Annotated in this window: 57 protein-coding genes and 3 tRNA genes (1 of these 60 only partly in view); 21 read left to right on the top strand and 39 right to left on the bottom strand. The window is 62.1% G+C overall.

The window, feature by feature from the left end; translation table 11 throughout:
- Positions 1-9: 9 nt before the first annotated feature.
- The 9 genes from bla to QNI87_RS12140 form a co-directional block, all read right to left on the bottom strand.
- Positions 10-936, bottom strand: coding sequence for a class A beta-lactamase (bla, locus tag QNI87_RS12180; RefSeq protein WP_300596863.1), 927 nt, complete (start codon positions 934-936; stop codon positions 10-12).
- Positions 933-1400, bottom strand: coding sequence for a GNAT family N-acetyltransferase (locus QNI87_RS12175; protein WP_300596860.1), 468 nt, complete (start codon positions 1398-1400; stop codon positions 933-935). The genes bla and QNI87_RS12175 overlap by 4 nt, the downstream gene beginning before the upstream one ends.
- Positions 1397-2353: an RDD family protein gene (locus QNI87_RS12170; protein WP_300596858.1), complete on the bottom strand. Its 957-nt coding sequence runs from the start codon at positions 2351-2353 to the stop codon at positions 1397-1399. Before QNI87_RS12170 ends, QNI87_RS12175 begins: the two co-directional genes overlap by 4 nt.
- Positions 2350-3459 carry a stage II sporulation protein M gene (locus QNI87_RS12165; protein WP_300596856.1) on the bottom strand — a complete coding sequence of 370 codons (1110 nt, stop codon included), beginning with the start codon at positions 3457-3459 and terminating at the stop codon, positions 2350-2352. The genes QNI87_RS12170 and QNI87_RS12165 overlap by 4 nt, the downstream gene beginning before the upstream one ends.
- The gene (locus QNI87_RS12160; RefSeq protein ID WP_300596854.1) at positions 3456-4814 is read right to left on the bottom strand and encodes a DUF58 domain-containing protein; all 1359 of its coding nucleotides are present in this window, start codon (positions 4812-4814) and stop codon (positions 3456-3458) included. Before QNI87_RS12160 ends, QNI87_RS12165 begins: the two co-directional genes overlap by 4 nt.
- Positions 4815-4825: 11 nt before the next feature.
- Positions 4826-5788, bottom strand: a complete 963-nt coding sequence (locus tag QNI87_RS12155) for a MoxR family ATPase (protein WP_300596852.1) — start codon at positions 5786-5788, stop codon at positions 4826-4828.
- An 18-nt stretch (positions 5789-5806) separates the two neighbouring features.
- Complete coding sequence (locus QNI87_RS12150) at positions 5807-7192, bottom strand: DUF4350 domain-containing protein (protein ID WP_300596850.1); 1386 nt, start codon at positions 7190-7192, stop codon at positions 5807-5809.
- Entirely contained in the window at positions 7189-7914 is a 726-nt protein-coding gene (locus QNI87_RS12145; RefSeq protein ID WP_300596848.1) for a hypothetical protein, read from the bottom strand. Before QNI87_RS12145 ends, QNI87_RS12150 begins: the two co-directional genes overlap by 4 nt.
- A gap of 118 nt (positions 7915-8032) precedes the next feature.
- Entirely contained in the window at positions 8033-8953 is a 921-nt protein-coding gene (locus tag QNI87_RS12140; RefSeq protein WP_300596846.1) for a prephenate dehydratase, read from the bottom strand.
- Between the two features lie 138 nt (positions 8954-9091).
- Here QNI87_RS12140 and QNI87_RS12135 point away from each other — a divergent pair, with 138 nt between their 5' ends.
- Entirely contained in the window at positions 9092-9790 is a 699-nt protein-coding gene (locus QNI87_RS12135) for a c-type cytochrome (RefSeq protein WP_300596844.1), read from the top strand.
- A gap of 13 nt (positions 9791-9803) precedes the next feature.
- Here QNI87_RS12135 and QNI87_RS12130 read toward each other — a convergent pair whose 3' ends face one another.
- Together QNI87_RS12130 and QNI87_RS12125 are read right to left on the bottom strand one after the other, a co-directional pair.
- Positions 9804-10469 (bottom strand): RlmE family RNA methyltransferase, encoded by a 666-nt coding sequence (locus QNI87_RS12130; RefSeq protein ID WP_300596842.1) that lies wholly within the window; start codon positions 10467-10469, stop codon positions 9804-9806.
- A gap of 13 nt (positions 10470-10482) precedes the next feature.
- Positions 10483-11826: a Ppx/GppA phosphatase family protein gene (locus QNI87_RS12125; RefSeq protein ID WP_300596840.1), complete on the bottom strand. Its 1344-nt coding sequence runs from the start codon at positions 11824-11826 to the stop codon at positions 10483-10485.
- Positions 11827-12066: 240 nt separating this feature from the next.
- On the opposite strand from QNI87_RS12125, the gene QNI87_RS12120 reads away from it, so the two are divergent.
- Positions 12067-12140: transfer RNA gene (locus QNI87_RS12120), tRNA-Gln, on the top strand.
- Positions 12141-12342: 202 nt separating this feature from the next.
- Entirely contained in the window at positions 12343-12651 is a 309-nt protein-coding gene (locus tag QNI87_RS12115; protein WP_300596838.1) for a hypothetical protein, read from the top strand.
- A gap of 145 nt (positions 12652-12796) precedes the next feature.
- On the opposite strand, the gene QNI87_RS12110 is transcribed toward QNI87_RS12115, so the two are convergent.
- From QNI87_RS12110 to QNI87_RS12065, 11 genes are all read right to left on the bottom strand, one after another.
- Positions 12797-13855: a hypothetical protein gene (locus QNI87_RS12110; RefSeq protein ID WP_300596836.1), complete on the bottom strand. Its 1059-nt coding sequence runs from the start codon at positions 13853-13855 to the stop codon at positions 12797-12799.
- 2 nt (positions 13856-13857) lie between these two features.
- Complete coding sequence (locus tag QNI87_RS12105) at positions 13858-14394, bottom strand: hypothetical protein (protein WP_300596834.1); 537 nt, start codon at positions 14392-14394, stop codon at positions 13858-13860.
- The gene (locus QNI87_RS12100; RefSeq protein ID WP_300596832.1) at positions 14391-14957 is read right to left on the bottom strand and encodes an HK97 family phage prohead protease; all 567 of its coding nucleotides are present in this window, start codon (positions 14955-14957) and stop codon (positions 14391-14393) included. Before QNI87_RS12100 ends, QNI87_RS12105 begins: the two co-directional genes overlap by 4 nt.
- Positions 14957-16210: a phage major capsid protein gene (locus QNI87_RS12095; RefSeq protein ID WP_300596831.1), complete on the bottom strand. Its 1254-nt coding sequence runs from the start codon at positions 16208-16210 to the stop codon at positions 14957-14959. Before QNI87_RS12095 ends, QNI87_RS12100 begins: the two co-directional genes overlap by 1 nt.
- A gap of 1 nt (position 16211) precedes the next feature.
- A complete protein-coding gene (locus QNI87_RS15755) occupies positions 16212-16472 on the bottom strand; it encodes an HNH endonuclease signature motif containing protein (protein ID WP_366146186.1) in 261 nt (86 codons plus the stop codon).
- 64 nt (positions 16473-16536) lie between these two features.
- A complete protein-coding gene (locus QNI87_RS12090; RefSeq protein WP_300596830.1) occupies positions 16537-16899 on the bottom strand; it encodes a hypothetical protein in 363 nt (120 codons plus the stop codon).
- The gene (locus tag QNI87_RS12085; protein ID WP_300596828.1) at positions 16890-18404 is read right to left on the bottom strand and encodes a terminase TerL endonuclease subunit; all 1515 of its coding nucleotides are present in this window, start codon (positions 18402-18404) and stop codon (positions 16890-16892) included. Before QNI87_RS12085 ends, QNI87_RS12090 begins: the two co-directional genes overlap by 10 nt.
- Before the next feature lie 220 nt (positions 18405-18624).
- Positions 18625-19401 (bottom strand): helix-turn-helix domain-containing protein, encoded by a 777-nt coding sequence (locus QNI87_RS12080; RefSeq protein ID WP_300596826.1) that lies wholly within the window; start codon positions 19399-19401, stop codon positions 18625-18627.
- A gap of 4 nt (positions 19402-19405) precedes the next feature.
- A complete protein-coding gene (locus tag QNI87_RS12075; protein ID WP_300596824.1) occupies positions 19406-20299 on the bottom strand; it encodes a hypothetical protein in 894 nt (297 codons plus the stop codon).
- Positions 20296-20685: a hypothetical protein gene (locus QNI87_RS12070; RefSeq protein WP_300596822.1), complete on the bottom strand. Its 390-nt coding sequence runs from the start codon at positions 20683-20685 to the stop codon at positions 20296-20298. Before QNI87_RS12070 ends, QNI87_RS12075 begins: the two co-directional genes overlap by 4 nt.
- 152 nt (positions 20686-20837) lie before the next feature.
- Positions 20838-21014, bottom strand: coding sequence for a helix-turn-helix domain-containing protein (locus QNI87_RS12065; protein ID WP_300596820.1), 177 nt, complete (start codon positions 21012-21014; stop codon positions 20838-20840).
- 107 nt (positions 21015-21121) lie between these two features.
- Here QNI87_RS12065 and QNI87_RS12060 point away from each other — a divergent pair, with 107 nt between their 5' ends.
- The 3 genes from QNI87_RS12060 to QNI87_RS12050 all read left to right on the top strand — a co-directional run bounded on the left by QNI87_RS12060 (position 21122) and on the right by QNI87_RS12050 (position 24033).
- A complete protein-coding gene (locus tag QNI87_RS12060; RefSeq protein WP_300596818.1) occupies positions 21122-21880 on the top strand; it encodes a hypothetical protein in 759 nt (252 codons plus the stop codon).
- Positions 21880-22974: a site-specific integrase gene (locus QNI87_RS12055; RefSeq protein ID WP_300596816.1), complete on the top strand. Its 1095-nt coding sequence runs from the start codon at positions 21880-21882 to the stop codon at positions 22972-22974. Before QNI87_RS12060 ends, QNI87_RS12055 begins: the two co-directional genes overlap by 1 nt.
- Before the next feature lie 174 nt (positions 22975-23148).
- On the top strand, positions 23149-24033 hold the full coding sequence (locus tag QNI87_RS12050; protein ID WP_300596814.1) for an LOG family protein: 885 nt from the start codon (positions 23149-23151) through the stop codon (positions 24031-24033).
- A gap of 9 nt (positions 24034-24042) precedes the next feature.
- Here QNI87_RS12050 and thiD read toward each other — a convergent pair whose 3' ends face one another.
- A complete protein-coding gene (gene thiD / locus QNI87_RS12045) occupies positions 24043-24864 on the bottom strand; it encodes a bifunctional hydroxymethylpyrimidine kinase/phosphomethylpyrimidine kinase (protein ID WP_300596812.1) in 822 nt (273 codons plus the stop codon).
- A 9-nt stretch (positions 24865-24873) separates the two neighbouring features.
- Complete coding sequence (glmM, locus tag QNI87_RS12040; RefSeq protein ID WP_300596810.1) at positions 24874-26211, bottom strand: phosphoglucosamine mutase; 1338 nt, start codon at positions 26209-26211, stop codon at positions 24874-24876.
- A gap of 149 nt (positions 26212-26360) precedes the next feature.
- On the opposite strand from glmM, the gene QNI87_RS12035 reads away from it, so the two are divergent.
- Positions 26361-27584 carry a cation:dicarboxylase symporter family transporter gene (locus tag QNI87_RS12035; RefSeq protein ID WP_366146185.1) on the top strand — a complete coding sequence of 408 codons (1224 nt, stop codon included), beginning with the start codon at positions 26361-26363 and terminating at the stop codon, positions 27582-27584.
- On the opposite strand, the gene QNI87_RS12030 is transcribed toward QNI87_RS12035, so the two are convergent.
- Both QNI87_RS12030 and QNI87_RS12025 read right to left on the bottom strand, forming a co-directional pair.
- Positions 27581-28213 carry a sigma-70 family RNA polymerase sigma factor gene (locus tag QNI87_RS12030; RefSeq protein ID WP_300596808.1) on the bottom strand — a complete coding sequence of 211 codons (633 nt, stop codon included), beginning with the start codon at positions 28211-28213 and terminating at the stop codon, positions 27581-27583. The genes QNI87_RS12035 and QNI87_RS12030 overlap by 4 nt on opposite strands.
- Positions 28213-28434 (bottom strand): NepR family anti-sigma factor, encoded by a 222-nt coding sequence (locus tag QNI87_RS12025; protein ID WP_300596806.1) that lies wholly within the window; start codon positions 28432-28434, stop codon positions 28213-28215. The genes QNI87_RS12030 and QNI87_RS12025 overlap by 1 nt, the downstream gene beginning before the upstream one ends.
- A 186-nt stretch (positions 28435-28620) precedes the next feature.
- Between QNI87_RS12025 and QNI87_RS12020 the strand changes: the two genes are divergently transcribed.
- A complete protein-coding gene (locus QNI87_RS12020; RefSeq protein WP_300596804.1) occupies positions 28621-30324 on the top strand; it encodes a CHASE domain-containing protein in 1704 nt (567 codons plus the stop codon).
- On the opposite strand, the gene QNI87_RS12015 is transcribed toward QNI87_RS12020, so the two are convergent.
- Both QNI87_RS12015 and QNI87_RS12010 read right to left on the bottom strand, forming a co-directional pair.
- Positions 30321-31121, bottom strand: a complete 801-nt coding sequence (locus QNI87_RS12015) for a response regulator (protein ID WP_300596802.1) — start codon at positions 31119-31121, stop codon at positions 30321-30323. The genes QNI87_RS12020 and QNI87_RS12015 overlap by 4 nt on opposite strands.
- A gap of 334 nt (positions 31122-31455) precedes the next feature.
- Positions 31456-32655, bottom strand: coding sequence for an N-acetyltransferase (locus QNI87_RS12010; protein ID WP_300596800.1), 1200 nt, complete (start codon positions 32653-32655; stop codon positions 31456-31458).
- 158 nt (positions 32656-32813) lie between these two features.
- On the opposite strand from QNI87_RS12010, the gene QNI87_RS12005 reads away from it, so the two are divergent.
- Positions 32814-33899: a fatty acid desaturase gene (locus QNI87_RS12005; protein ID WP_300596798.1), complete on the top strand. Its 1086-nt coding sequence runs from the start codon at positions 32814-32816 to the stop codon at positions 33897-33899.
- 39 nt (positions 33900-33938) lie between these two features.
- Here the strand turns inward: QNI87_RS12005 and QNI87_RS12000 are convergent, their stop codons facing one another.
- The 7 genes from QNI87_RS12000 to phaC form a co-directional block, all read right to left on the bottom strand.
- Complete coding sequence (locus QNI87_RS12000; protein WP_300596796.1) at positions 33939-34457, bottom strand: GNAT family N-acetyltransferase; 519 nt, start codon at positions 34455-34457, stop codon at positions 33939-33941.
- Positions 34454-35551 carry an LPS export ABC transporter permease LptG gene (gene lptG / locus QNI87_RS11995; RefSeq protein WP_300596794.1) on the bottom strand — a complete coding sequence of 366 codons (1098 nt, stop codon included), beginning with the start codon at positions 35549-35551 and terminating at the stop codon, positions 34454-34456. The genes QNI87_RS12000 and lptG overlap by 4 nt, the downstream gene beginning before the upstream one ends.
- A 34-nt stretch (positions 35552-35585) precedes the next feature.
- A complete protein-coding gene (locus tag QNI87_RS11990) occupies positions 35586-36839 on the bottom strand; it encodes an LptF/LptG family permease (RefSeq protein WP_300596792.1) in 1254 nt (417 codons plus the stop codon).
- 161 nt (positions 36840-37000) lie between these two features.
- Positions 37001-37507: a DUF427 domain-containing protein gene (locus QNI87_RS11985; protein WP_300596790.1), complete on the bottom strand. Its 507-nt coding sequence runs from the start codon at positions 37505-37507 to the stop codon at positions 37001-37003.
- 10 nt (positions 37508-37517) lie between these two features.
- On the bottom strand, positions 37518-37919 hold the full coding sequence (gene clpS, locus QNI87_RS11980; protein ID WP_300596788.1) for an ATP-dependent Clp protease adapter ClpS: 402 nt from the start codon (positions 37917-37919) through the stop codon (positions 37518-37520).
- 231 nt (positions 37920-38150) lie between these two features.
- Positions 38151-39056: a TIGR01841 family phasin gene (gene phaP, locus QNI87_RS11975; protein WP_300596786.1), complete on the bottom strand. Its 906-nt coding sequence runs from the start codon at positions 39054-39056 to the stop codon at positions 38151-38153.
- 162 nt (positions 39057-39218) lie between these two features.
- The gene (gene phaC, locus QNI87_RS11970) at positions 39219-41195 is read right to left on the bottom strand and encodes a class I poly(R)-hydroxyalkanoic acid synthase (protein WP_300596784.1); all 1977 of its coding nucleotides are present in this window, start codon (positions 41193-41195) and stop codon (positions 39219-39221) included.
- Positions 41196-41389: 194 nt separating this feature from the next.
- On the opposite strand from phaC, the gene QNI87_RS11965 reads away from it, so the two are divergent.
- From QNI87_RS11965 to QNI87_RS11935, 7 genes are all read left to right on the top strand, one after another.
- A complete protein-coding gene (locus QNI87_RS11965) occupies positions 41390-42589 on the top strand; it encodes an LL-diaminopimelate aminotransferase (protein WP_300596782.1) in 1200 nt (399 codons plus the stop codon).
- Between the two features lie 100 nt (positions 42590-42689).
- Positions 42690-43289 carry a hypothetical protein gene (locus tag QNI87_RS11960; RefSeq protein ID WP_300596780.1) on the top strand — a complete coding sequence of 200 codons (600 nt, stop codon included), beginning with the start codon at positions 42690-42692 and terminating at the stop codon, positions 43287-43289.
- Between the two features lie 28 nt (positions 43290-43317).
- Complete coding sequence (locus tag QNI87_RS11955) at positions 43318-43662, top strand: hypothetical protein (RefSeq protein ID WP_300596778.1); 345 nt, start codon at positions 43318-43320, stop codon at positions 43660-43662.
- Between the two features lie 12 nt (positions 43663-43674).
- A complete protein-coding gene (locus QNI87_RS11950; RefSeq protein WP_300596776.1) occupies positions 43675-44190 on the top strand; it encodes a hypothetical protein in 516 nt (171 codons plus the stop codon).
- Positions 44191-44193: 3 nt separating this feature from the next.
- The gene (locus tag QNI87_RS11945) at positions 44194-44664 is read left to right on the top strand and encodes a JAB domain-containing protein (protein WP_300596774.1); all 471 of its coding nucleotides are present in this window, start codon (positions 44194-44196) and stop codon (positions 44662-44664) included.
- Positions 44661-45056: a winged helix-turn-helix domain-containing protein gene (locus QNI87_RS11940; RefSeq protein ID WP_300596772.1), complete on the top strand. Its 396-nt coding sequence runs from the start codon at positions 44661-44663 to the stop codon at positions 45054-45056. Before QNI87_RS11945 ends, QNI87_RS11940 begins: the two co-directional genes overlap by 4 nt.
- A gap of 106 nt (positions 45057-45162) precedes the next feature.
- Positions 45163-45993 (top strand): crotonase/enoyl-CoA hydratase family protein, encoded by an 831-nt coding sequence (locus QNI87_RS11935; RefSeq protein ID WP_300596770.1) that lies wholly within the window; start codon positions 45163-45165, stop codon positions 45991-45993.
- Between the two features lie 41 nt (positions 45994-46034).
- Here the strand turns inward: QNI87_RS11935 and QNI87_RS11930 are convergent, their stop codons facing one another.
- Positions 46035-46814 carry a thioesterase family protein gene (locus tag QNI87_RS11930; RefSeq protein WP_300597512.1) on the bottom strand — a complete coding sequence of 260 codons (780 nt, stop codon included), beginning with the start codon at positions 46812-46814 and terminating at the stop codon, positions 46035-46037.
- A 209-nt stretch (positions 46815-47023) separates the two neighbouring features.
- Between QNI87_RS11930 and QNI87_RS11925 the strand changes: the two genes are divergently transcribed.
- A tRNA-Cys gene (locus tag QNI87_RS11925) sits at positions 47024-47097 on the top strand.
- 29 nt (positions 47098-47126) lie between these two features.
- A tRNA-Thr gene (locus QNI87_RS11920) sits at positions 47127-47202 on the top strand.
- A 65-nt stretch (positions 47203-47267) separates the two neighbouring features.
- On the opposite strand, the gene QNI87_RS11915 is transcribed toward QNI87_RS11920, so the two are convergent.
- Positions 47268-48371, bottom strand: a complete 1104-nt coding sequence (locus QNI87_RS11915; RefSeq protein ID WP_300596768.1) for a C45 family peptidase — start codon at positions 48369-48371, stop codon at positions 47268-47270.
- A 451-nt stretch (positions 48372-48822) separates the two neighbouring features.
- Positions 48823-50706 (bottom strand): arylsulfatase, encoded by a 1884-nt coding sequence (locus QNI87_RS11910; protein WP_300596766.1) that lies wholly within the window; start codon positions 50704-50706, stop codon positions 48823-48825.
- 180 nt (positions 50707-50886) lie between these two features.
- Here QNI87_RS11910 and QNI87_RS11905 point away from each other — a divergent pair, with 180 nt between their 5' ends.
- The gene (locus QNI87_RS11905; protein WP_300596765.1) at positions 50887-52674 is read left to right on the top strand and encodes a long-chain-acyl-CoA synthetase; all 1788 of its coding nucleotides are present in this window, start codon (positions 50887-50889) and stop codon (positions 52672-52674) included.
- 26 nt (positions 52675-52700) lie between these two features.
- Here QNI87_RS11905 and QNI87_RS11900 read toward each other — a convergent pair whose 3' ends face one another.
- Positions 52701-53933, bottom strand: coding sequence for a nucleotidyltransferase family protein (locus QNI87_RS11900; protein ID WP_300596763.1), 1233 nt, complete (start codon positions 53931-53933; stop codon positions 52701-52703).
- Between the two features lie 104 nt (positions 53934-54037).
- Here QNI87_RS11900 and QNI87_RS11895 point away from each other — a divergent pair, with 104 nt between their 5' ends.
- Complete coding sequence (locus tag QNI87_RS11895) at positions 54038-55030, top strand: NAD(P)H-binding protein (protein ID WP_300596761.1); 993 nt, start codon at positions 54038-54040, stop codon at positions 55028-55030.
- 22 nt (positions 55031-55052) lie between these two features.
- Positions 55053-55832: the start of a solute:sodium symporter family transporter gene (locus tag QNI87_RS11890; RefSeq protein ID WP_300596759.1), read on the top strand. It continues 930 nt past the right edge of the window; 780 of the gene's 1710 nt are visible here — the first part of the coding sequence; the start codon lies at positions 55053-55055; its stop codon lies off the right edge, out of view.

Raw genomic sequence — 55832 nt, 5'->3', positions numbered from 1 at the left:
TTCTCGTAATCAAAACGGTATCCAGTCTTGCTTCTCGCCCATCGTGGCCAGCACTTCGCCGACCCTTGCGAGTGCCTCCTCCGCCGCCGGATCGATCCCGTCCGATTGCTCTCGAGCACGGAAATACGCAGCAAACGTAATCGGAGCGGTTCGAGCCGGCTCGACGAAGCCGATATCGACGTACAGACTGCCCATTCCGGGCCACAACGAGGTGCCGGTCTTGTCACCGCTCAGCCAGCTCTCGGGAAGCCCTGCGCGCACTCGGCGCACGCCGGTCGTGGTGTCGATCATCCATTGCTTGAGCGTTTCGCGCTGCGCGTCGGGAAGGACGTCACCATAAACGAGCCTAGCCACCGTGCGCGCCATTGCGGCGGGCGTCGTGGTGTCGCGAAACTCTGTGACCGGTACGTTGTTGAGCTCCATCTCCGTGCGATCGAGGCGGCTGGTCTGATCTCCGATTTCTCGCCAGAACGCGGTCAAGGCGGCTGGCCCGCCAAGCTCTCGCAGCAGGATATTCGCCGCCGCGTTGTCCGAATATTTCTGCGTAAACTCGGCGAGTTCGCGCAGCGTCGCGCCGTCTTCCAGCCGCTTGGTGGTGAAGGGCGAGACCGGCATGAGGTCGTCCGTCGTCCAGGTGACGCGTCGATCCGCGTCGATCAGCCCGCCCGCGTCATCGGCCAGCACCTTGGCCGCAAGCGACAGCTTGAACGAAGAGCAATGGCCAAAACGTCGGGCCGAATTCAGACCGATGGACATTCGCTCCACTGTGTCAAACAGCTCGACCCCCAACGTGCCGTTCGCTGCGGCTTCGATAATCCTGAGTTGCGCCACCAGGCGTCCCGAGGGGCTTTGATCGGGCGGTACGCAGGCAGAAGCGCCTAGCGCCGCCCCGGTGGCCAGCGCGCCGCGGACAAAATCACGCCGGTTAATGCTCACAAGTGCCTCTCCATACACAGACTGAATTCATCCGAAATGTAGTTGCCAAATGCAGCGCACTCGGCAAATCCATGCTTTTGGTAAAGTCTTCGTGCGGCGGTGAACTGGCGCGGTCGACCGGTTTCGAGCCCAAGCCAGCGATAGCCGCGCGCACGCGCCTCCTCAATCAGACCAAGCAGGATCGCTTCTCCCGCACCTCGCCCGCGATACTCCGGCGCAGCGCGCATCGACTTTAGCTCACCGCGTCCATCGCCAAGATCTTTCAGCGCGCCGATCGCGGCCAGCGTTCCCCCGTCACGAGCTGTAAAAAAGGTGACATCGCGCTGCTTGAGCCGATCGGCCGGAAGCGCGTGCACCTTGCAGGTCGGGGACCACGTTTGCACCTCATCAAGATGGAATTGCAACAGCCCCAGCACTGCGTCGCTTGTGAGTGGGTCCGTAGCGATGGTGTAGGATGGGCTCACGAAAATTTGTCCGCCTTGCGCTTGCCAAAGCGCATATCGTTTTCCAGCCGCGCGCGCAGCTGGGTATAAAAGGCTTCTAGGAACGCGCGTTCGTCGCCTGCGCCGGGGTCCCATCCAATCTTGCGGCAGATCGTTTCGTGTACGGCAAAGAGCGCCTCGTCATTCCCATCGCGCAGCATTCTTTCAAGCGTTTGCAGTTCGTGCTCACCGTAAACCGACAGCTCGGCCTCACCGAATTGATAGCGCACACCGGTTAGCTCGCTTGATCCTTCGATAGTGGCGGCGCCCTGTGCCGACATCGCATCGGCGAGCTTCGTCTTCGGCGCTTCAACGACCCAGGTTCCGGCGATTATATCGCCCGCGCGCAAGGCGTCCTTGTTAAAGAAAGGGAAGAGGGCGAACAGCAAAAACCAGATCATGGCGGCCCATAGGAGGCCCGAACTGACCTCGCCCATCAGACTGAGTCTCAAGGTGAAGAACATGAACGCGATCGGATAGAAGATTTCGACATCGCGCAGGAGATTGCGAGCAATCACCGCCTCGGGGGTCAGTCGCCCGCCATTGCGCGCGGCGACGCGTATGCCGAGTATCCTCTTGCCTAGCGTCGCGCCGCGTGGACCGAGCTCCTGAGCCAGGAAATAGGCGTACCACGCTGCAAAGCCGACGATCGCGCCGATCACGTATAGCAGCTCGAGCACCGCCGATGTTTGACCAAGCGGTTCCGTGCGCGCGCCGCGCCAGACCCCTCCGGCAAGAAGATCGAGGAGCAGGTCAAACACGAAGAGTGCCAACGACAGGATCAACAGATCAAGCATCAACGCTCCGACACGCGCGCTGCGGGAAGCGACGACGGTGGGGATCGCGATACCCTCTGGCGTCACGATCGCGCGCGAGCGCTTGGTTTCCCCCTCGATATAGGAACGGGACGCGGCCAAGGGTGCGCTAGGTTTCATGTCTCCACCCCGATCGCGTCGGCGTTCCGCGCCGCGTGGCTGTCAGGTTCGGGCACGCGCAACAGGAAGAAGTAGCTGACCCAGAAAACAAGAAAGAAGCCGCCAATCAGATAACGGTCCATTGCGCCTTCCACGAGCTGGCGGGGAAACGCCTCAAGCAAGGCGGCGACGATCATCATAATGACCACGCCCAGCATGACCACTGCGGCGCGCCGACCGGCGGCCGAAGCCGCGTCGAGCAGGCTGGCGGTCCCAGGGAAGGCCATCGAACGGCCGATATGGAGCCCCGCTGCCCCCGACAGCAAGATGCCGAAAAGCTCGGTTGTCCCATGAATGCTCAACCATCCACCAAGCTGATAGCCAAGCCCCACGCTGCCAAAGACCCACACCAAAGCGCCCAGCAGCGCCATATTTTGCACCAGCAGCAAGAGCGAGGGGATCCCAAACGCAAATCCGAGCGCGAAGGCCATAATGCATACGCCCGCATTGTTGCTGAACAGCGAGGCGGCGAAGGCCGACAATCCGCTCGTTTCTTGCTCGACCGCGAGAGTGGCTTCCAGGCTCTCGCGGCTGGCGCCGGGAACGCGCCCCTGCGCCATGCGCTCATCAACCAGCCGATAAAACCATTCCCTGTCGTGGTTTACGAGCGCCCATCCGGTAACGGCTCCAGCAACCATGACAAACAGCGCGATGCAGATATCGAGCCATAGCGCCTGCACCGCTCGGCTCCACCCACCGAGGAAGAAATCGCGCAGCCATCCCGACATGCCTTTGCGCGGGCCGTAGACCTGAAACCAGGCGCGCTGGACCAGGCCTTCCAGATACCGCAGCGTGGCGAGATCCAGCGAGGTCTCGCGCGCGACCGACAGGCTGGAAGCAGCGGTGCGATAGAGGGTCGGCAGCGCCAGAAGGTCTTCATCGTCGACGCGTCTCAGCCCCCCGCGCTCCATGCGTGCGACGATATCTTCCAACCGGCGCCAATCGCCCTCGCGCTCCAGCCGAAAGCGATCGGAGCGCAGCGCGGCAGATTCGATATCCGCGGGAGCCGAAAGCGCGGCGCGGCCGAAAAAGGCGCCAAGCGAGCCGATCACTTTGGGAGCCTTCATCCGATCGCCTCGGAATTCTTGATCAGGAAATAGCGGTCAATCAGGTCGAATCCGATTTTTCGCCAAGGGGCCTCGATCACATCAACGCCCATTTGGCGCAGCCGCTGAAGGACCAGGCGGCGTTGGTGGCTGAGTGTCTCCGCCGTTACGCTGCGCGCCAAGGTTGCGATGTCGCCCGGTTCTTCGTCCATAAAGCCTTCCAGCTCGGAATCGGCGATGGTCACGAAAAGGACCAGGTGCTTTTCAACAAGACGCCCAAGGCTTTCGATCATCAACTCCGCAGCTGTGGAATCGGTGAAGTCGGAGAACAGGACAATCAGCGATCGACGCTGCAATTTCGCGGTCAATGTGGCCAGCGCCAGCGTGAAGTTGGGCTCAGCCGCCGTGTAATCGAGCCCCGCCGCCGCGCCTTGCAGGCGATTGAACGCCCGGCTGTCGCTTATGAAAGGGGTCATGATCTGCGGGCGCTGCGCGAAGCCGAAAAGCGCGACCCTGTCACCGCCCTTCAAAGCGACATAGGCGCACGCAAGAGCCGCTGAGACCGCCCTATCGATACGCGGCATGCCGTCGACCGGCTCGCACATGGCCTGCCCGCAATCGAAGGCAAAGACGATCTGGTTGTTGCGCTCGCTCTCGTTCTCGCGCGCGTAAAGATGATTGTGACGCGCGCTTGCTTTCCAATCTATCCGACGGCGGTCCATGCCGGACTCGTACTCGGACAGCGCCTCGAACTGGGTGCCCTCTCCGCGGATGCGCCGCGCGATGAGACCGGTTTGCGCGTCGCGTAGGATGGTCTGCAACTCTTTGGAACGCACAGGCGAGAGATCGGGCCAGATACGCACCGCCTTGTCGAGCGTGAGCGTAACCTGCCGCGCGCCCAGACCAAGCGGACCTGTCCAGCGAAGCCACGCCTTTGACAGGTCGGCCGTTCCCCGGCGCTCGGGAAAAAGAGTGGCCGATCCCAGATAGCCGGCGTCCTGCGGCTCCTCGGCAAGATCGAAGGCGGCACGCCCTCCCGGCGCGATGCGCGGGTCAAGCGCGAGAGCGGCCTTGGCGCTGTAGACGCGTCCGGCGCGAAATCGCGCGCTGAGGCTGATCGTTGTCGCCTGGCCCACTTCGGTGTCGACCGGGCAATCGACCTCCCAGGATAGCGCCTTGCCGGCGATCATCGCGTCGATCAGGATCAGAGCGATGAGGCCCACCGCCGCAACGGGGGCGATAATCCAGAGACCGGGGGACACCGCCCCGATTACCAGAGCCAGAGGCGCGAAGGCGGCGATTATCCACGCCGCGCGCTGCGTCGGTACGACCGGCAGCGGCGGGATCTTGCCCAGAAGAAACGAGAGGCGGGACAACACGGGCAGACTTAACGCGGTGCCTCGGTGCTTTCGACCAGCTCAGCGACCAGCGTCTCAAGATCGCGGCCTTCGATCTCGGCGGCGGGGGAAAGCGTCAAGCGATGGCGCAGCACTGGAACCGCGAGCGCCTTTACATCATCGGGTATCGTGTAGGCTCGCCCATCAAGCGCTGCGCGCGCTCGGGCGGCGTTGGCTAACAGGACTGCGGCGCGCGGGCTGGCCCCGACCGACAGTTCGGAATGCTCGCGCGTGGCTCTGACAAGGCGGACGATATACGCGGTGATCTCCTCGGCCACGCTGACCTGCTGCAAGGCCGCTGTAGCGGCTGTCAGTGTCGCGGCGTCGGCCACCGCCTCGACGCCAAGCTCGGCGGGGCGCTGAGGCCCTTGACGCTGGCCGTAACTGGCCACGATCCGTGCCTCTTCCGCTTCGGCAGGATAGGGTACGAGGAGCTTGAACAGAAACCGGTCGAGTTGCGCTTCGGGAAGGGGGTAGACACCCTGGTTCTCGATCGGGTTCTGTGTTGCGATGACCATGAAGTGGGTGGGCAGCCTATGCGTTTCCCCGTCGAGGGTCACGCGGCGCTCCTGCATTGCTTCCAACAAGGCGGCTTGCGTCTTGGGCGGTGTGCGGTTGATCTCATCGGCCAGCAGCAATTCGCAGAAGATCGGACCGCGTGTGAGCGTGAATGCGCTCGTCTGAAAGTTGAACAGATTGGAACCGAGAATGTCGCCCGGGAGCAGGTCCGGGGTGAACTGGATGCGCCCGAAGTCAAGCCCCAGCGCCGTGGCGAAGCTCTGCGCGAGGAAGGTCTTGGCGGTTCCCGGAGGCCCTTCCATCAGGACGTGCCCCTGCGCGATCATGGCGACCAGCAGGTGATCGATCATCGCGTCCTGACCGACGATGGCCTTGGCTGTTTCGGCGCGGATGCTTTCTGCGAGCGCGCGCAGTTCGTCGAGGGTCATGCTCATGATGCGGAAGTGTTCCCCTTAGGACGGTTTGACCTGGCTGTTGAGCGCGCGGGCGGCGCGCAGGATATCGGTCGGCTTGGAGGCTGCGCGCAGCGCATCGGCGCGCGCTGTAAAAGACGGGGCGGCTGGATCGCGGACCGCAAGGGCCTCGTCAATGGCGTTCGGGTCAGGCCTTGGGAGAGCAAGAGCGCGCGCCAGGCGACGCGCGTTGAGCGCAATGTAAGGTTCGGCCAGCAGACCAAATCGGCCCGCCCGAACGATCAGGTCGGCCCCGTTGGTGACGAGGCGCGCCTTGCCAAAAGCGGTTCCGCGTTCGCCGAGGGTTGAAGGACCAAACCGAAGGAACGCGCGCCATCCCACGATAAAGATAGCAAACAGGAGGCAGATCGTCGCGGCCAGAAACGGCGGCTGAAAAGCCAGCGTAAGCAGGTTCATGGTGCCACCAAACCCATTCAAGGTAAGGTCGAAGACGACGTTGTCGTTATAGCCATCGCCCATGATCCGCACGATCGAAAGCGCCGTCTTCGCCCGATCGCGGTTCGCAAGCCCCCAATTGTTCATCAGGTCCGCCTCAAGGAGGAACACCACCCAATTGTCCTGCGCGAGCTCGATCTCGTCGCGTTCTTCCGCGCTCGTTGCCGCGTCGTATTCCTCGGTGTCGTACCGCAGTGCGAGCGCAAGCGGTCGCCCATCCTTGCTGGAGACGAGCGGAATGTGCGGCATCTTGGGCTTGGCAAACAGACCTTGATTGGTGGGAAGCTTGCCCGAAATCCCGCGGATCTGGCCACGCGTCGTGAAGCCGTTGCCGGGGGAGCGCCCCTGCGTTTGGGTCAAGGCCCTTTGCGCCTCGGGTTCGGGCTGGGCGGTGTCGCCCTCGTCGATCGGTGCCGGGATTTGCGCCACTGGGCCGCGCGCAACGCCCAGCGCAAGTGGCCCTTCGGCTTGATCCGCCCAGAGCGGCGGGCTCAGCGCTCCATAGTAGACCCAGCCGTCCTCGATATCATCCTCATCCTCGGCCTCGATCAGAAAATTCGGTGGAATGACGCTCCACTTGGGCAGGATCACCAGCGTTGGCCCCAGATATTCGCGCGCCTCGATCACCTTGGCCAGTTCCTGCGGATCGGCGAAGCGCGGCGGGGTCAGCACAAGCAGGTCCGTGGTTTCAAGATCGCTGGGGTTGCGCGAGACATCCACGTTCATCCCATCCGCCTCGACCAGTTCAACGAGCGCGGAGTAACCATTGAACCCCTTTGCCGCTGCGTGCGCGCCTCCGTTGTTGCTGTCTTGCGCCCCGGCGTCTCCGCTCGCGAGGAAATAGAGGATCGCGATAAACGCGCCGAAACCGACGACCAGCAGCGCGAGCATGCCGGCCTGATTGAATGGGGTGGCCGATCGTTGGCTCATTCGTGAGCGCCGACCGTCGATGGGGTGGATGGCCGGCCAGCGTCGATGCGAGCAAGCGCGAAGTCGGCGTAGGCAGTCCGGGCGCGTTCCCAGTCCTCTTTCGAGAGGCTCTGGAGCGCGAAAAGGCTCCTTTCAACCGCCTCGCTGATCACCGCGAACGCGCGCCGAGCGGCGTCCGAGAGGCGGGGAAGCGCGGCGATTTCGCGCGCGGTGCTGGAGGGTTCGACCCAATCCGGGCGCGCCGACGCGATCTGGCCCACGCTGCGCCGCAGCAGCAAGCGCGCCGCCTCGCCATAGCGCCCATCGGCTGCCAGTCGATCCGCGTCTTCCAGCAGTGCGAGGCTCTCCTGGCGATCGGGCTGCCAGGCGGGTTCCTCGATTTCACCCTCGGCTTCGGCGTCCCTGCGAATGGCCAAAGGGCCGATCAGGCGCGCAACAAGATATCCCACGAAAGCCACAAGCGCTGCCACCAGAACCCATTGAAGGACCGGCCAGCTTGTCGAAAGCGACCCGCCAATGGGCGAGAAGAGGTCGCCAAGCCAGTCAAAAGCATCTTGCACCAACAATTCAAGCCATGACGGTTCACGCGGCGTCAGCTTCTTGATGAGCAACGGCTCGAACTGGGTTTTCGGGTCGCTGCGGATAGCCTCGTAACCTTCCGGCAGCTCGAACACCGATGGCCCCTCTCCAGCACCGGAATTCGCCGATGCGTCGGAAACCATTGTCGGAGAGACCCTATCGCTCATGCAGGGCTTTGGTGGCACGCGGCAAAGGGCTGCGCAACCGAAGAAATCCGTGTGCCGCGAAGCGCGTCGCGTCGCGCACGAAGCCGGCTTGCTATCAGCCGCGTGGCCGAGCCTGCTCATAGGTGCCCAGCACTCGCAGTTCCTTGGAATGAAACGCGCATTCCTCCAGCGCGCGATCCACCGCCGGATCGCCGGGGGCCCCGATGATGTCGGCGTAGAAGCGCGTGGCGGAAAAGCTGGTGCCCTGCTGGTAACTCTCGAGCTTTGTCATATTGACGCCGTTCGTCGCAAACCCGCCCATGGCCTTGTACAAGGCGGCCGGGATGTTCTTCACTTCGAAAACGAAGGTCGTCATTGCCGGGCGCTGCGTGTCGTTGGTGAGGAAAGCGGGCTGATCGGCCAGGATCACGAAGCGCGTCATGTTATCCTGGCTGTCTTCGACGTGCGTCTGGATGATCTCGAGACCGTACAGTTCGGCTGCGATCGCCGGGGCAATGGCCGCCAGCGCCGGATCGCCGCGCTCGGCGACGAACGCCGCAGCGCCCGCCGTATCGGCGTAACTTAGAGGAACAATTCCGCGCTGACGCAGGAAATGACGCGACTGTCCAAGCGCCTGAGGATGGCTGTAGGCCGCTTCGATCTTGTCCGTGGGCCCTCGCGGCATTCCGTCTTCGAGCGGCGGCGCCATCAGCGCGTGGTGGATCGGCATGAAGTACTCGCCGACAATCGAAAGACCGCTTTCCGGGAGAAGGAAGTGGATATCCGCGACGCGTCCATGTTGCGAGTTTTCGATCGGAATGATCGCCAGTCCCGCGCGCCCGTCCTTGACCGCTTCGAGCGCGTCCTCAAAGCTGAAGCAGGGAAGCGGTCGAAAATCGGGTCGCGCTTCGTTTGCGGCCCGATGCGAATTCGCGCCCGGCGATCCCTGAAACGCAATGGCGCGCGCGGGGTCGAGGGCGGCTTCCGCGCGCATCGCGTCGACGATCGGCAAGGCTGGCCCTGGAAAGCTGCGCATAAGGTGCGCTGCTAAACACGCAACCTGCGCGGAGCAAGGCGCCTTTTACGGGCAACCACAGTCTTGCATCCCTTGCACCAATTGGTGATGCGATCACTCTTGCGCGGCGAAAGGTCGCCGACTAATGGGGCCGACGGGATGACTGACCAACACGATACGGACGCGAGCACTCAGGGCCAGGAAGCCGGGGGCGATCTCTTCAACACAGCAGCAGGCTGGGTCCTGTTTGCGGCTGGGCTTGGCCTTGGCTTTTCGATTCTGTCGGGGAAGTATTTCCACGGCGACGACCCGCAGCGGCCCGAGCAGCTTGGTTATGTGATCGAGGGCGTGGAGGAAGCGGGCGGTGACAAGCCCGCCGAAATGACCGTGGCCGAAGCTCTGACGCTGGTTAGCGTCGAGGACGGCGCGAAGGTGTTTGCAAAATGCTCGGCCTGCCATTCGATTGAGGCGGGAGGCGCAAATGGCGTGGGACCCAACCTTCACGCGATTATGGGCGCAAACGTGGGCGCGAAGCCCGGCTTCAGTTATTCCTCTGGCATGGCCAACCATGGCGGCCAGTGGGGCTGGGACGAGATGGACGCCTGGCTCAAACGTCCCGCGACCTATATCGAAGGCACCAAGATGAGCTTTGCGGGCCTTTCGAAGATTGAAGATCGCGCCGCCGTCGCGCTGTACATGAATTCCGAGGGATCGGGTCTTTCATTGCCGGAATTCACACCGGTCGAAGAGGTCGCCAGCGAGGAAGCCTCCGCCGACACCGCTGCGGTGGAAGAGGCGGAAACCAGTCAGGACGACGCCGAAGCGACCTCTCAAGCAACCGCAGAAGCTGAAGCCTGACCAACGGCTGCGTCTAATCGCGCCCTTTGAAACCTTGGGCCACCACATACCATTCCGATGAGCCCTTGCGGCTCGCCGGGGGTTTGGCGTGCTTCACGCTGGCAAAATGCCTCTTGAGCAGAGCGAGCAAGTCGGTGTCGGTCCCGCCAGCGAGCACCTTGGCAACAAACGCGCCGCCGCTCTCCAGCGTCTCGACCGCAAACCAGGCCCCCGCTTCGACCAGCGCCATCGTGCGAAGGTGGTCGGTCTGTTTGTGCCCTACCGTGTTCGCCGCCATGTCCGACAGGACAAGGTCTGGCGGCCCGCCCAACGCCTCTTCAAGCGCGGCGGGGGCCCGATCGTCCATGAAGTCCATCTCGAAAATGGTGACCCCCTCGATGGGCTCGGTGGAGAGCAAGTCGATCCCCACCACCTCAGCCCTCGGAGCCTTGGCCCGGACGACCTGGCTCCAGCCCCCCGGAGCGATGCCCAGATCGACGACCCGGCTCGCGCCGCGAAGCAATCCGAAGCGCTCATCCAGTTCGATCAGCTTGTAGGCCGCGCGACTGCGATAGCCATCGGCCTTGGCTTTCTTGACATAGGGATCGTTGAGCTGACGCTGGAGCCAGCGGGTTGAGCTTTCGGAGCGTTTCTTAGCGGATTTGACCCGGCGATCGGGGTTGCGGCCGGATCGGCTCATCGCTCGCGGCCATTCATTTGCGCGCGTCGCCCACCCGCGTTTCGTGCAGGGCCTTCAACGCCCTTTCGCTTTGGCGCTCTGCAGCCATCAGACTGCGCAAGATACCTTCGCGAATGCCGCGATCAGCGACGCCCAGGCGTTCGGCTGGCCAGAGGTCCAGGATCGATTCCAGAATAGCGCAGCCCGCGACCACGAGATTGGCCCGGTCCTCCCCGATGCAGGGCAATTGGCCGCGCTGCGCAGCGGACATCGATGAAAGATCGGCGCTGATGGCGCGCATCGATTCGCTTGGGACGATCAGTCCATCAACGGCCTTGCGATCGTAATGCGGTAGCTCAAGATGGAGACTGGCCAAAGTCGTAACCGTACCGCTTGTGCCAAGCAACCGGATGTCATCGCACTTAGCAGCTTCGGCGATTCGCTTTCCGAACGGCGCGAAGCTTTCCGAGACCAGCCGCCGCATTTCCTCGTAGCGATCAAGGCGCGTCGCTGTCTTCCCGTGACGCTCGGCGACGGTGTCGGTCAGGGATACGACACCCCACGGCACGCTCTGCCAATCAAGGATGCGGGGTATCGTCCCTCGCGATGGACCGCCGGCCTCAAGCAGAACAAGCTCAGTTGATCCGCCTCCGATGTCGAAGATCATGGCCGGGCCGTCGCCATCCTCCAGCAGGATATGGCAGCCCAGAACAGCGAGGCGCGCTTCTTCCTCCGCCGTAATGATATCGAGCGCGATCCCCGTCTCCTGACGCACACGTTCGATGAAAGCGGGCCCGTTTTCGGCCCTGCGACACGCTTCGGTGGCCACCGAGCGAGCGAGGCGAACGTTACGCCGACGCAGCTTGTCGGCGCAGATCGCAAGAGCGCCCACGGCGCGGTCCATTGCATCTTGGGAAAGGCGTCCGGTCGTGGCCAGATCCTCGCCAAGTTTCACCACTCGGCTGAAGGCATCAATGACCGTGAAATCCTTGCCCGAGGGCCGGGCGATCAGCAGACGGCAATTGTTCGTTCCCAGATCCAGAGCGGCGTAGGCTTCGTGCCTGCGCGGCCGATGCGCGCGAAAGGGGGGGACTTTGACAGGCTCCCGCTTGGCCTGTCCGCCGATTTGACGAGCGCTCTGTGTCTGATGTGTCTGAATAGCCGATGCTTGCGCGGCACCGTCCGGCCTGCATCCCGCTTCGCGATCAGCGCACGGTTTGGCCGTGTCGCGTTGAGCTGAGCCTTGTGGCCGTTCCTGGTGGCCAGATGCACTTGGCTGGAAGGGGCGTTTGTAGCGAAAATCGGCTACCTTGCCGGACTTACGGCCCCTTTTTCTTCCAGCTCTCCTGTCTTCGTCCGGCGGAATGGGTTCCGCCATAATCCTAGTCTTTCATCTCACCCGCGCGTAATAACACGTTGGCACTTGCCATTAAGCTAACGCATGCTCGAATTTAGGGCAAGCCAGCGAATACCGAGCGAAAGCCACGGTCGTGTCTCTTTCTTGGCCGCCGGGCGCCGGGGGATCAGGAGCGCTCTTGACCTTGGCCCGGCGCAAAACTAGATGCGCGGCTCGCTTTGCGACCAAGGCCCCTTTCAACCCTCCGGCCTGTGGACGTGGTGCCCCGTCGTCTAATGGTAAGACTACGGACTCTGACTCCGTCAATTGAGGTTCGAATCCTCACGGGGCATCCAGTTTATTCCAATTAATACAGACATTTAGACGCGACGCCCTCAAATCCCCGTGTTGCACCATGTTGCACGGGTATTTCCTTGTATTTCCACGGTTTCCCAAATGCCCCCGGCGGCTCCATGCAACATAGATGGAACATGGCGCAGTCCTTTTGTCTGGCTAAGGGCCATGCTAAATCCGCGCCATTGTGTAGGAGACGCCCGAATGAAAACCGACCTCGAATTGCTGAGCGAGTTGCGAGACTTGCTCGATCAGGAGCCGACCGAAACGCTTTGCATCGCATGGTGGGACCGAGTTCTGTCAGTTGAGGCCAGTCTCGAAGCCGACCCGCGAACATCGGAGCATGAAAAGAAACTTGTGGCTCAGCTTCGCGCCGCGATGAGCGATCTAATTCGCGCTTACCGCGAGGGGCAAAATCTCCACACCTCACAAGCTAGCGTTGCAATCTCAGCGCTGGAATCCTCTATCCAGAAACGCACAACCGGAGCGGACGGCTGGCCCCTTAAAAGCTAGAAGTTGGACCGGCCCCGCCTCTCACAGCGTGCCGGTCCTGCACCGCGTCCCCAGGAAAGCGCTGAGACCGTGCCTTGTCGGGGTTTACCCACTCACCGACTAACGGGGCCGTTCGGGCGATGAACCAACGCCCTAGGTGGCCAGCCTAATCTCCGGTTCCGCTCCAATCGACCAGCCGCATCGCGGCTTCAGCATCGACGCCCTGTTCCTTGGCCAGCGCCAAGGTCTGCACCACCGCCGCAAGCGCCCGTGCGCGCCCGCCGGTATCGAAGGCTTGAAGCGGTCGCATGACATCGAGCGTGATGTTGCTGCCCAGCTTGTCGGATGCCTCGCGGGCAATCATCTGGGCGATAGGCTGCAAGGTCCATTGGGCCAGATGCCGCTCGCATTCGCGGGCCATCGGGCCGGTTGTCGCTGGATTGCCGAGAGCCGGAAGGACGCCAAACACCGTCTGGATTGATGCCTTCGCGCCTTCCAGCGTCTCTTTCATCATCGCCTTGGACAGGTCGGGCGTGACATCATGGGGCTTGAGATCGGTCTGGGGAGCAGGTCCACCCGCCGCGGTCACGTTTACCGATTCTCGCACCAGCACCCGGCCACGCATCCCGCGAAAGCCGCGCGCCAGAGCCGTCATGTCGGTGTCAGGCTGTTCGGGCATAGGAATGACTGCCGAACCGAGCGGAGCATCGCTGTAGACCTCGCTCAGGGCCACCTCCAGCGTCTCGAGCAGCCCGCCGGTCAATCTGGCCCGCCTGAGCGGTGCAACGCCTGTATAAGGCGCTGAGACCTCGGCACCGACGCGCAGATGCAAAACCTCGGATGCGAGCAAGGTTTCGGACCGCCCGCCGCCTGTGTCGGGGATGCCGACGCGATAGGCCGTTGGCGTCGAGAACCGCGTGGTCAAATCCCAATCGCTGCACGGCACCAGCCCGTCATCGCGGATCGCAAACACCGCCTCACCGCGAAGCGCCAGAGCGCGCGCTGCAAGGCCCAAGTTGAACGGGGTGAGCATGTCGGTGCCGTCGACATCGGCAAGGCTCAGGCCGCCTTCCCAGAGGCTCACACACCCCTGCACCGTGCCGGTGAGTTCCGCCAAGCCATCGGTGCTCGCGATATAGGCCGCACGGGCCTGCATAATCTGGGCAGTGTATCCGGTCGCGCTTGAGCGTTTCTCAAGGGCTTTGGTTTTCTTGAATGGCCACATTCTCAAGCCCTCCTGTAGGGGCGCAACAGGTCCGCAGCGCCGCTGTATTGCATCGCCCGCGCAGTCCACGCGGGGTTGCGTTTGTAAGATTCCTGAATGGCCCCGCCCATGTTCACCATGTAATCGGAGACGCCCGCCCGGTCGGTGTCATCGGCAAGGTATTCAGCCAAGCGCCTGAAAGCCTCAGAGACCGCCGCAGGGACGGTGCCAGCGCCGACATCGGCAATGATGCGATATGGCCCCTCATCGGGCAGACAGTAGCCATACGGCCCCGCTGAGAGCGTCACGGCCTCCCATGCTTCACCCGTCCAGCGTTCGGCACTCGACAGCGTTGCAGGCGTTAGCGGGAAGCCCCAGTGCCCTTTGCCCTCGACAAGCCATGTCACCTCGCGGTCGGTGTAGCGATGCGCGGTGTAGGCCTCGATGCGCTGCCAGATGGCGTTCGCATCAAGCGCAGCCGCCGCCGTGGACAGACCGCTTGGTGTGTCGGGATAGTCCAGAGGCACGGCCTCGGTTTCGTCAATCGTCTCGGCCATCATGCGGGCCTCCATCGGTTAAGGGTGCGGTGCAGGCCGGAAACCAAAGTAGGGACAACCACACTTTGCTCAGGCGACCAGTTGCGGGCCTCGATCTGGGCCGTTGGATAGGCCGCGCGCGTCACCGCCGAGACCTCGACCAGTTCGGCCTTCGTGATGGTGCGATGAACCACCGTGCCCTCGCGGGTTGCGCTTTCACCGCCTTCACTCACTCGAAAGCCCGGTGACAGACCACGGATGAGACCAGCGCCATGCGCAGCGAGGAAGTCCCGCGCCCATGAGGTATGCGCCGCCACCGTCGCCTCGAAGGCCAGAGCGTCACCATCCTCGCGGACAGCAAGCGTCCCGGCCGTGCGACTGGCCAAGGGTTTTTCGAAGTCATGGCCGCTCAGGAAGTGCAGCTCATCATCGGAGTTCACCCGCGAGGCAAAAGCCCCGTGAGCGATGGTTTCAAAGTATCCCGGCGCAAGCTGCGTTCGGGTGTCGTAAGGGAAGCGGCCCGCCACGCGAACCGTTTCACCTTCTTGGCGAACCTCAAGCCCGCCTAGCGAACCGCCCCAGAGCATTACTGCACGCCCGTCAGGATTTCGAGTTGCACACCGCGCGCAACCGTCACGTCCATTGTGGTCAGAGCCGTCAGCACAAGCTGCCCGCTCTTGGCCTCGGTGTAAGGGTCACGGATGACATCGACCGCGCCCCACATGCCGCAGAAAATGGGCGGGACGCCGTTCGTGGCCGTGGTCAGCAGCGCCTTGCTCTCCGCAGGCGAACCCGCCGGGGCCTCGATGCTGTTGTTAGAGACCACCACCCGGCCAGCATCCCGGCGAATGCGCTCCAAAAGGTCGAGATAATCACCGTCGCCGTTCTTGGACTTCATCAACACCGACCAAACTTCTGGTCGGATCATGAAGTTAATGGAACCGGGCCTTGCCGCGCTTGCCACCATAAATCGGGTCAACGCGTCCACTACCATGTCAAAGTCAGCCGCCGCGTCGATTGCAGTCTCGGTGATGCCATATGTCGAAGCGCCGGGGAAAATGCCCAGAGGCTCACCGCTGGAACCCGAACCGAGAAAGATAACCCGGTCGGCCTCTTGCTGGATTGCTGCGCTCATGTCGCGCCGCACCGCCTGTTCAAGCCCGGTGCCCGCTTGCTTGAGAGCCTTACGGGTGATTTTCATCTGCACACCGAGCGTGTTGTCGGGAGCCATCGGCCTATCGACCGTGGTGTAGGCTTGCGGGCCGGGGACATCGCCAGTTTCCGAACCTGCCCAGCCGGGTTGCGCGCCGCCGGTTGCGACCGGATATTCGATCTCGCCAACGCCTACGTTAATCATGCGGCACCCCATGCGCGATGCGCTCGATGCAGCGAAAAGCCGCTCGATGGTCGGCATGGTGCGGACAGGATCAGGAACGCCGCCCGCTACGGTTTCGCCCGCGCGGGTTTCGAGCGCTTCAAGCGGCACTGGGATGCCCTGAAAGCCGCCTGCATTGCGCAGTTCTTCGACCATCTCTTTGGTCGCGCCGTCAAGATTGCGGCCCTCATCGAGCGCAAGCGCGACTTGGCGAACCTCGAATTTGCTGGCCATCTCTGCCCATTCCTTTTCGGAGCGGGTTTCGAGTTCCTTGCCAGCTTCGCGGCGCTCCTCATCCTCAGCGATGAGCGCCGCGCGATAGCGGGTTTCGTTGCCCCGATACTCTGCATCGAGTTCGGTGATTTTGGCCAGTTCGTCCTCGGTCGGCTTTTCCTTACCGGCAAGTGTTGCGAGGTCTTGGCGGATCTCACTTTGCCGCCGTGTGATTTCGAGAGATTTCAACATTTCAAATACCTTGTTCTTCTGGGGAGGAGTGCTGCATCTTGCGCAGCAGGTTTCGCCATTGCTGGCGCTTTGGCGGGAGAGGCTTATGCCCCACCTCCAAACGGGTTTTGCGGGAGTGACATCGACCGCAGAGAATTTGTAAATTTGAGAGGACGTAGGCGAGTTCGGGATGCGTCCGCACCGGCTTGATGTGGTCGCACTCAAGCCGCCGCCGCGAGCCGCACTCAACACACTGCCATCCGTCGCGCTCAAGCGCCTGCATCCGCAGAGCCTTCCAACGCGGCCCGCGAGTGATGCGCTTCGAATGGCGGACATGATCCTTGCGCCTACGCATTGGTCACGCCCAGTTCGTAAAAGATAACCTCGCCATCGGGTGCGAGCGGGGTAATCTTGCCGATGTTGTATTCAGTGCCGCCGATGCGGATGCGGTCTGAGGTTTTCGGCTCGATGGTCAGCCCCTCGACCGAGAGAAACACCCGCCGGTCATCAATCTCGATGAACCCCGCCGTTATCAGCTTGAGGTCCACGGCATACGTCGCGGTCAGGATGGTGCAGGGATATTCGGTATCGACGCCTGGGATAGGCTCCCCGAACGCATTCTCGCCGCCGGGGCCAGCCCGTAGCAGCGTTGCCGTTTGCCCATGTTTCTTGATGAGCCGCGATGCAGTTCTGGGTTTATCTAGCCCCATGCGAGACGCCCTCCCTTGTGTTGTGGTCTGCCCATGATGCGAGAGGCTTCCGCGACCGCGAGGACAGCCGCACACGCCGCGTCGATGCGCCCCATCGAGCGCCCTTTCACGATCTTGGAGTTCCCCGCCGGGTCGATGAAAACCGCCGCCTCGCCAATCGCATGGCGCAACAGGTAGCTTTCAGAGACATGCAAATTGCCGTCGAAGATGTAGCGCCGGAACCGCTCGACATCCTCGCTGCCATCTTTGAAGCCCATGCCGCGCCAGACCACGGGCGAACGATTGCCCAGTTCGGTGAGCGCATCGCCAAGCTGCGATTGCTTGAACCGGTCTCCGACAATCGAAGCGATGGTTTCACCTTCGACATGGGCCAGCACCCGGCGCATCCAATCGGCCGGCGGAACCGTCTTGTTCCCCATGAGCGCGAGTTCGCCGCGCTTGTGCATCTGGGAATAGAGGTCGCCAACGCTATCGGCCTGCCCGCGCGCTTCCAGAGTCGGAACCGTGCCCACCGCTGCCCATGCTTCCAGCCTGCCAGTGTCAGGCCAGAGATAGGCGACAGCGCTCATGCTGGCAGTCTCGCCAAGGTCCAGGCCGATAACGACTTGGCCTTGCCGGGGTGGCAGATTGTCAGTCTCGCAGCCCAGCCATTCGTTCAAGTCTAGCAGCGCATCGCGATTGTCTTCAGACACACGCTCATTGCGCGAGAGCAAACGGAACCGCGAAACCGCAGAGCCGCCCCGCGCCAGAACAAGCGCTGCATCCTCTTTCAGGCGGGTAAGCGTCGGGCCGATCCCGTATTTGCTGCCGGGGTTGGCGATAACCAGACTGTCAGCGTCATCGACGGGCAGGTTCGGTGTGGGCCTATGTTCTTGCCGATAGACGCCCGGTGCCTCGCGATCGAGCCAGAGCGAAAGCGGGTGCATGTCGTTCGGTGCCGATGTCGAGATAATCAGCGCCTTGCCATCGCGCTTTGACAGGCCGGTGAGCAATGCCGCCTCAAGTTCATCGCCTTGCGCAAGCGGCCAGTGCCCGCGTTCATCCAGCACGGCCAGAGTCGGGCTTGAGCCCAGCGCGCTTTTACCATCCGCCGATATGGCCTTAATCAGGTGCGGGCCGTTGCCGTCATCATACTGAATTTCAAAACGGGGTTGCCGCCGGACCGTGATGTTCTCGCGGGTCTCATCGGGTAGGGTCTCGATGAATGAGACGGCATATTGCCAAGCGATGCGGGCCTGTTCTTGAGTGCGGGCCGCGATGATGATCTCGCGCTCTTTCGCATCCGACCACGCGCCCAGCAATTCACCGACGCAGAGCATGGCGCTCAGGCTCGACTTGCCGTTACCGCGACCAACCGAGAGGACGCCCACGTTCACACCATCGGCAAACGCGCCGTCGATGAACCTGTTTTGATACGGTGCCAGCTTGACGGGCTTACCCGCGAGCCGCCCGGTCGGGACCACGAGGCTCTTGCAGAACCGCTTAACGAGGGTGGCGGTCTTCATCGGCCACCCCCTGTTTGTGTGAAAATAAATCTCCCGCCGCCGGTCCCAGGGGTATTCTGAAACCGGGGCATTGGGACCAAATTGATGATGTCGCTACCAGCCGACCAGAGACACTTGCTCATGCTCTTGACCATACGGCATTATGCAAATAAACTCAATATTTACAGGTGTTTACATCTATTGCCGATGAGTGCTTTCGTCTGCCGATACGTTCCTGATACTACGCCAGTGCATCCGCTAGGCGGGCGCGGTGATGATCGGGCAGGTTCTTGCCGTTCACAAACTTGCTGAGTGTGCCGCCGGGGATGTCGAGCGTGTCGGCAAGGCGTGATTGCTCACCCGGCTCACTCGCCTGTAGGTGCTGCACCAGACGTTCCCGCAATTCGCCCAGAAACGCCCCCGATGTAGGATTGGCTTGTTTCCGTGCATTTGTTTCCAGTTCCGCTTCGCCCTCCCTCTGGTAAATTATTTGTGGACCAATATTTGAGCCACCCCCAGAATTGGAAACGTGGCTTGTTTCCGTCGAATGGGTGTCAGGAATTGAGCCAGCTTGTGTCCGGCTACACATGCAACTGTCAGAATTTGAGCCGGATGGTGTCAAAATTTGCGCCTGAGAATTTCCATGTTTCCACTTTTCGAAGTCTCGGGTCGGTGCAGACGGATTGCATCCCGGCGCTGCCACCCATGTCAGGCGATAGGTCGCTGCCAGTAGATTATTGCGATTGAACGCGCCCGGTTTTGTCTGAGCGATAAACCCATGCTCGATGAGTTCGGCTAGGCACCGCTTCACAGTGTTGCGAGAAAGGCCGGTTTCCTTCGCGCCCGTGCGTTCGCTGAAATAGAGCTTCCCGTTGCTCTGGCCATCATCGAACCGGGCAAGCGCGATCAGCACTTTCACCGCGTTGCCGCTCAGGTCGAGCCATGCTTCGGAGCCGGTGATTGAGTGATATAGCCGGATATGGCGCGGCTCTTTTTTGCGCCTGTATTTGTCTGCCACGGGTTCACGATCCCTTCCCGGTCGGGCGTTGCTGCAGGGTTGCCAAGGCATCGAGATATTCGCGCGCGCTCGCTTCCTCGATCTTGGCCATCTGCACCGCGTCGGTCGGCAACAGCGCCTCTATGTTTTGGCGTAGCAATCGGCGAAGCTGCGAAGCGGGGATGGCCTCGGCTTCAACCGTCTCGGTGATATGGCGGGCGCGGCGCTCGCTCGCCTTCCTGGGCTTTGTGGGCAAGTCCCAAGCGTCGATCTGGGCCTCGGTGACTGCCAAGCGCCGGAAGTCGATAAAAACGTCCTCTTCCAAATGCTCAATCAGCTTTTGGTGAATATCTTGGTCGATCAGGACGCCTGCCGGGTCATAGTCGCCAATGTAGAGGATAACGGCATCCCGGCCTTGCGCCATGCGCCGGATATACTCAGCGCTCTGATACGCCAGCGTCATCGAAGTGAAGCCGCCCGCCGGGTATAGCGACACTGCAAAGGCTTCGCAGTCGGCTTGGATCACGCCCGCGATTGAACGGCTTTCGCACCATACCTCGCAGTAGGCATCGGCATTGCGCCAGACATCGGCACGATAAGTTCCTGCCACCGCGCGCAGGAAGTCGCCCTCATCGGAATAAGTCTCGACGTGATAGCCGCGCCGGGTGGCATCGCTTATCCACCAGTAAGGAAGCGCACCGCGCCGCCGTAGTTCGGCAACGCGGTGCTGGACTTGAGTGTATCCCTGTTCGGTCTTTTCGACAGGTTCGGGCAATCGCGGGTCGGTCATGCGGTAAAAGACATGCCGAACCGATTGCGGATGATCCTCGCCCAGGACATCGAGAATCTGTTGCTCAAGCTGTTCGACTTGCTCTTTTGTCCGCCGCCGCCGTTTTATCGGGCGGGCCTGATAAGTCATATGCCCTCGTCAGGCTCGCGCCCGTCATGCTCGCAGCCGCCGGGATCGGCAATCGGACAGCCGGGGCCATCAGCAGGGACTTTCCGGGCCGTGTAGGCGTCCTCATCATACTGCCCCGCCGGGTCATCTTCCTCGGCATCGTCATGGTGCCAAGCCATACAGTGCCCGTGCAATCCGAGTTGCGAAGGCGCATTGCCCCAACTCGCCTGTTCGGCGTCGGCATCGTCCTCAAGGTCTGGGTCGCCATCGGCAAGGTCCAAGCGCTCGATGAGCCGGGGCGTGAATTTGGCACCGATGCGAAACACCGTCGCCAGCGCCTCGGTCAATTCCTCGTATTCGTCACGCGGTATCACAATGCCGCTGTTATGATGCAGGACGCTACCCATGCCGCGCCTCCATCATTCGAAGCCAGCGCAAGCGATTGCGCATTTCCGCATTTGCTTGAAGGCGAGGGCGATAACGGCTAGTAAGGGCTTCGAAGTTACCAGCTTCAACCGAAGCCCTCTGAGCCTTGCTCAGGGGGTTTTTGCTTTCCATGTCACACCGCCTCCGAACGGAAGGCCGCATCCAGTTCGGACTTGCGGAAGTAGAGTTTCCGTCCCTTGCGAATGACGGGCAGCAAGCCCTTTTCAGTCATGTTGTAAATCGCGCGGGGCGTCTCCCCGGTGTAGTCTGCCGCAGCTTTCGCACCCGACAGGAGGTCATCAGCAAGCATAAATCAATCTCCATCAAATGGGATACAGTTATCTCCCTCTCTCTCAATGGGCTTGCATCGAATCCTTGTCAAGGGCTAGGGCTACATCTGTATCCCACGGAGTCCCGATGAAACTCACTTTTGGCCAATTAGAGACGACCCTGGCGAACCACCTCCATATCCACCCGGATAAGGTGCCGACGCTGCGCTCGCGGATAAAGCAGCTTCAACGCCTGCAATTCCCGCCGGGTGTAAATGTCGGGCGAGGGGCAAAAATGGAGTATTCAGGCGAGCACTTATTTATGCTCGTTTCGGCGTTCGAGCTTATCGGGTTCGGTTTGCCCGCGCAGGCGGCTTGCAATCTGGTCAATACACACTGGAACGTGCTGGCCGGTGGATATGGGCTTGCCGCCCTACAGGCTCGCAGACCTTCAGAGGATGAGGCTCAGCATGTGCTGGCCGTGCTATGGGTTCGCTCGCTGCACGACATACAGTTCAATCCAAGTTGGGGCGATGTCGAAGCATCATCGCTAAAAGTTGCCGATGAGCGCGCGGCTATCCGCGAGTTAAAGTCATATAAATTCGACACGAATAACACTCGGCTCATACTCTCAGTCGGCAAGGTTTTGGAGCGTATCCTCAACATCGCGAAAGAGCGAGCGGGTGTAGACGGCGCTTCAATTTACGACGATGAATTTCATGGGTGGCTCCCTCAGGGCGAAGAAACTGGCTTTGATTTCGCTGATTATTATCCCGACCGAAGCAATCTGAAGATGCGAACCCGCCTGCAACAATTCTATGGCAGCGATCCCAACAGCTTGACACCTGAGGGCGCGGAGGAAGCGCGCGCATTTGTCGAAAATGACTATTCGTGGATACCTTTTTGATGGCGATACGTAAGCGCGAATGGACCGCCCCGAACGGAACCGAAAAACAGGCATGGCTCGTCGATTATCGCGATCAGGCCGGGAAGCGCCGGTTCAAGCAATTCGCCCGCAAAAAGGACGCGGAAGCGTATGAGTTGAGCGCGCAATCCGAAGTGCGCGCGGGTGTCCATACCGCCGACAGCGCATCAATCACTGTAGGCCAAGCGGCTGATAACTGGCTTGCCAGCGTGAGGGCGCTCGACCGTGAGCCGACTACGGTTGCCGCATATGAGCAGCACGTGCGACTCCACATCAAACCCAAGTGCGGGGGCAGGAAACTATCGCAGCTTACCGCCCCGATGGTCCGCACCATCACAGACGAATGGCTCGATGAGTTATCGCGGCCCATGGCGGTTCGGGTGTTGCGCTCGCTCAAGGCTCTTATCACCACCGCCCAGGAACGCGGACAGGTTGCCCAGAACGTCGCTCTGGCGGTGAAGCTGGCCAAGTCATCGAAGGATCGGGGCAAGGTGCAGATACCGTCCAAAGCAGTCTTGCGGGCAATCCTGAAAGCCGCCGATGGTCAGAACCACCCGAAGGGCAGGGCGCTCGTTTATCTCGCTCTCTATAGCGGCATGAGGGCATCCGAATTGCGCGGACTGTCATGGTCTGGCGTCGATCTGCAAGCGGGCAAGGTCGAAGTCTATCAGCGCGCGGATGCAAAAGGCCGGATCGGCCCGCCCAAGTCTGCATCTGGCAATCGCACTATTGGCCTGCCCAGCGCCGCCGTGAAGGCGCTGAAAGAGTGGAAGCTGGCCTGCCCGTCCCATGGCCTCGACCTCGTTTTTCCCAGCGATAAGGGCAAGGTCATCTCGCATCGCGGGTTGATGCAAGTTCTCGAACCCGTGCAACAGGATGCCCAGCGCGTCACCATGCACGATTTCAGACACGCCGCCGCGAGCCTGTGGATTGAGCGCGGCCTAAATCCAAAGCGGGTGCAATACCTCATGGGGCATGGCTCAATTCAGGTGACTTTTGACACCTATGGGCACCTGTTCGAGACCGAGGACGCCGACGCCGACGCGATGGAAGCGGCGCTGTTTGCGGAAACCTAGGTGCAACATCGATGGAACATGGCAGCGCCCAGGCCAGCTTTCCGTAGCGTCGGAAAAGGACTCTGACTCCGTCAATTGAGGTTCGAATCCTCACGGGGCATCCAGCGTCTCTCTTTTGCACTCCCCCTCCATCGTGGCTTGCCGCCCGCCGCGCCCGCGCCTAGACGCTGCCGGATGACTGACACGCATACCGACCGGGAGCTGACGGACCGCAAATTCTACCGTGCGGGTGAGGAGAGCCGGTTCGCCGAAGAAGCTCCCGACCGCACTCCGCAAACCGAGCATCCCGCCTACAAGCTGGCGTTTCGCGACACGGATTTCCTGCTGCGGGACGAATTGCGTCCGGTTCGGTTCCAGCTGGAATTGCTCAAACCCGAAATGCTGCTTGATGAAGCGCGCGTGGGCTCAACGCTCGTCATGTACGGTTCGGCCCGCATCCCGGCGCCCGAAGAAGCGGAAGCGCGGATCGAGGCTGCCAAGGGCAAGAGCGAGTTCGAACAAAAGGTCGCCGAGCGGCTGGCTGCCAAAGCCAAGTATTACGGCGAGGCCTACAAGCTCTCGCGCATGGTGTCGGAGAAGGCCATCATTGAGGATGGCAAACGGCAGTTCGTCGTTACCACAGGCGGTGGTCCTTCGATCATGGAAGCGGGCAACCGCGGGGCCAGCGACGCGGGCTCGGAGAGTATCGGTCTCAACATCATCTTGCCGCACGAGCAGGCCCCCAACTCCTATGTTACGCCCTACCTTTCGCTCAACTTTCATTACTTTGCGCTGCGCAAGATGCACTTCCTGCTGCGCGCGCGGGCCGTAGCGGTGTTCCCCGGAGGCTTTGGCACTATCGACGAACTCTTCGAGTTGCTGACGCTGGTCCAGACCGGCAAGATGAAGCCCTTGCCCATTCTGCTTTTCGGTCGCGATTTCTGGGAGCGTGTGATCGATTTCGAGGCGTTTGCCGAGGAAGGGACGATTTCGCAGAAGGACCTTGACCTGTTTCATTGGTGCGAGACGGCGGAGCAGGCGTGGGCGCATATCGCCCAGTTCTACGAGCTTGATCGCTAGGCCTGTCCACTAGTCGGCAATCGAGCGCACCGCCTGATGGCCCAGCGGGCCGTTGCCCGCGCCAAAGCCGGGGGCGGCCTCGATTGCGCGCAACACGAAATTGCGTCCCAGGCGCACGGCGTTCTCGATCCCTTGTCCGTGTCCCATAAGGGTGGCGATGGCTGAGGAAAGAGTGCAGCCGGTGCCGTGGGTGTGGGCGGTGTCAATACGCGTGTGTTCGAAGTAACCGGGCTCCTTTCCGGGCCGGACGAGGATATCGATGATTTTCGCATCGGCGGTGTGCCCGCCCTTGGCGAGCACCGCCGCGCCGGTTTGTTCGCACAGTTCCTCAGCCGCTTCGATCATGTGATCGCTGGTCGAGAGCGACCGCCCGACCAGGTGTCCAAGCTCGGGCAGGTTTGGAGTCAGGAGCGTCGCGATCGGAAACAGGTTGTCCCGCAATGCGGCGATCGCCTCCGGGTCAATGAGCGCCGCGCCGCTGGTCGAGATCATGACCGGATCAAGGATAATCGGCGCGCCCGTGGGGAGCGAGCTCAAGGTCAGGGTCACTGCATCGATAATCTCCTTGTCATGGAGCATGCCGATCTTGACCGCGTCCACGCCGATATCGCCAAGGCAGGAGGTGATCTGCCGCGCCACGACATCGCCGGACATCGGCGCGATGGCCTGAACGCCCACGCTGTTCTGAGCAGTCACGGTGGTGATCGCGGTCATCGCGTAGCCGCCCAGCATGGTGATCGTCTTGATATCCGCCTGAACCCCGGCGCCGCCCGATGAATCCGATCCGGCGATGGACAATACCCGAGGAGGAACCGGCTTCGTGCCCGCCATGCTAGGCCCTCACGCGGCCGCTCGAACCGCTTCGCAAACCGCGTCGACAACGCGTTCCACACGGGTCGAATCGTCGCCCTCGGCCATGACGCGGATGACAGGCTCCGTGCCAGAGGGGCGAATGACGAGCCGACCATTGCCGTTGAGTTCGGCCTCAGCCGCCGCGATGGCGTGCTGGACACTGTCCGTCTCAAGCGGTTGGCCGCCTTCGTATCGCACATTCTTCAGCAATTGCGGGACCGGGTCGAAGAGGTGGAGGATCTCGCTGGCAGGCCTGCCCGAGCGCACGAGGCTTGTGAGCACTTGCAAGGCGGCAATCGTGCCGTCGCCCGTCGTTGCGTGGTCCAGCAGGATCATGTGCCCGGATTGCTCGCCACCGACGTTGTAGCCGCCTTCCTTCATGCGTTCGAGGACGTAACGGTCGCCGACCTTGGTGCGCTCCAGCGTCAGTCCCAGACCTGCAAGATAGCGCTCAAGCCCGAGGTTGGACATCACGGTCGCAACAACCCCCCCTCCGTTCAGAGCCTCGCGATTGTGCATCCGCGTGGCAATCAGCGCCATGATCTGGTCGCCATCGACTTTCTTGCCTTTCTCATCGACGACGATCAGCCGGTCCGCGTCGCCATCCAGCGCGATACCGATATCCGCGCCTTCGGCGACGACGCGAGCCTGAAGCGCTTCGATGGCCGTAGAACCGACGCCATCGTTGATATTGGTCCCATCGGGGGAAACGCCAAGCGCGACGGTCTCGGCGCCAAGCTCCCAGATCGCTGACGGCGCGACCTGATAGGCCGCGCCGTGGGCGCAATCGACCACGACCTTCAGCCCATCGAAGCGCACATCGGATGGCACCGATGCCTTGACGGCGTGAATGTAGCGGCCTCTGGCATCCTCGATGCGGCGCGCGCGCCCAATCGCTTCGGCGGGGGCGAGAGGGATATCGGTTTCCATCAGGCGTTCGATCTCCGCTTCGCCTTCATCGGAGAGTTTGAATCCGTCGGGGCCGAAGAGCTTGATCCCGTTATCGGCAAAAAGGTTGTGGCTGGCTGAGATCATCACGCCCAGATCCGCGCGCATCTCGCGCGTCAGAAGCGCAATGGCCGGGCTGGGCAGCGGGCCGGTCATGATTACATCGACGCCGACGCTGGTGAAGCCAGCCACCAGCGCGCTTTCCATCATGTAGCCCGAAAGGCGGGTGTCCTTGCCAATCACCACCCGGTGGCGGTGCCCGCCGCGCACGAAATGCCGACCGGCTGCCTGGCCCACCTTCATCGCGGTCGCCGCCGTCATGACGCCGTTATTGGTGCGCCCCCTGATCCCATCGGTGCCAAAAAACTTTCGTGACATTGGCGGTGATTATTCCTTCGTGGCCCCCAGGTTTGTCAGCCGCTTCTGACGCGGTTATCGGCAGAAGGAAAGAGCACGCAGCGGGAAGGCCCCATTTGACACAGATACCAGCGACAAGCACTCCATCCGCTGCCAAGGGTCGATTTGAATTGATCGCCATCAAACTGCCGGTCCTGGCGACCTTTGCGGGATTGATACTGGGCTTGGGGCTGGGGGTGGTGTCCTCCGGCTTGCCCTTGCCCACAGAGCTGATCGAGACCGTCGAGCTCATCGGAACGCTGTGGCTCCGGGCGCTTCAGATGACCATTATCCCTCTGGTCGCGAGTCTTCTGGTTCTTGGACTGTCGCAGATGGTCGATGCGGCGCGCGCGGGCGCGGTTGCGCAGAGATTTGTCGCGCTTGTTCTGGTCGTCGCGGTGGCGGGAGGGGTTTTTACAGCTCTGGTCCTGCCCCTCGCGCTGGACGCCTTTCCTATACCCGAGAAGGCGAGCGGGTTTCTGGCGCAGGTGCCGCAGGATGCTGGAGAGGTGCCGAGCATCCTTGAGTTCCTGAAATCGCTCGTCGCTCCCAATATCATCGCGGCGGCTAGTGAGACCGCGATGTTGCCGCTGACGGTCTTTTTTGCGTTGTTCGCCGTGGCGATAACGCGCTTGCCATCGGATCAGCGAGAGGTTCTGCTCGGCTTTTTTCACGCTGCGGCCAACGCCATGCTCCAGATCATCGGCTGGGTGCTCTGGATCGCCCCGGCGGGCGTGGCCGCGCTCGCCTTCGGCGTTGGCCTGAAGAGCGGCGGCGGGGCGTTTGCGGCTCTCGTCCACTATATCGTTCTGGTCTCTGCCATGGGCGGCTTCATCCTCGCTTTGGCGTACATCCTCGCCTTGGCGCTCGGACGGGTTGGAATATCCCGGTTTGCCCGCGCTGTTCTGCCCGCCCAGGCGGTGGCCGTTTCCACGCAGAGTTCGCTTGCAAGCCTGCCCGCCATGCTGGACAGCGCTGCGCGCCTGAACTTGCGTGCAAGCACGGCGGAATTCGTACTGCCGCTCGCCGTGGCGATCTTTCGTGCAACCAGCGTGGCGATGAACCTGGCGGTCGCGCTCTACGTGGCCGCGCTTACGGGCGTGGAGGTGTCGCCGGCGCTGATTGCTATCGGGATCGCAGTTGCGGTCATCATCAGCGTGGGCTCGGTCAGCCTGCCGGGTTCGATCAGCTTCGTCGTCTCGATCGGGCCGATCGCGCTTGCCATGGGTGTGCCGATTGAACCGCTTGCTTTGCTAGTGGCGGTGGAGATGATCCCCGACATCATGCGCACGCTCGGCAACGTGACGATGAATGTCGCGGTTACATCCGTCGTGGACCGCGCCGCCAGCGATTAGCTTTTGGCGGTCTCACCTTTGCCCGCGGCAACGTCGTCCAATTCTTCCAGGATCGCGCGGTGCGCTGTGTCATCGTCCACAGAGCGCTGTGGGATCGCGCCCTCAGCCAGCATCGTGTTGAGCGCGGCGCGAGCGCGACCCACCCGGCTCTTGATCGTGCCAACCGCGCACCCGCAGATATTGGCCGCTTCTTCGTACGAAAATCCGCCCGCACCCACCAGCAAAAGCGCTTCTCGGCGCTCGGGTGGAAGGGTCAGCAAGGCGCGGTGCATGTCGGACAGGTGAATCGGCTCTTCCTGGCCCGCCGGCGCTGTCAGGATGCGCTCGGCGACGCCTTCATCGTATTCGCCGCGAAAGCGGTTGCGCCGCATGTCCGTGAGGTAGGCGTTGCGCAGAATGACGAAGGTCCAGGCGCGCATGGATGTGCCCGGCTCGAACCGGTCCTGCGCGGCCCAGGCTTTCAGCAACGTCTCCTGCACCAGATCGTCGGCCATATCCGGGCGCCCGCATAGACCGCGCGCAAAAGCGCGCAAATGCGGGACGACATCTGTCAGTTCCTTTTTGAAGGCGGCTTTCTCAGCGGGGGTCCTCTTGGGGGGAGCTTTCTTGGCTTTCTTGTCTTCCGCCATCAGGTTTGAGCCTCGCCGGAGCCGTCGGCCTCACATTCCCCGAGGTCGGTTTCGTCTCCGTCGAGTTGGTCAAGCAAGTCCTTGAAGGCGTCGGGCAGAGGTTCGTCTACGACGGAATCGTAAAGCTGGCGCAGACCATCGGCCCAGTCGGGCCGCGGCGAACCGGAAGCGCTTTCCCGCTGCCCGGGCGATGGGTCGCCAGAAGATGCGTCGGTTGACATTGAACGCTTTCGTGACCTCGGATCCCTGGCCGCGTCCCTTCGACGCGGCCTATGCCCTTTGACGGATGTTGCGCGCGCTGTCCATTGACGCGCTATCCGTCAACAGTGTGGGAACGATGGCGGCGATTTTTGGTTCCGTGCACACGGAGCCTACAGATCAGGACCAGGACGGCGAACGGCGTTTTTATGAAAGACGAAGCGGCGGCACCCCATCTCGCTGAAGCCAGCGATGGCCCCCGCGCCGCGCGCGGAAAGATGCGGCGCTGGCTGGTCAGCTATCCGCGCGCGGTGCCGCTCGCCATCTTCATCGCCATCGCCGCGATCACCGCGCTCAGCGTCTTTGCCATGGAAAGTAACGCCCGGGCGCGCGAGGAAGCGCAGACCCGCGAGGTGGCGCAAGCGATCGCTTCGGCCCTTGAGCGCCGGGCGAACAATTTCGCGTCCTATCTAAGAGCGGGAGCGGCCCTCTTTTCAACCACGCAGAATGTAAAACCCGATACGTTCCAACAGTTTGTGAGTGAATTGAGACTGGATCTCGATTATCGCGGGTCAGAGGGGATCGGCTGGGTGACGGTGCTTCCAGCGCGCGATGCTGCAGGCTTTGTCGAACGCCAGAGTTTGGAACAACCCGGCTATCCGGGCCTTCGTCCGCCCCTGAACGCCGACGCGGAAATAGTGGCGCCGGTCACCTACCTTTTCCCGGACACCAAGCGAAATCGGCGCGCCCTGGGTTTCGATATGTATTCCGAACCCGTGCGCGAGGCCGCCATGGGCGAGGCGCAGCGGACGGTCCAGCCGACCGCTTCGGCCCGGATCGTGCTCGCTCAGGAAGGCGCTGGCGATGCGCCCGGCTTTGTAATCTTCATGCCGGTCTTTCGGCAGATACCGGGTGGAAATCGGGTCGATCGCGCGCTTGCAGGCTTTGTCTACAGCCCGTTCAGCGCCAGCCGGTTTCTCGACGCCGCGATGGAGCGCGTGGCGCTGCAATCCTACGGCGTGCGTCTTTACGATGGGACGGCCCAGACTGGGCACCTGCTGGTCGCGCATTCGCTTTCCGATGGAGGAGGCACACGTGTCGAACAGCCCGTTACAGTCGCCAATCGCCAGCTTCTGCTGGTTGTCGAGGCGCCCGAAGGCGCGACGCTCGATACGCTTTCCATGACCACGCTTGTGTTCGGACTGACGCTTGGGAGTCTGTTGATGTTGCTTGCGCGTTTGCTCACTCAACAGGCCTTCGAGGACCAGGCGCGCCTTGCCTTCTTCGAAGAGCAGCACTCCATTCGCAACTCGCTGACCCGCGAGCTCAACCACCGGGTCAAGAACACGCTGGCCAATGTGCTCTCGATCATGTCGCTGACCCGCCGTCGGTCAAACGATCTCGATGACTTTGCCGACAGCCTGGAGGGGCGGATACGCGCGCTTTCGGCCACGCACGATCTGCTGACCGGTACCGACTGGGGCACTACCCCGTTGCGCTCGGTTATCGAAGCGGAGCTGCAGCATTTTCGGGCGGGCGGAGAGCACATCGTCAACATCGATGGCCCGCCTGTCGAACTGGCGCCCAATGATGCGCTGTCCTTCGGCCTTGCTGTGCACGAGCTGGCCACGAACGCGGCCAAGTTCGGCGCGCTGAGCGTGCCCGAGGGGCGGGTTTCGATCTACTGGACCTTGGTGGACGATAAGATGGTCGAGGTCGAGTGGCGCGAGCATGAGGGGCCCGAGGTCCAGTCCGAAAGAACGCGAGGCTTTGGCACCGAACTGATCGAGAAGATCGTCGCGCACGAACTCAATCATCCCGTTCTGCTCGAATTCGAGCGCGAGGGGGTGCGTTGCGTCATGCGTGTGCCGGTCCGAAGCCGCAGGGGCTTTCAGATCCGTCAGGACGCCTAGATCGGGCGGCTCGACCCGAAAAACAGCGCCTGACTGATTGCCGCGCGGACCGTCTTTTCCTGGAAGGGCTTCGTGACGAGATAGGTCGGCTCCGGGCGATCTCCGGTCAAGAGCCGCTCGGGATAGGCGGTGATGAAGATCACCGGCACGCTTCCAATCGCCAGGATGTCGTCCACCGCGTCAAGACCCGAGGAACCATCGGCCAGCTGGATGTCGGCGAGGACGAGACCCGGCTGAGCTTTTTCAACCGCATCGACCGCTTGTGTGCGAGTGGCCGCTGTCCCGCTGACCTCGTGACCAAGCCCTGTGACCAGGTCTTCCAGTTGCATCGAAATAAGCGGCTCGTCCTCAATGATCAGCACCGTGGTGGCCTGTTCACGATCGATTTCGTTAACCGCTTGCGCGACGAGCGCTTCGACTTCGGCGGTCGACAGGTCCATAATCTGCCCCGCCTGAGCGGGCGAAAAGTCCTCCAGCGTTGTCAGAAGCAGAGCCTGACGATTCAACGGTGTGATCGCTCCCAACCGCGCCTGAGCGCCGGCTTCGTGTTCACTTACGGAAAGAGAATCCGTGTTCTCCGGCGTCGCGTCCAGAAACGCGCTTGCCCACACTTTCTGGAACGCCCGGTAGAGCGGGATCCGACCGCCTTCGAGAGATTGCTTGAGCTCCTCATCGGCCAACGCGGCCTCAAGTGTGGCGCGAACGAAAGCGTCTCCGGTGGCTTGCGATCCGCTAAGTGCCCGAGCGTAACGGCGCAGAAACGGAAGATTGGCGGCTACGTTTTGCCCAAGGGCCATGAACACCTCGTCTGATGCGCTTTGCGACTCGAATTGAACGCGGCATAGCGCCTGAATTCGCCTGCGTCGCCCCCGATCGACCAGAGCGCTTGCCGACAAGTCCTTATTGGTAATCCAGAAACCGGTTCGCGGCGCCTTGAGAAGTTCTGGTCAATCCGGGCCTCGGTCAGCCGAAATCGGCGCTTCCACCAAAAAAAATTTTGCATGGCGGGAACCGCTATTCGGGCGGCGCATTTCTATCTTGTCACCGCCGAGACCCCCCCTCCCGTCCAAGCGGCTGGTGATACGATCCCGAAAGGCCTCCACTCCTCCCGAGTGGAGGCCTTTTTTCTTGTCAGCGATCAGAATTCGCTCCCGTTTGAGCCTGCAAAGACTTCTCGAAGATCGCGTATTCGCGGTTTTTCTGGCTTCCTATTGTGTCCGCGATGGCGAGCATTCCCTGATTGTCCGCAAGGATCCATCCAATCTCCCCGCGTTTTGAATTATACAGCCGTGTGGCCTCCTTGCGGATTGTGCTGATCATCATGAAGGCGAGCTGGCTGGCAAGACGCGTGTTGTGCATTTCCTTCAGCACACCCATCAGCGGGACGCGCATTCCTGAACCCACCGGCTTTCGCAGCCATCGCAGCATCGAAATCCAGCCAAACGGAAAGAGCTTTCCGTTAATGCGGGAGAGGACGTAGTTCACATCAGGGAAGGTCAGCATGAACGCCACGGGCCGTCCGTCGACCTCGGCGATCATGTTGAGCTCCTCATGAATGATCGGCTTGAGCTTCTTGCCCGCGTACGCAACTTCGGCGGGGGTGAACGGAACAAAGCCCCAGTTTTCCGACCACGCGTCGTTCAGGATGGAGAGCACAACCTTGACCTCTTCATCCCAGCGCGATTTCTGTACGCGGCGCACGGAGATGCGTTGGTTGCGTTCGCCCGACTTGACGATGCGCTGCACCAGCGGCGGAAAGTCGTGGCTTATGTCGAGATCGTAAGTGGCCAGGGTCTGAGCGCGTTCGTAGCCGGCGTTCTCAATCCACCCTGCATAGTGTGCGGGATGATGCCCCATCATGATCATGGGCGCGTGGTCCTGCCCCTCGACCAGCAGGCCCGGCTCTTCCCAGATCGACATGGACACCGGTCCGAGCGCCCGGGTCATGCCGTTTGCCTGCAACCATTCTTCCGCCGCATCGAGCAAGGCCCTTGCGACCATCTCGTCTTCGGCGTCGAAGTAACCGAAGAATCCCGTTCCGGGCCCAAACCCTTGTTCGACGGGCGTTTCAAGCGCAAGTTCGTCGATATGCGCGCAGATGCGGCCCACCGCTGCCGCGCCCCTGTAGGCCAGAAAGAACTGCGCGCGCGCGTGCCCGAAAAACGGGTTTTTTGCTGGATCGACCAATTCAAGCTGTTCGCTGCGGATCTGGGGCACCGAATGCTCAAGACGAGCCGCAAAGGCGCGTCCCAGGTCCACGAAGGCGGCGCGCCCCTTTTTCCCACTCACGGGTTGAACGGTGATGGGTGCAGAGGAAAGTGAAGCTGTCACGCGGTGCGCCCCGTATATGTTTGCGTCTGGACGCGTCTTGTCTTGCCGCGGCGGCGTCCGCAACCCGATATAGCGGTTTTCCCGATCACTGAGTGCATCACGCGCAATTGGCAAAGATGGGCCGTCTGGGGTAAGGGCGGCGTCAAAGGTTAAAATTGATGGACATGCAAACCTCTTCGCTCTCAGCTCCGGGGAACCCCGTGCGTCCGAAGCGCGCGGATTTCCAGACGTCGGATGACAAGGCGATGCTGCGCGCCGCGCGGGACCTGACGCAAGGCCTCGGCCACGCGCGCCCGGAGCTTTATTGGCCCGACATGCTGATATCGAGCGCGGTCGGCTACGCCGCTATCGCTACCGCGATCCTTTCGTCGAGCCTTGTTGTCGCTGTCGCTGCGGGACTGATCGGCGCCCTCGCTCTCTACCGCGCGTTGATGTTCATTCATGAGCTGACGCATATCCACCGTGACGCGCTTCCCGGGTTTCGGACCGCCTGGAATCTGCTCGTCGGAATTCCTCTGCTGACGCCAAGTTTCATGTATGAAGGCGTGCACACCATTCACCACAAACGCACGCAATATGGAACGGTCGAAGACCCCGAATACCTTCCCCTTGCTTTGATGAAACCGTGGAGCCTGCCGCTCTTTGTGATTGTCGCGTTGCTTGCGCCCATAGCGTTGCTTGTGCGCTTTGCCGTTCTGGTGCCTCTTGGCGTGCTGTTTCCGGCGCTTCGGACCTTCACCTGGGAACGGTTCTCCTCTCTGTCGATCAATCCCGACTTTCGACGCAAGGCGCCGACGGGCGATTTTGCGAAGCGCGTCCTGTGGCAGGAGGCCGGGGCCAGCGTGTGGGCGCTGACCCTGCTTGCCAGCGCCTACTTCATCGGTTGGCGCCCGCTCGTAATTGCCATCGCCATTCTGTCGCTGACCGCGCTGTTGAACCAGTTGCGCACGCTGGTGGCGCATTTGTGGGAGAATGACGGCGAACCGATGACTGTGACCGCGCAATTCCTCGATAGCGTCAACGTCCCACCGCCGGGCGTTATGGCGGAAATCTGGGCGCCGGTGGGTCTGCGCTATCACGCGCTGCACCACCTTATGCCGTCCATGCCGTATCACGACCTGCCCGAAGCGCATCGGCGTTTGGCCCGGGAGCTTGGCACCGGCTCGACCTATCAGGGGGCGAACCATCCGGGCATGTTGACCCTAGTTGCGCGCATTGCGAAAAGCACGATGGGGAAACGGTGAGCAGTAGCCGCGCGGTCAGCGGTCGCCCTGGCGCTTCGATCAATCCAGAAACGCGATCATCGCGCAGCGCCTGTCGGCGGGCAGACCGTGGTCGGCTTCCACCGCGAGTTCGCCAGCAAGCCGCGGGTGCGCGTCGAGCGCGGTTACCTCTTCGAACCCCAGCCTCTCATAGAATGGCGCGTTCCAGGGCACGTCTCGAAACGTGGTGAGAGTGACCGCGTGAAACCCCGAATTGCGCGCGTCGATCAGGCACGCGCGCAGCAGCCCCGCGCCGATGCCGCGCCGTTGGAAATCGGGATGGACGTTGAACTCCCAGATGTGAAGCTCGCGCCGGAACGGTTCGTTGACGAGGAACCCGGCCATGGCGTCCCCGACGCTCGCGACGAGGCAGTGCCCCTTGCGGATGTAACGTTGGAGCCTTTCGACCGAGACGGTGTGCGTCCCGGCCAGCCCGGCAAGGCCGTCTACACGCGCGAACATCGCGCCGGCGGCCGCTTCGATCGCGGGCATGGACTCCGCGTCCTCAGGCCGGGCGAGGCGAAGCGACCAGTCGCTCATTCCTCGGTCCGGATCAGGACGGTCTCACCTACTAGGAAGAACAGAAGAAACGGCGCCCAGGCGGCAAGGAAGGGAGGGTATCCGCCAAACGAGCCCATGGCGAGGGCCGCGTTGTCGACCACGAAATAGGCAAAGCCCAGCCCCATGCCGATGATCGCGCGCACAAACAGCTGGCCCGAGCGCGCAAGGCCGAACGCCGCGATCGACCCCAGCAAGGGCATCAGCAGCGCCGAAAGCGGCCCCGCCAGCCGGTGCCACCACTTGGCCTTGAGCTCCGAGGTCCGGCGGCCCAGCGCTTCGAACGCGCTGATCGTGTCGCCGAGCTCGAAAAAGCTCAAGGCGTCGGGGTCGGTCGACTGGACCCGCAGACGCTCCGGCGTCAGCGATTGCCCGACAACCATGGTGTCCAGCTCCTCGACTTCGGCCTCGCCGACATCGAAACGCACAGGGTTCGCGAGCCGCCAGCCCGGATCTGCAAAGGTCGCCTCGCTCGCCTTGACCCGCTCAAGCACGAGACCGCCGGGAGCCCGTTTGTACCAAGTGACGTTGTCGAGCGTCGTTTCCTTGCCCGATCCGACCAGAGAGGTCGCGGTCAGAATGTTATCGCCCTCGGTAAAGTACACATTCGCGCGCACGCCGCTGTCCTGCGGTATCCTGCCGTAATCGACCGCCTCCCAGGCCTTTAGCGTGCTGTTGGCCCGCGTGACGATCCGTTCGTTGAAGGTGAAGCTGAGCGCCGAAACAAGCGCGGCTGTCAGGAGCAGAGGAGCCAGCACTTGATGCGCCGAAAGGCCCGAGGCTTTCATCGCCACCACTTCCGAGTTCTGGTTCAAAGTCACCAGAGTAATCAGTGTTGCAAGGAGCACGGAATAGGGCAAGAAACGCGACACAAGCTGAGGCACGCGCAAGGTGACATAGCGCCAGATTTCCGCCTGGCCGTTGCCCTCCGGCGTTAGGATATCGCCCGTGCGGCTCAGCAGGTCGAGCATCATCAAGACCAGCACCAGCATGACGAGCACGGCCAGAATGCGCACCACAAACATCTTGGCCAGGTAAAGGGTGAGTGTGCGCGAGGGGAAAAAGTCGAGCTGCATTGGTCAACGCGTCCTAGAGGAAACTCGGCATCACCTACTCAGCCGGAGCCAACGAGGGTGAACTGGGATCGTCGTCCTCTTGCAAGGTGGAATTGGCGCGGCGCCCCCCGAACAGCTTGGCGAGCTTCTTGGTGGCTTTGGCAAATCCCTTCTCAAGCCATCCGATCGCCTGCCCCCCGGGGACATACGCCACCTGGTAGAACATCCAGAGGATAAGCGCGGCGAAGGCGAAGAAGGGCCCCCACAGGGCCAGGATCGGATCAACGAGGCCAAGCGCGGCGACGTCCTCTCCGTACTGGTTGATCTTGTGATAGGCGACGACCAGCACAATCGAGACGAACACACCGAGCGCGCTGGTCGATCGCTTGGGCGGGATTGCCAGGGCCACCGCAAGGAGGGGCATCAAGAGCATCATCACCACTTCAACCAGGCGAAAGTTGAAACTCGCCTGGCTTGCGTCGCGCTCTTCCTCGTTCGATTCCTCGCTCCAGCCGATGCGCAGCAGTTCGGGCAGGATGTATTCCCTTGTCGCATCGCCGCGCTTTCTGAACTCCTCGATGGCCGGCAGGTCGATGGGCAGATCGTGCCGACTGAAACTGAGCACGCGCGGTGTCTTGCTGCCGGTGTCCTGCACGATGGTGCCTTCGGTCAGCCGCAGAATGATCGTGTCCGGGCTGTCGCTGGTGGCGAGAAAGGCGCCCTCGCGCGCGCTGATCGATAGCGTTTGTTTGCGCTTGTTGGTCACGCGCGCAAAAATGCCCTTGAGGCGGCGTCCATCGTCTTCGCTTTCCTCGATCCGCAGCGCCATACGGTCCGCCAGCGTCGTGAACTCGCCGACCTTGATCGAAGCGCCCAACGCGCCCGAGCGCAAATCGTATTCCATCTGCTCGTAATAGTACCGGCTGATCGGCTGAATGTAGAACACCAGGGCAACGTTCACCGCGATCAGCACCAGAGTGATGATGTACGGCACGCGCAGAAGCCGCCAGTATGACAGACCCACCGCGCGCATCGTGTCGAGCTCTGACGAGGTGGCCAGCTTGCGGAAGGCGAAGAGCACCCCCAACAGCAGGCCGAGCGGGATCGCAAGGCTCGCGTATTCCGGAATCAGCGCGCCCAGCATCTTGAACACCACATCGACCGGTCCGCCTTCGACCGCAACAAAATCGAACAGGCGCAACATCTTGTCGAGAAGCAGCAAGGAAGCGGCGAGCGCAAACACACCCAGCATAGGCATGATGACCAGCCGGAAGATGTATCGGTCGACACTTGGAATTGCGCTTGTCACAAGCTGGTCCTTGGCCCTTGCTGCAGACGTCGATAGGAACGGGTATGCGGGACACCTGGCCCTTGCAGCGGCTCATAGCGCCAAACGCCTCCTCGGTCATGGGGTTCTTTGTGTCACCAGGGGGGGCGACAGATCTGCGGCTGATCGAGACCGCAGCGCGCTTACCAGAAGCGACTGCCCGGAACGCCCTTGAAGGGTCCGGCTTCGTATTGGCTGATCCAGCCGCCGTAAAACTGACCGGGCTGCGGTGTGATCGGCTCGCCATCGGCCAGACACTGGTCAAGGGGATCGGGATAAAAGGCGAGATGATCGCGAACGCTGGCAAAGCTGGGCGTCGGCTCGGGATAGGACCAGGCCCCCGCCACGATCAGATCGTCGTCGATCCGGATATCCCAGTAGCGGGCCTGGCCTTTCCACTCGCAGATCGTGCGCCGCGGGTTCGGCGTCAGATATTCCATCGCGATATCGTCTTGCGGAATGTAATAGGTCGGCGGGTGACTGGTTTCGAGCGTGCGCCAGGCGCGCTGGCTGTCCACGAGCGCAACCCCGCGATGGATGATCTGGATGCGGCGCTCGGTTCTTTCCGCGATGGCGGGTCGGGGGTAGTCCCAGACGCTTTCCTGACCGGGCCCGACGGGATCGGGCTTGGGGTGGCCAAACGCGCTCACGCGGCGGGGGTCACGCTTTTTCGAGCGTGCATTGCAGCGGATGCTGGTTTTGACGCGCGAAGTCCATGACCTGGTTCACCTTGGTCTCGGCCACCTCGTAGGGAAAGATGCCGCACACGCCGACGCCCTTCTGGTGGACGTGCAACATCACGCGGGTCGCCTGTTCGAGGTCCATCGAGAAGAACCGTTTTAGCACCATCACGACGAATTCCATCGGTGTGTAGTCGTCGTTGAGCATCAGCACCTTGTACTGACTGGGCTTCTTGGGCTTGGCCCGTGTTTTGGTGGCGATACCGACTTCGCTGTCGGAGCCCTGATCCTGATCACCATCCGCCGCGAGCGGGCGAGCGAGCGCGGGAGCGATCGGGCTCGGACCGGAGCGAACGGACGGGATGGGAGGGATGGACGCCATGGCCTTGTATTATGGGATTCGTTTCGCTCTTCGCAAGGTGCGGCGAGCGCGGAATTGTATCGACGCAGGTGAGAAGCTGGCCGACGCGGTGAAGCCGTCAAGCGCCTTAAAAGGAAGGGGCCGGACAACCAGTCTTGGCTGTCCGGCCCAGCGCTGTAGTCAGCGCGCTTTCGTGAACCGGGTTTTGGGAGAGAGAGGAGAGGCCCGGCTCAGAAAAAGGTTTCCCAAGGCTTAGGCGGCCTTGGTGATCTTCTCGGCCGCGACACTTACGCGGTTCGAGATCGGCGCGAAGGCGTCGTTGTAGAGCTTCACCCACGCTTCGGTGCGCTGTGAGCCGTATGAAACGACGGCGTCGAAGTTACGGCGCGCGAGTTCACCCTGAAGCTGCATCAGCTCGGTGGGCGACTTCACGGCAGCCATCTTCTTGGCGTCTTCGGTGACGGTTTCGACGACGGTCTTGCCGGTTTCGACATTGTCCTTCACCAGTTCCTGAGCGCCGGCAAAGAAGATCTTGCCGCTCTCGACGACAGCGTCGACGTTGGCCTTGTTGAATTCATTCACTTCGCCAGCGAACTCGCCGGTCTTCGCGTAAGCGGTCTTGAGACGCTCTTGCATGTCGGAGGCCATTTCCTTGGCCTGGGCGGTGATGTCGGTCTTTTCAGCGGTTGCCATGATCGTATCCTTAAGTTTGGTGACGGGGTTGCTTTTCGTGTTGACGGTCTTCTTCGAGGCAGCTTTCGCCGGAGCCTTTTTCGCCGACGCGGTCTTGGCCGCAGTTCTGGAAGAGGTCTTGGAAGGGGTCTTTACCACGGTCTTCTTCGCAGCCGTGCGCTTGTCGGGCGTCTTGCGCGCCGGCGCTTTCTTGGCCGGAGCCTTGCGTGTCGAGGCGGACTTGGCCGCTGTCTTTTTCACTGGAGCCTTCTTGGCAGGCGCCTTCTTTGCAGCGGTGGTTTTGGCCGGAGCGGCCACGGCCTTCTCGACCGCCTTTTCGCTCACCTCAGCCTTTGGCGCGTCCGACTCGACCGCGTCCGCGACCTTCTTGGCCGTGGTCTTTCCACTCGACGCTTTCTCGGCCGCTTCGGCGTAGGCCTTTTCAGCGGCGGCATCGATTTTCGATTTCGTGTTGGCGTCAGCCATGGTTACCTCGTGTCATGTTGCGCTGCACAAAATACGGATCATGAGCGGGAAGTCAAGCGATTTTGTGCAGTGCACCATAAAAGGTGCGGACGCAGCAATTCCAGGGCTTCAAAAGCAAGTTGACGGTCTCGGAAAAACCCGCCCCCGGCTGTACTTCATCAACTAACGCGTCTTCACATAGCGGCCCGGAGCGTCCTCGATGACCGCATCGCCGCGCCCGCCCGGCTTGCGTTTTCCCGTCGCCGGGACCTTCTTGTCGTCCTGGGCCTCGAGCCATTCCTGCCAATGCGGCCACCAGCTTCCGGGATGCTCCTCGGCGCTTTCAATGTACGCCTCAAGGCTTTCGGCCTGACTGTCGCCGAGCCAGTACTGGTATTTCTGCGCCGAGGGCGGGTTGACGACGCCCGCAATGTGGCCGGACCCGGCCAGGAGGAACTGGAGCGGACCCTTGAAATGTTCGGTTATCCGCCAGACGCTTTCCGCGGGCGCGATGTGATCTTCGCGTCCCGCCTGAACATAGGCCGGCGTTTCAACGCGTGTCAGATCGATCGGCGTACCATCCGCCTCCAGCGCGTCGGGCACCACCATCTTGTTGTCGCGGTAAAGGTCGCGCAGATATTGCTGATGCCATTTCGATGGCAGGTTGGTTACGTCTCCGTTCCAATGCAGAAGGTCGAAAGCCGGATAGTCTTCGCCCAGCAGGTAATTGTTGACGACGTAGTTCCAGATCAGGTCCTTGCCGCGCAGGGCGTTGAAAGTGGCGGCGAGGTATCGGCCGTCGAGGTAACCATGCTTTGACAATTGGCCGATCATCTCGAGCTGACCGTCGTCGATGAAATGCTTCAAATCGCCGCTGCGCTCGAAATCGACCTGCGCGGTGAAGAAGGTTGCGCTCTTCACTTTGTGCGCCTCCTCCCGGCGGGCCAGGATCGACAGCGTGGCCGCAAGGGTCGTGCCGGCGACGCAATAGCCGATCGTGTGCACGCTGGGCACAGCCAGCCTCGCGCGAATATGGTCGATGGTTTCCATCTGGGCGCGAATATAATCGTCCCATTCCATGTCCGCGATGCTCTCGTCGGCGGATCGCCAGCTGACGACGAAGACCGTAAGACCCTGATCGACGGCCCACTTTACGAAGCTCTTCTTTGGATTGAGATCGAGGATGTAGTAGCGGTTGATCCAAGGCGGAAAGATGACCAGCGGGATCTCGAACACGTCCTTGGTTGAGGGCGAGTACTGGATCAGCTGATAGAGTGGAGTTTCATGGACCACTTTGCCGGGCGTCGCGGCGATATTCTCCCCCAGTGTAAAGGCGTCCGGGTCGGTGTGGGTTAGCTGACCGCGCTTGAGGTCGGTGATCAGGTGGCGCATGCCTTTGACGAGGTTCTGGCCCTTGGTCTCAACTGTGCGTTTCATCACGACCGGATTGGTCAGGAGAAAGTTGCCCGGACTCATCGCCTCGGCAAGCGCGTTGACAGCAAATTCGAGTTGTCTGCGTTTTTCGGTGTCCAGTCCCTCCATCGATTGGACCGACGCGCGAAAATACTCCGCCAGCATGAGGTAGGTTTGGTGAAGCAGCGCAAAGGCTGGGTGTTCCTGCCAAGCGGGATCGGCAAAGCGCCGGTCCTTCTTGGGAAGAGCCGGACGAGCGGCGTTATCCACGCCTGCATCATCGACGGCGCCAGAGGCGGCTGGAGCGAGGCTCATGCGGCCAAGAATCCCTTGCCACATCTGGAAGGAATCCTGAGCCAGCTTGGCCTGAGCCTCGAAGAGGCCTTTGGGCAGCTGTTGCATGATGCTTTGGGATATCATCAACCACTGCGCCGGATCGAACATGTTGCGCGCGTTTGAAGCCCCACCTGCGGCGCGCTCCGAGGCCTCGTGCGCCTGGTGGGTCGCAAACTCGAGCCACATCTGTTGTAACTCAGCTCCGGCCTTGGCCCATTCGCCAAGATCGCTCGCGCCCGGCGCCTGCGGCAACATCGACAAGAAGCCGTCGCCATCCAGCAGGGGGCCACCGGGCAGGGTGTCGGCGAACGTTGCCTTCATGGCGTCGCCCTGCATGTTGAAGAAGGGGTTGTTCAAGAAGGTGCTGAAAGGCTGGTTCTCGTCGAACGTATCGCCTGTATCGTTGGACATGATGTCGCTCTCCCTAAACTACCTCTACGATCAAACGCGTCAGATGGATATCAGCCATTTATGTGTTCGTGCGCCTTGTCGTGTGCCTGAGGATAAAGCTTACCGAAAACGCCTTCCCCTCGCGACCGGTAATGCCCTACACTGTAACCGCGCGCGAAAGGAATTTGATTGCGCCGATTGAGGTAAAATAGGCAATGAACGATCAGTTCTACCGCATGAAGCGCCTTCCGCCCTATGTGATCGCGGAAGTTAACGCCATGCGGCACGCAGCGCGGCAAGCGGGCCAGGACATCATCGACCTGGGAATGGGCAACCCCGATCAGCCTCCACCTCAGCACGTGATAGACAAACTGTGCGAAGTCGCGGCAAAACCCGACGCCCATGGCTATTCCCAGTCCAAGGGCATCCCCGGTCTTCGACGGGCGCAGGCCAATTACTACGCGCGTCGATTTGGGGTGGAACTCGATCCCGAGCGCGAAGTCGTGGTGACCATGGGATCGAAAGAGGGGCTCGCCAGTCTCGCGACGGCGATTACGGCCCCGGGCGATTGCGTCCTTGCGCCGAACCCGTCCTATCCGATCCACACCTTCGGCTTTATTATTGCGGGAGCGACCATCCGGTCGGTGCCCACGACCCCGGACGAAGACTATTGGGCCTCGCTCGAAAGCGCCATGGCTTTCACGGTGCCTAGACCTAGCGTTGTGGTGGTGAGCTATCCGTCTAATCCGACTTCCGAGACCGTCGATATCGCCTTCTATGAGCGTTTGGTCGCCTGGGCGCGCGAGAACGAGGTCTGGGTTCTGTCGGATCTCGCGTATTCCGAGCTGTACTATGATGGCAATCCGACGCCCTCGATCATGCAGGTGGATGGCGCCAAGGACGTCGCTGTTGAATTCACGAGCATGAGCAAAACCTATTCGATGGCCGGATGGCGCATGGGTTTTGCGGTGGGCAACAGGGATCTGATCGCCGCGTTGACGCGGGTCAAATCGTATCTCGATTACGGCGCTTTCACTCCCATACAGGCGGCGGCTTGTGCTGCGTTGAACGGTCCACAGGATATCGTTGAGAAGAATCGAAACCTTTATCGTAAGCGGAGAGACGTGATGGTCGAAGCGTTCGGGCGGGCAGGGTGGGACGTTCCTTCCCCGGCGGCCTCGATGTTCGCTTGGGCGCCCTTGCCTCCGGCCCTTCGCGATATGGGAAGCCTTGAATTCTCAAAACAATTGCTGACTGAAGCTAAAGTCGCAGTCGCTCCGGGCGTAGGATATGGCGAAGAAGGAGAAGGGTTTGTTCGGATTGCGATGGTAGAAAATGAGCAGAGACTTCGTCAGGCGGGGCGAAATATAAAGAAGTACCTGTCATCTCTCGGAATTAACAGCACAGCTGCATAGACCGAACAATTTTTTGCTGCGCTCAGTCCGGATCGATTGGGAGCGTTTTTGAGTTATATGCATTAACTGTCCGCTGGCTTGGGGCAAAGAGGAGCATAGCATGCCTCCGAGTACAACGCGGCCGCTGACAGAGCGGCAGGCCGCTGTCATGGAGCGAATTGATCGACGCGTGCCTATCAAGGTCATCGCGCAGGAACTCGGAGTGTCCGAAACTCGAATCAATCAGCACATTCGCGCGTTGAAGGATCTGTTTGGCGCGGACAGTCTTGGCGATCTTGTCGAACTCTACAGGGGACAAAATCAGCCAAAGAGCAAAAAGGACGAGAGAAAAGAAAGTTCGCAAAAAGAACCGCTTGCGAGTTCCGATAAGGACTTAAGTGAACCTGCATACACAAAATCTCAGGTGCCCGCGACGATCTTCGGCTTCGATATAGGGGATCGGGACAGCGCTTCCACGATCGAACTGAACGACGTGATGCCATTGATCGAACGGGCGCCCTGGCTAAAGCCAGGCGAACCCAAGGTCGTCCCCGGGATGCTCGATGGTAGGCACGCCGTAATCCTTCGCCTCGCGGCGATCGTCGGAATTGCCTTTGGCCTACTGGCCGCCGGTGTTCTGACAGCGACGGCCGCGATACTGATCAGCGAAGCGTTGAGCGAGCGCGCGGCCATCCCCGTCGACGAACAAGGCTTTACCTGAGGAGCACAGGTAAAGCGGGAGACACTCAATGACTGATACTATCCGCGCCGAAGCTCTTCACCTCAAGAAACTGATCCGGGAAGCCGAGGCTCTGGCGGACGAATCCATGATCGCCTTTGCCCGTCTCAAGCAGGCGATGCTGTCCGCCCGCCAGAACCCGAGCATCGAAGTCGATTCGGGCCAGCGCGCTCTGATGCGGTTGAACCAGGCCGAAGCGCAGGCGCTTGCGATGTCCACCAGCCTGCTTCGCGTGCACGACGAGCTGAGCAAGGTGGCGCGCGAAAAGATGGTGGGCGATGAGAATATTCCCACCGAGCTCTTGGAAGCCACGTTTGAGGAAGAGCGGGCTCAGAAGCTGACAGAAGACGCCTGATCGGACGCTCTGATGCTGGAATTGCTCGTTTCCGAATATCGCCCAGTCGTACAAAACGTGCTGGCTTATGCGATTTGCCTGGCCGCCCTTGTTTGGGGCGCCGGGCCGGAGCGAGCGATTGCGCTGGCCTGGCTCTTGCTGTTCGAGGCAGTCCCAGGGATCTACAAGACCTTCTGGGGCGCTCGCTTTCAGCTGGAAGAGGTCGATATCCTATTCGCCTCGCTTGACCTGTGCGCCGGCGCGTTCTGGCTCATTGTCGCGCTGAACGCCAATCGGAACTATCCGCTTGTTATTGCGGCCCTGCAGCTGCTGGTGATTTCCGCCCACATTGCGCGTGGGCTGATCGATGCGATCTCGCCGGTTGCCTACGCGGCGATGGTCATGGCCCCGGGCTGGTTGCAATTGCTCCTCTTGGGGGCCGGGCTGGTGCGGCATGTGCTGCGCGAGCGAACCTATGGTCCGTACCGCGAATGGCGGGTTCCCGTCCGATGGTACGGGCTGCGACCTATTCGGCAGAAACGGGTTTGAGCCATGGATCAGATCGTGCTCCCTCACGGCGTCGAATCCGCCTGGCTTGCGCGCAGCGTTCAAGCGATCCGGGGATCGTGCGAAATCAAGCGCGACGAAAATCGCCAGCTCACGATCCTGATCGAGAGGTTGCGGCGCGCCGTGCTTGCACCGCCCGCTGCGAGCGAGCGTTTCCATGTTGCCTTTCTAGACCGGGGCCACGCGTATCTGGGCGGCGCGACGTTCGGGACAGGCCGCTCTGGCGGGCTTTCTTTGCGCTTGAGGGATCTGTTCGTGCGTGCACTGAGTGTTGACGCTCGGAGCCTGATTCTCGCTCATAACCATCCATCGGGGGATTGTCGGCCAAGCGTGCGAGACCGAACGGCGACACAACGCTTGGGTCAGATCGCGCAAGCGCTCGATATAGAGTTGGTTGACCATCTGATTTTTACGGAAAGCGCGGTGTATTCAATGCGGGGAAGGGGTGAATTGTGAACTCGAAGTCGGCCTACAGTATTTTTCCAGATGACGATGCGCTTATTCCCCGGTTTCGCGAAGCCGGGGATGTAACGCTTGACCTGCTTCACCGAGACGGCCGTGTCGAAGACCGCTGGATCGGACTGCATCCGCGTGAATTTTCGCTGCTCTGGCGGCTTGCTCAGGAACCCGGGAAGCGGCTGAGCCGACGTCGGTTGCTGGCCGATGTCTGGCGTATCACCTTCGAGCCGGAAACCAACAGTGTCGCTGTCCACGTCGCGCGAATTCGCGCCAAGCTTCAGCCCTTCGGTCTATCCCGGATCATTGTCACGCACCCGGATGGCGGGTATTTTCTGGATCCGCCCCGCGCGCCCTCATCCTATCGGTTTGCACCGCACGCGGATGTGTAAACCGGGCGCTACGGCTGATTGCGCGGGTTCCATGGCACTGGACTTGGCGCGGTCCTTACTCCAAACTCGGAAGCGCCGAAGTGGAAGTAAGGGATGACCGCGCAACATGACTGAGACGATGACCGCCTCACGCGTAGTGCAGAGCAACGAACGCGTCACGATCGAACTCGAAGACACAGGCGTTGCCCAGGTTCGCCTCACTCGAGGCGACAAGATGAACGCGCTCGACCCCGGCATGTTCGAGGCCATTATCGAGGCGGGTGACGTCCTTGCAAGCACGAAGGGGGTTCGTGTTGTTGTCCTTTCAGGCGAAGGCAAGGCTTTCTGCGCGGGTCTGGATACGGCAAGCTTTGGTCGCACTCCGGACGCGAACGAGCCCGAGCTGACAGAGCGCGTTTACGGCAACACCAACAAGTTTCAGCAGGTTGCAATGACCTGGCGCAAACTGGCGGTCCCTGTCATCGCCGCCGTGCATGGCGTTTGCTTTGGCGGTGGCTTGCAGATTGCGAGCGGAGCGGATTTTCGCGTTGTGCATCCGGCAACGCGCATGTCGATCATGGAGATGAAGTGGGGCCTTGTGCCTGACATGGGAGGCTACGCGCTGTGGCGTGGGCTGGTCCGTGATGATGTGCTTCGCGAGCTTGTGTACACCAATCGGGAATTCACCGGGGCTGAGGCGCTCACGATCGGTTTTGCAACTTTCAACGATCCAGACCCTCTCGCCCGAGCGACCGCCATCGCCCGTGACATTGCCAATCGCAACCCCCAAGCCGTTCGCGCCGCCAAGCGCCTTCAGGCCGGTATGTTCGATCGCGATACCGACGCGATCCTGCTGGAGGAAAGCATCGAACAGCACGCGATCTTGCGCTCGCCTAATCAGATCGAAGCCGTGATGGCAGCGATGCAGAAACGAGCCCCCAACTTCGAGGACGTCTAGGCTCAGGGCTTGAAGGCGAGCTTGGGAGAGCTAGCCGAGCGTCACCCGAAGACGGCAACGCATTGCAGCCCTTCGAGCACCTGGTTGCCACTGGCGTCCCACATTCGCAGCCTCTCGGATGAGTAACCCAGATCCGCGTGCTTGCTCGAGTTCTCGGCCAGGTACCAGCCACCGGGCGAACGCGTCTCGGGGTCAAGCACGTTGAAGGACCAGTTTATCGAACTGATGGGGCCCATGCGCTGCATGATCCGCACCGCCCCCGGCGGCATGACATCGCCCATCAGGATCAGTTTCGCGACCGGATCGAGATCGTGGTCCTCGGTCAAACGGGCCCAGCGACGGATTGTGGCTCCATGATCGTCGCCCTTCGTCTGGCCAAAGCGAATTTCGAAGTTGTTCTGAATGAAAGACGGGGCCTCTCGCTGCATGGCGGATGCGTTGTCTTGCGGCGAACCCGGCCAATGCGCCACCGGGTCGGGCTGGCGCACCGCGTTGGGGTCGCGGCCCTTGGCGAACAGCCAGAAGGCCGTCAGCGCGGTCGTCCCATTGCAGTGGATTTCGCTGCGCACCTGGGTGACGTTACGGCCCGCGCGGACGACCTCGGCGCTGAGCTCGATGTCCTCACCGACAGGCGCGACAAACCCGATCTGCGCCGCGCGCAAAGGGGGCAGGTCTGGAAACGCGCGCGTCGCCATGGTGTAGGCGATCAACGCCGAAGCGCCGCCATAGAGCGTGCGGCCCTGCATCCAGTCCTGCGCGTGATCGAGACGAGCTGCACCCGGTTGGCCGGTGATGGGTGACAGAAGGCTTTTGATTGTCATGGTCACGCGCAGTGCCGTGTGCGGCGCCAATGGTCCAGATTGACGTTGCGGAAAGCCGCGCTCGAATCGCAGGTTTGTGAGTTGTCGCGCCCTGGCAGGGCTCTCCAGAAAGCTGTTGGGCCTGCAGCGCGAATCCCATTGCCAATCCCGACATGAAAGGCTAGGGCCCCGCTTCCGCTTTGACCGGGGAAACCCGGAGAAGGTGGATCGGCCCGATGGCGGAGTGGTGACGCAGCGGACTGCAAATCCGTATACGCCGGTTCGATTCCGGCTCGGGCCTCCATACATGGTTGCGGTCAGCAACCGGCACGTGCCGCTTTAGCTCAGTTGGTAGAGCACATCATTCGTAATGATGGGGTCACTGGTTCGAGTCCAGTAAGCGGCACCACTCGCGCCGGATCGAGTTTTCGATCGAGTGGCCTGGCGATTACGCGGCCATCCCGGCGCAACCCCTTAAGCCGAGGCAACCGCGTCTTGTCGCTCAAACTCGAGCCGCGTCCAAGTTCCTTTGTCTGCCGGGCCGCGGCACGCGTGAAACTCCAGATCCGCTGGATTGCAGGCCACCACGGCGTTGGTTGTCGCCCCCGAATTGTCTTCGGCAAACCGATTGATGCTCAGCCGACCGTCAGCACGGTCGGCAAACAGCGCCTTGAGCGTTTCGACCGAGTGCTGATCGGACTGGCCCAGCAGAGCGGTCATCCGATCAAACCGATTGTGTGTGCTGGGCGAAAGATCCGTCTCGCGTGCGATATTCTCGTCGACCAGGCAATGGTTCGAACGCGCGAGTGGCCCGTCCGCTGTGCTGCGCGCGTGAGAGGATTGGGGCGTCTTCTCCCATTCAACCGCACCATCGCTGTCACCGATCCAATAGGAGTGGGCGCCGGCAACCTGTGCTTGTTCGACGACCGCGCTTGCGGCGGAGCGTGTCTCTTGGGCCAGCGCGCGGTGCAAGAGCGAGAGATAGGGCACGCCCACCTTCGCGCCGTAGGTCTTGAGATTGGTCGTTCCCACGGTGACACCGTGCTGGTTCATACCCATCAGCGTCTGACAGCCCGAGCATGTCACCGTCCAGGTCTCCGGGCCTTCATCGGGCAGGCGGTGAAGCGCGATCACATAGTCCACATCGGGGCCGTTGAGATCCCAGGTTTGCCCTTGCAGCGCGCGGCCGTTGGCGCTCATCGATGGGGGCAGGAGGCCGACCGTGCAGCCCTCGTCCTCGACCACCACAGGATCGTCTGGGTAGGCGATGATGTCCCTTACATCGGTCATGTTCGCGGTGGTGAACAGGCGCACCGGGTCAACCCTTGCCCCCTCGGCGATGCCGTGATGCTCTTGATACCCCGATGGATCGAACTCGCGAACACCCTCAAGGCACTGCGCTCCGGCGGCAAACAGGCGATCCGTGCCCTCATGTCCGGTGTCGCGCAGATACGCTTCCACCGCGCGCACCCGGTCCGCAACGAAAAGGCGGATCATGTCGCGAAAATGCGCCCCGTACTGCCGGCCCATTTCGGTCGGTGTGCCGGTGACGGTTAATTGCGGTAGCTCAAGGCTCATATCTCTATCGGTCCTGCATCGATGCGGCTTGGCGCAGACATGGTTGAGATGAGTGCATTGCGCAAGGTTGGAAGGTCTGGCCCGACGCGTTCTGGCCGAGCGTGCGCAGGCGATAGGTGTAGCCGTCAAGCTGCGCCCCGCTTCGCGAATGGCGCGCGTTGGGGCGGCCGCGAAAGACGCCGCGACTTCGGCTCCAAAGGTTTCGAGTTCGGGGGAAAATTCGACGCGCATCGCGGGTCTCTCGGTGGCGATCCGGGCGGGGGTTTAGTTGATCAAACACCGCTTGAGCGGTGGGTTTCGAACCTTTGAACGAAACGGTATAAAAGTAATAAAAAACAATTACTTATACAAGAAATGAATGTGGATCCGGGCACACCGTAAAAATTGCGCGAAAATGGCGTGAAAACGGCGCGAAAATCGACCGGATTTCGCCCCCTTTCATACCCCCTTTTCACGCTGCCCTAGCCCGTCCCGCGAAGAGCCCCACAAACAGGCGCACCAGCCTCCACACCGCCCACGCGCCAAGCAGCGCCAGGCCAGCCAGAACCGCGTAGATCCAGGGGTAGTTCTGCAACAGCCGGGCGCGCGTGTTGGCGATGATCTGCCGCACCGAATCGTAGCCCTCGGGCATGGCGAGCGCGCCCACGCGCGCAGCGTAGGCGTCGTATTCGGACAGCATGTCCGCAAGCACCTCAGGCTGCGCCGCGCTCAGATCGGTGGTCTCGCCCGGATCGTTGGCGAGATTGAACAGCCGCCACGCGTTGTCGCCGCGCGGCGGCACGCTGCGCGTGATCTTGTAGTCGCCCTTGTAGAGCGCGGAATTGCCCGAAACCTCGATCGCGCGGACCTCACCGGGCTCATACGCGCTCAGCGTCTCACCGGTCAGCACCGGCATTAGACTGCGCCCGGTCATCGGCTTGGCGCCCTGGGTGATGGGCTGAGCGCCCGCCCATTCGAGCAAGGTGGGCGCAAGGTCGGGCGTCATGGCGGGAGAGGCGATGCGCGTTGGCTCAAGGCCCGGCCCGGCCACGATCAGCGGAACGCGCACTCCGCCTTCGGTCGAATAGAACTTGTACCACGCGCCGGGCGTCGCCGTTGCAACCGCCCATTCGGGGCCGATAAAGCCCCAGTGTCCGCGCTGCCCGACCGTCTCCAGATCAACATCGTAGCCCGTCACCGCCTGATACGCGCTTAGGAACGCGCTGTTGTCGCCGCGCGTGGGCTCGGGGCCGTTATCGGATGTGACCACGAAGATCGTGTTATCATACCGCCCGGTCTGTTTGAGATGCGCGATCAGCCGTCCGATGTGAAAATCCATCGCCTCCAGCATCGCTGCGTGCGCTTCCATGCGCGCGGCGTAGAGCGCGCGGTCCGCCTCGCCCAGGCTTTCCCACGCGCGGTGCTGCGGCGGCAGCGCGGCGAGGGCTGCGCCATCGGGCACAAACCCCAGTTCCTGCGCGCGCACGTGACGCTCGGCCCGCAAGGCGTCCCAGCCCGCATCATAGCGTCCCTTGTACTTGTCGATGAAGCGCTGCGGGGCCTGCACCGGAATGTGGACTGCCTGAAACGGGAGATAGGCAAAGAACGGCGTGGCGGCGTCGGTTTCCTCCAGATAGCGCAGCATCGTATCGACGATGAAACGCGAGGAATAGAAATCGTCCGGAAGGCTGGCCTCCTCCCCGTCCTCCCACCATGGCGCGTCCTTGTAATAGGGCATGTAGGAGCGGTCTTCCCAATTGTCCGCGCCCGAGGCCGCAAGCGCAAAGCTGCGGTCAAAGCCGTGCTTGTGGGGCATTTCTTCCGCCGCCTCGCCCAGATGCCACTTGCCGCTCATCAACGTGCGATAGCCCGCCGCGCGCAAGTGATCGGCCAGCGTCAGAACGCCCGGCTCCAAGGCCATCGTGTAGCCCGGCTGGCCCTTCTGTTCGGCGGGCAGGACTTCGGGGATGGTGGAGACACCGGTCAGGTGGCTGTCCATTCCGGTCAGCAGCATGGCGCGCGAGGGCGAGCACAGGGGCGAGGCGCGATAGTGGGTGAAGACGGCCCCGCGCTGAGCGAGAGCGTCGATATGGGGCGTGCGCGCCTCGCCCCCATACGCGCCAAGATCCATCAGGCCGACATCGTCGGCGAGAATAACGACGATGTTGGGCCGGGTGTCGGCGGCTGGCGTTGACGTAGCGACCGCGGGCGTCTCTTCACTCGCTTGGGCAAGCGACAGGCCTGGCAGCGCCCACGCCGGCATCGGCGTCAGAGTTGCCGCGACGATCAGCGTCAGCGCCGCCGCCGCCACGGCCAAGAGCGTATCCCGCCTTCGCGTTGATCCTTCGCGCGCCATCAAGCGTCCCTCTCCCCCGCAGCGACCGCCCCCGCGTTCGAGGTCCGTTGCCAGCCGCGCCGTTTAATGGCACTTTCCTGCCACAGTTCCGGCCCGGAGAAAACCGCGAGAGCGGTGCGCGGATCGCGCGAGGATTGTTCGGGTTCACCCGTGCCCCACGGGATCATCAGGAGAGGGGATGTGCTGCAATTTCTGCGCAAGGCTCAGCGAGAATTCACCTACGCCAAAGGCGTTTACGGTGTCCTGAGCAAGGTCAAAGAGCTGCAACCGGAATCGAGGGTCACGCTGACCGATGAAATCGAAGCGGCGGTGGACGCGCATGCGGATCGTGTGGCTTTTCTGTTCGAAGGCGAAACGCTGACCTATCGCGAGTTCGACGCGCGCGCGAACGCGGTTGCGCATTGGGCGCTGTCGCAAGGGCTGAAGCCCGGCGATACGGTGGCGCTGGTGCTTGAGAACTCGCCCGATTATCCGGCCGTCTGGTACGGCCTTTCCAAGGTCGGCGTGGTCGCCGCGCTGATCAACACCAATCTTGAAGGCGATGGCCTGGCGCATTGCGTATCGATCGTGGAGGCCAAGGCGATCATCGCGGGCGGGGTGCAGGCTTCGCGCGCCCGTGATGTGGCGGCCTCGCTAACCAACCGCTTGCCCGTATGGGATTTTGACGGCGAGGCCGGAGAGGACATGGCCGCGGCGCTGGCCGGGCAGCCGACAGCCCGCCCCGACGCCTCGATCCGCGCCGCGATCCGCAATTGCGATACGATGCTGTTCGCCTACACTTCGGGCACAACCGGCCTGCCCAAGGCGGCCAGGATCACGCATATGCGCGTGCGCGGCATGGCCCGGTTTGCCGATTTTCTCGGCTCGGTCGGGCCGGGGGACCGGGTCTACAACACGCTGCCGCTCTACCACATGACCGGCGGCGCGCTCGGCCTGGCGGGCCCGCTGATCTACGGCGCCACGGTGATCCTCAAGCGCAAGCTCTCGGTCTCGCACTTCTGGGACGATGTCGCGGATTATGGCGCTAACAAGTTCGTCTATATCGGCGAGCTGTGCCGCTATCTGCTCAACGCACCGCCGCATCCAAGGGAGCGCGCGCACGCGCTGGAATGCGGCTTCGGCAACGGGCTTCGCGGCGAGGTGTGGGGGCCGTTTGTCGAACGGTTCGGCGTTGGCGCAATGCGCGAGTTCTACGGCTCGACCGAGGGCAATGTCTCCTTCATGAACCTTGATGGCAAAGTCGGAGCGATCGGACGCCTGCCCGGCTGGATCGAAGACCGGATCGGGGTCAAGATCGTCAAGTTCGATGTGATCGAGGAGAAACCCGTTCGCGGGGAAGACGGCTTTTGCCAGATCGTGGACGTGGACGAACCGGGCGAGGCGCTGGGCCGGATCGGCACCAGCGGGCGCGACGCGTTTCACGGCTATCACGACAAGGCCGCGACGCAGAAGAAGATCCTCACCGATGTCTTTGAAAAGGGCGATGCCTGGTTTCGCACCGGCGATCTGGTGCGCCGCGATGCGGATGGGTATGTCTATTTCGTCGACCGCATCGGCGACACCTATCGCTGGAAAGGCGAGAACGTGGCGACCAACGAGGTCTCCGACGTGATCTCGAAATATCCCGGCGTCGAGACCGCCAACGCCTATGGCGTCGCGGTGCCCGGCGCCGATGGCCGGGCCGGGATGGTGGCAATGACCGTGCGCGAGGGGTTCGACATGGCCGGCTTTGCCGCGCATTGCCGCGCCAACCTGCCGCCTTACGCCGTGCCGCTGTTCGTGCGCATCCAGCCTCAGGCGGAGACGACGGGCACGTTCAAATTCCGCAAGGTCGAGCTGGTCGAGGAGGGCTTTGACCTCAGCCGGATCGAAGACCCGATCTGGTTTCTGGAACCGGGCGCGGATGCGTATGTGCGCATGGGTGCGGGCCATCAGGACCGTCTGGCTGCGGGTGAATACCGCCTTTGAGGTGAGACCTCCTTTGAGCCGAGACCTCAGGTTTGCACGTCGCGCTGGGTCAGCGCGGGGCGACCGATCCACTTTTCAAGCTGCGCGTCGCCCGCCGCTTCGCGGTCCAGTTCGGGCTGGAACTCCGCGGCCAGATAGGCGCGCGTCTTGTGCATCAGCCAGGCGGGATAATGCCGCATGGCGGAAAGGCCCGACACGTCCTCGCCCGCCACCAGAGACAGATCGTAATCGCTGGGCCGAAACGCGCGCCGCACCCCGGCCGCTGCGCGGTGGAGCAGGCTGCGGCGTTTGCGCAGCAGCAGGCGCTGCCAGTGCTGGTCGGGATCCTGCGTCATCAGCGCAGCCGCCTGGTCGAGCAGCGCCTCGGGCACCGCAGGGACTTTGGGCGCGGGGCCACCGAGGCGCGCCCGCGCCCGCGCCATCAGCGCCTCGATCAGCGCCAGACTGGCTTCCAGACCATGCTCGCGGGCAAAGGCCTCGATCGGCGCGCGCTCCACCAGCCCGCTGTCTTCCAGCGCCTGCAAATCGCTCAGGAGGTTGGGGCCGTTGTCGAACAGATTGTGGAAAGCGGCGTGCACGACGAGGTGCAGATAGGTGTCGCTGGGATCGGGCATGCGCACCGTGTGGCCCTGAAAATCGACCGCGCGCGCGTTCGCCACCAACCGCTCGCCCAGCGCCTGCGACCCGCTCCAGTCGCACGGGGCTATACGGTGGTGCAGCTCCAGATAGACCCGGTTCGCGTTCACGATCAGCGGTAGGTGATGCTTTCGCTCAAGCCCGTGTTCGCCCTTGCCCGGCACCTTGGCGTACCCCGTTTGCTTGAGCAGCGCGTAGGCGCGCTCGGCGTCATCGGGAGCCACCATGATGTCGAGATCGCGCATCGGACGCAGCGCGGGCTCGGCGTAGAATTGAAGGCTCAGCGAGGCGCCCTTGAGCGCGGCGTAGGGAATGCGGTGCTCATCGAGCGCCGCGCCGACTTCGATCAGGGCCTGCTGCATGACCAGCGAGCGAAACACCCAGCGGCGATGCGCGGCACAGCACGCCTCGCGCAAGGGTTCGGGCACGGGCCAACCAGGCCGCTGCGCAAAGGCCGCGTGCAGCAGCGGCAGAAGCCGGTACTGCTGGCTGCGCGCCGCAATCCAGTCCCACCCGGACGCGGCCAGCGCACGCAGATCGTCCGGCTCCACAGCGTCCGGTCCGCCCGCACACAGCGCCAGCAGCGTTTTGCGGGCCAGAGGGGTCTCGTCGGGGCTCATCATCGTCGCATTCCGCAACGCCACTCTATAGGATCATCCCCGCGCAAGTCACGCCTGCGCGCGCACGAGCGCTTGTCAGGCTGGACCATGCGGCTAGGATCACGCCCGTGAGCACGGGAGAGAACCAGCCGCCTTCAAAGACGCCGCGTCGCATCTGCGTGGCCGGAGCCAGCGGCACGATCGGCCGCGCGGTGGTGCGCGAAAGCGTGGCGCGCGGTTACGAGGTGACTGCTCTGGTCCGCACCGAGGCCGCCGCTCGCTTGCCCGAATTCATCGGGGCCACGGTCCGCGTGGTCGATGTCAGCCAGCAGATGGACGTCAGCCTCGCTTTGGCCGCGATCACACCGGACGCCGTCATCTCGTGCCTCGCCTCGCGCTCGGGTTCGCCCAAGGACGCGCGCGACGTCGATCTCGACGCCAATATGCACCTGTTGATCGCCAGCGAATCCCAGGCGGTCTCGCGTTTCATCCTGCTGTCGGCGATTTGCGTGCAGCGTCCGCGTCTCGCGTTTCAGAAAGCCAAGCTCGAATTCGAAGCCGCGCTCAAGGGTTCGCCCATCTCCCACACGATTGTGCGGCCCACCGCCTTCTTCAAGTCGCTGTCGGGTCAGGTAAAGCGGGTGGCGGCGGGCAAGCCGTTCCTGATCTTCGGCGATGGAGAGCTTACGCGCTGCAAGCCGATTTCGGACGGCGATCTGGCGCGGTTTATCGTGAACACGCTGACCGATCCCGCCGCGCGCGGCGCGCAGCTGCCGATCGGAGGGCCCGGACCCGCCATCAGTCTCAAACAGCAGGGCGCAATGCTGTTCGAACTGGCCGGACAAGAGCCGCGCTTCAAATCCGTGCCGGTCTGGCTGTTCGATGTGGCGGCGCGGGTGCTGAGCGTTGGTGCGCCGCTGTCCGACTGGTTTGCCGAGAAGGCCGAATACGCGCGCATCGCCAGGTATTACGCGACCGAGAGCATGCTGCTGTGGGACGAGCGGGCCGGGCAATACGACGCCGAGGCGACGCCCGAATTCGGCACCGAACGCTTACGCGATCACTACGCGCAGCTTCTGGCGGGCGAAACTTGCGCCGGCCCCGCTCCGGCGAGCGTCTAGGCCACAGGGAAAGGGACGCGTCTTGGGGGCTGGCAATTGGGTGTTTACGGGGCTGTCCTGCGTCTTTTTCATGGCGCTGGTCGCGTGGGTCAGCTGGATCAAGACGCGCGGCACCGCTGAAACCAAGGATGGCTATTTCCTCGCCGGGCGCGGGTTGGGCGCAACCTTTATCGCCGGATCGCTGCTGCTCACCAATCTTTCGGCCGAGCAGCTGATCGGGCTCAATGGCTCCGCCTACGGGTTCAACATGTCGAGCATGGGGTGGGAGGTGACCGCCGCCGTGGCCACGGTCGCCATGGCGCTCATTTTCCTGCCCAAATACCTCGCGGGCGCGTTTACGACCCTGCCGCAATTCCTGAACGACCGGTTCGATCCGAGCGTTCGGCGCATGTCGGTGGTGCTGTTCATGCTGGGCTATGGCCTCGTGACGATCCCTAGCGTGCTGTATTCGGGCAGTCTGGCGGTGATCGCGTTCTTCGACGTGCCCGCGCTCACCGGCCTTGGCGACTTCGAGGCGCTGGTGGCGATGGTAGTGGTGATCGGCGTCGTCGGCTCGATCTACGCGATCTTCGGCGGGCTGCGGGCGGTGGCCATTTCCGATACATTGAACGGGGTGGGGCTGCTCATCATCGGTGTCGCGGTGCCGCTCTTTGGCCTAGTCGCGCTGGGCGAGGGCGACCTTGGCGCGGGGCTTGCCAAGCTGACAAGCGAGCACACGCACAAGCTCAACGCGATCGGCGGCGCGGACGATCCGACGCCGTTCGGCACGCTGTTCACCGGGATGATCTTCGCGAACCTCTTC

The organism is Erythrobacter sp., assembly GCF_030066995.1.
GTDB lineage: Bacteria > Pseudomonadota > Alphaproteobacteria > Sphingomonadales > Sphingomonadaceae > Erythrobacter.
The sequence above is the reverse complement of the archived record's forward strand: the minus strand, read 5'-3'. Positions and strand labels throughout refer to the sequence as shown.

Coding starts and splice junctions, on each gene's coding strand:
- QNI87_RS12100 (WP_300596832.1), bottom strand. CDS start 14,957: ATGCTCTGGGGCGGTTCGCTAGGCGGGCTTGAGGTTCGCCAAGAAGGT.
- QNI87_RS12000 (WP_300596796.1), bottom strand. CDS start 34,457: ATGAGCGACTGGTCGCTTCGCCTCGCCCGGCCTGAGGACGCGGAGTCC.
- QNI87_RS11950 (WP_300596776.1), top strand. CDS start 43,675: ATGCTGGAATTGCTCGTTTCCGAATATCGCCCAGTCGTACAAAACGTG.
- QNI87_RS12020 (WP_300596804.1), top strand. CDS start 28,621: ATGAAAGACGAAGCGGCGGCACCCCATCTCGCTGAAGCCAGCGATGGC.
- QNI87_RS11945 (WP_300596774.1), top strand. CDS start 44,194: ATGGATCAGATCGTGCTCCCTCACGGCGTCGAATCCGCCTGGCTTGCG.
- QNI87_RS12105 (WP_300596834.1), bottom strand. CDS start 14,394: ATGATGGCCGAGACGATTGACGAAACCGAGGCCGTGCCTCTGGACTAT.
- QNI87_RS12065 (WP_300596820.1), bottom strand. CDS start 21,014: ATGCTTGCTGATGACCTCCTGTCGGGTGCGAAAGCTGCGGCAGACTAC.
- QNI87_RS12050 (WP_300596814.1), top strand. CDS start 23,149: ATGACTGACACGCATACCGACCGGGAGCTGACGGACCGCAAATTCTAC.
- QNI87_RS12135 (WP_300596844.1), top strand. CDS start 9,092: ATGACTGACCAACACGATACGGACGCGAGCACTCAGGGCCAGGAAGCC.
- QNI87_RS11930 (WP_300597512.1), bottom strand. CDS start 46,814: ATGACAATCAAAAGCCTTCTGTCACCCATCACCGGCCAACCGGGTGCA.
- QNI87_RS12125 (WP_300596840.1), bottom strand. CDS start 11,826: ATGGCGGAACCCATTCCGCCGGACGAAGACAGGAGAGCTGGAAGAAAA.
- QNI87_RS11910 (WP_300596766.1), bottom strand. CDS start 50,706: ATGGCGCGCGAAGGATCAACGCGAAGGCGGGATACGCTCTTGGCCGTG.
- QNI87_RS12110 (WP_300596836.1), bottom strand. CDS start 13,855: ATGTGGCCATTCAAGAAAACCAAAGCCCTTGAGAAACGCTCAAGCGCG.
- QNI87_RS12155 (WP_300596852.1), bottom strand. CDS start 5,788: ATGAGCATGACCCTCGACGAACTGCGCGCGCTCGCAGAAAGCATCCGC.
- QNI87_RS12015 (WP_300596802.1), bottom strand. CDS start 31,121: ATGGCCCTTGGGCAAAACGTAGCCGCCAATCTTCCGTTTCTGCGCCGT.
- QNI87_RS12170 (WP_300596858.1), bottom strand. CDS start 2,353: ATGAAACCTAGCGCACCCTTGGCCGCGTCCCGTTCCTATATCGAGGGG.
- QNI87_RS12060 (WP_300596818.1), top strand. CDS start 21,122: ATGAAACTCACTTTTGGCCAATTAGAGACGACCCTGGCGAACCACCTC.
- QNI87_RS12075 (WP_300596824.1), bottom strand. CDS start 20,299: ATGACTTATCAGGCCCGCCCGATAAAACGGCGGCGGCGGACAAAAGAG.
- phaC (WP_300596784.1), bottom strand. CDS start 41,195: ATGTCCAACGATACAGGCGATACGTTCGACGAGAACCAGCCTTTCAGC.
- QNI87_RS12030 (WP_300596808.1), bottom strand. CDS start 28,213: ATGGCGGAAGACAAGAAAGCCAAGAAAGCTCCCCCCAAGAGGACCCCC.
- QNI87_RS12095 (WP_300596831.1), bottom strand. CDS start 16,210: ATGTTGAAATCTCTCGAAATCACACGGCGGCAAAGTGAGATCCGCCAA.
- QNI87_RS12090 (WP_300596830.1), bottom strand. CDS start 16,899: ATGGGGCTAGATAAACCCAGAACTGCATCGCGGCTCATCAAGAAACAT.
- QNI87_RS12005 (WP_300596798.1), top strand. CDS start 32,814: ATGGACATGCAAACCTCTTCGCTCTCAGCTCCGGGGAACCCCGTGCGT.
- QNI87_RS12130 (WP_300596842.1), bottom strand. CDS start 10,469: ATGAGCCGATCCGGCCGCAACCCCGATCGCCGGGTCAAATCCGCTAAG.
- QNI87_RS11900 (WP_300596763.1), bottom strand. CDS start 53,933: ATGATGAGCCCCGACGAGACCCCTCTGGCCCGCAAAACGCTGCTGGCG.
- lptG (WP_300596794.1), bottom strand. CDS start 35,551: ATGCAGCTCGACTTTTTCCCCTCGCGCACACTCACCCTTTACCTGGCC.
- QNI87_RS12070 (WP_300596822.1), bottom strand. CDS start 20,685: ATGGGTAGCGTCCTGCATCATAACAGCGGCATTGTGATACCGCGTGAC.
- glmM (WP_300596810.1), bottom strand. CDS start 26,211: ATGTCACGAAAGTTTTTTGGCACCGATGGGATCAGGGGGCGCACCAAT.
- QNI87_RS11915 (WP_300596768.1), bottom strand. CDS start 48,371: ATGAGCCTTGAGCTACCGCAATTAACCGTCACCGGCACACCGACCGAA.
- QNI87_RS12150 (WP_300596850.1), bottom strand. CDS start 7,192: ATGAGCCAACGATCGGCCACCCCATTCAATCAGGCCGGCATGCTCGCG.
- thiD (WP_300596812.1), bottom strand. CDS start 24,864: ATGGCGGGCACGAAGCCGGTTCCTCCTCGGGTATTGTCCATCGCCGGA.
- phaP (WP_300596786.1), bottom strand. CDS start 39,056: ATGGCTGACGCCAACACGAAATCGAAAATCGATGCCGCCGCTGAAAAG.
- QNI87_RS12165 (WP_300596856.1), bottom strand. CDS start 3,459: ATGAAGGCTCCCAAAGTGATCGGCTCGCTTGGCGCCTTTTTCGGCCGC.
- clpS (WP_300596788.1), bottom strand. CDS start 37,919: ATGGCGTCCATCCCTCCCATCCCGTCCGTTCGCTCCGGTCCGAGCCCG.
- QNI87_RS12115 (WP_300596838.1), top strand. CDS start 12,343: ATGAAAACCGACCTCGAATTGCTGAGCGAGTTGCGAGACTTGCTCGAT.
- QNI87_RS11935 (WP_300596770.1), top strand. CDS start 45,163: ATGACTGAGACGATGACCGCCTCACGCGTAGTGCAGAGCAACGAACGC.
- QNI87_RS11955 (WP_300596778.1), top strand. CDS start 43,318: ATGACTGATACTATCCGCGCCGAAGCTCTTCACCTCAAGAAACTGATC.
- QNI87_RS12055 (WP_300596816.1), top strand. CDS start 21,880: ATGGCGATACGTAAGCGCGAATGGACCGCCCCGAACGGAACCGAAAAA.
- QNI87_RS11965 (WP_300596782.1), top strand. CDS start 41,390: ATGAACGATCAGTTCTACCGCATGAAGCGCCTTCCGCCCTATGTGATC.
- QNI87_RS12085 (WP_300596828.1), bottom strand. CDS start 18,404: ATGAAGACCGCCACCCTCGTTAAGCGGTTCTGCAAGAGCCTCGTGGTC.
- QNI87_RS12140 (WP_300596846.1), bottom strand. CDS start 8,953: ATGCGCAGCTTTCCAGGGCCAGCCTTGCCGATCGTCGACGCGATGCGC.
- QNI87_RS15755 (WP_366146186.1), bottom strand. CDS start 16,472: ATGCAGGCGCTTGAGCGCGACGGATGGCAGTGTGTTGAGTGCGGCTCG.
- QNI87_RS11960 (WP_300596780.1), top strand. CDS start 42,690: ATGCCTCCGAGTACAACGCGGCCGCTGACAGAGCGGCAGGCCGCTGTC.
- QNI87_RS12145 (WP_300596848.1), bottom strand. CDS start 7,914: ATGGTTTCCGACGCATCGGCGAATTCCGGTGCTGGAGAGGGGCCATCG.
- QNI87_RS12025 (WP_300596806.1), bottom strand. CDS start 28,434: ATGTCAACCGACGCATCTTCTGGCGACCCATCGCCCGGGCAGCGGGAA.